We start from the raw sequence: 57,671 nt of genomic DNA, 5'->3' as shown, positions 1-57,671 counted from the left end.
ATGTATGTCGCGGCGGTTGAGTTCGGGGCCGATGTCGGCGGCCTGTTTTCCGCCGAATATGAAACGGCGTCCTGGAGCATCGCCAAGATGATGGACCTGATGGCCCATATCTGGCTGCCGGTGACGATCCTTGCCGTGTCTTCCACCGCCAGCCTCATCCGCGTCATGCGCGCCAACATGCTGGATGAATTGCCGAAACCCTATGTGACGACGGCGCGTGCCAAGGGCCTGTCGGAGTTCAAGCTGCTGACGAAATATCCCCTGAGGATTGCGCTTAACCCGTTCATTTCCACCATCGCATGGCTGTTGCCCAATCTCATTTCGGGCTCGGTGGTCGTTGCCATCGTGCTCAATCTGCCGACGGCCGCACCGCTGCTTTTGCAGTCGCTGATGGCGCAGGACATGTATCTCGCCGGCGCTTTCGTGCTGTTGATCTGCGCGCTGACGCTGATCGGATCGCTGATCAGCGACATCCTGCTTGCGCTGGTCGATCCGCGCATCCGGCTCGAATAGGAGGCCGCCATGAGCGATATCACTATGACCACCAATGCCCGGCAGGACCGCGCCGCCGTCGCCTCGCAATGGCAACTCATCTGGTGGGCGTTCAAGCGCCACAAGCTGGCCATGGCCGCCCTGTTCATCACCATCGCCATGTATATCGTCGCGCTGGTGCCGGGCTTCTTCGCCATCAACGATCCGGTGTTGCAGAATGCGCGGGCCACCTTCCACCCGCCGCAGCGCGTCCATTTTGTTGACACGACCGACGGTTTCTCGCTCGGGCTGCATTATTATCCGCTGAAGCTGACCCGCAATCCCGAAACGCTGGCGGCGGTGTTTGTCGAAGACACGGCGAAGAAAATCCCGGTCCAGCTTTTCGGTCGTGGCTACGAATATTCCGTGTTCGGCCTGTTCACCACGGATATCCATCTGCTGGCTTCCACCGACAAGACGCGTCCGCTCTTCCTGTTTGGCGCGGATCGCCTCGGCCGTGATGTCTTCAGCCGTGTGGTGCAGGGTGCGCAGGTCTCCCTGTCCATCGGTCTTGTCGGTGTGTTCTTCTCGCTGCTGCTTGGTGTCGTTCTCGGCGGCATCTCCGGTTATTATGGCGGCCGCATCGATTTCGTCATGCAGCGCGTGATCGATTTCGTGCTCTCGCTGCCCACCATTCCCATCTGGCTGGCGATGGCCGCCGCCCTGCCGCAGGGCTGGCCGGCAACGCTGCAATATATGATGATCACCATCATCCTGTCTTTGACCGGCTGGGCGCAGCTCGCCCGCGTCGTGCGCGGTCGGTTCCTGTCGCTCAGAACCGAGGAGTTTGTGGCGGCCGCCCGGCTGGATGGCGTGCCGGAAGGGCGCATCATCTTCCGTCATATGCTGCCGAGTTTCTCTAGCCACATCATCGCCTCGGTCACGCTTGCGGTTCCGGCGATGATCCTTGCGGAAACCTCGCTGTCCTTCCTTGGCCTCGGCCTTCAGCCGCCGACGATTTCCTGGGGCGTGCTGCTTCGGGAGGCGCAGAATATCCGTTCGATTGCAACCGCGCCCTGGCTGTTCCTGCCCGGTGTGGCTGTCGTCGTTGCCGTCATGGCGCTCAATCTGCTCGGCGACGGCCTGCGCGACGCAGCCGACCCCTATAACAAGTGAGGCCCCGGATGAGCGACATTCTCTCTATGAAGCCAGCCAAACCGCTGCTTGAAGTCCGCAATCTGGTCACCGAATTTCCGGTGAGGAACGGCGTTTTCCGGGCGGTCAACGATCTGTCCTTTTCCATCGATCCCGGCAAGACGCTCTGCGTCGTCGGCGAAAGCGGCTCGGGCAAATCCGTCACCGCCCGCTCGATCCTGCAGATCATCGACAGCCCCGGCCGCATCGCGTCCGGGTCGATCATCCTCAACCGCGCCGACGGCGTCTCCTTGGATCTGGCAAAGCTCGATCCGCGCAGCCGGGCCATTCGCTCGGTGCGCGGTGCCGATATCGCGATGATCTTTCAGGAGCCGATGTCGTCGCTTTCGCCCGTGCACACCGTTGGTGACCAGATCACCGAGGTCCTGCGCCTGCATCTGAAAATGAGCAAGGCACAGGCGCGGGCCGAGGCCATCGAATTGTTGCGGCAGGTGGAAATTCCCAATCCCGAAAAGGCGCTGGACCGCTACGCCTTCCAATATTCCGGCGGCATGCGCCAGCGGGCGATGATCGCCATGGCGCTCGCCTGTAAACCGCAGCTCCTGATCGCCGACGAACCGACGACGGCGCTCGATGTGACGACGCAGGCCGAAATTCTCGACCTGATATCGCGGCTGCAGAAGGCGCATGGCATGGCGGTGCTGTTCATCACCCATGACATGGGCGTGGTGGCGCAGATTGCCGATGACGTGCTGGTGATGCATCACGGCGTCGCCAAGGAATATGGCACGGTCGAGCAGATATTCCACAGCCCGCAGGACCCCTATACCCGCATGTTGATCGGCTCCGTCCTGAAACTGGAGCAGAAGGCGGAAATCCGCCTTGCGCGGCCGCCGCTCGATCTCGCGGCAGCACCCGTGCTCGAAGTGAACGATCTTTCCATGCATTTCGGCGAGATGAAGGCGCTGGATGGCGTGTCGATCAAGCTGCTGCCCGGCGAAACGCTCGGCATCGTCGGCGAAAGCGGTTCCGGCAAGACCACGATGGGCCGTTCCATCATGCGCCTTTACGATCCGACCGCCGGGGAAATGCTCTATCGCCGGGCCGATGGCACGGTGGTCGATCTGGCCAAAATCGAAGGCGCCGAGCTGAAAGCCGCACGGCGCGAATTGCGCATGGTGTTCCAGGACCCGTTCGGCTCGCTCAATCCGCGCATGACGGTGGCGCAGGTCATCGGCGAGCCTCTGCTGGTCAACGGCATTGCCAGGGGCAGGGAACTGGATGAACGCGTCTGCGCCCTGATGGAGCAGGTGGGGCTGGATCCGACCGGGCGTGAGCGTTACCCGCACGCCTTTTCCGGCGGCCAGCGCCAGCGCATCGGCATTGCCCGCGCCATCACGCTGAAGCCGCGCATCATCGTGGCGGACGAGGCGACTTCGGCGCTCGATGTCTCGGTGCGGTTCCAGGTGCTCGATCTCTTGATGCGGCTGCAGGACGAGCTTGGCCTCGCCTATATCTTCATCAGCCACGACATCGGCGTCATCCGTTATATGTGCGACCGTGTCGGGGTGATGTATCGCGGCAAGCTGGTGGAAGTGGGCGATGCCGAAAAGGTCTGCAATGCGCCGGATCATCCCTATACGCAGGCGCTTCTTTCCGCCATTCCGCGCCCGGACCCACGCGACCGGGACCGCACCCGCAGATTCCGCTACGTCGAACCAGCCGAAATCAAGAACGGGGCCGTTGCGCGCTAACGTCTGGCTTGTTGCACGCCGCAATTCATGAGGAAGACTAAAGCATGAAAATCGATCGCATGCGGGTATTTGTCACCCGCGACAAGGACCGTCCCCGTGTCATCGTCGCTCTCGATACCGATGACGGTTTGACCGGCTGGGGCGAATGTTACAATCACGGCCCCGATCTCGCGCTGCCGCCGGTCTTGGATTACCTCTACAGCTTCCTTGCCGGCCAGGACCCGACGCGGGTCGAATATCTCTACAATCTCCTGCTGCAGCAGAACCGCTTTCCGCCCGGCGCGCTCGGTCTGTCGGCGATTTCGGCACTGGACCATTGCCTGTGGGACCTTGCCGCAAAGGCAGCGGGTGTGCCGGTCTACAAGCTGCTGGGCGGCGAGGTGCGCGACCGCATCAAGGTCTATGCCGGGGTCTATACGGCCCCGGACGCACCGGCGGCAAAGGAAGAATTCGACCGTCTGAATGAGGACTGGGGCTTCACGGCCTTCAAGCTCAGCCCGTGGCGCCTCGATATCCACGCGCATCGCTGGGGTGAGGTGGTCCGCAGTTCGGCCGAATATTTCCGTTCGCTGCGCGAGACCGTGCGGCCCGACTACGATATCGCCTTCGACGCCCATGCCAAGATTTTCGAGCCGGCCGCCGCCCGCCAGCTTGGCAACGCGCTTGCCCCTTACGATCCGCTGTTCTTCGAAGAGCCTTTGCGTCCCGAAAACATCGAGATGTGGGGAGACCTGAAACAGGGGCTGAACTGCACGCTGGCAACGGGTGAAAGCCTCTATAATCGCAACGAGTTCCTGCGCCTTCTTCAAGTAAAGGGTGCGGATATCATCCAGCCCGACATCTGCGTCGTCGGCGGCATTTCTGAGATGCGCCGCATCGCCACGCTTGCGGAAGCCCACTTCGTCAGCGTCGCGCCGCATAATCCGATGGGGCCGCTCGCCACGGCCGTCAATGTGCATTTTTCCGCCGCCCAGCAGAATTTCCGCATTCTCGAATACCGGCTGCCGAAAGGGCAATGCTACGTCTATGGCGGCACCGATCTCGAAAAACGCGAGGATGAAACCCGTTATGTCGTCGATCCCTATCTGCCGAAGGACGGCTATCTGGAACTGAGGCCGGACCGCCCCGGCTGGGGTGTGGAGATGGATGAAAAAGCCATGCAGGAAGACGGCTACGTTCATTGGCAGAGGCGGGTGCCGAAACGGCCTGACGGCTCCTATGCCTTTGCCTGAAACGGTTGCGATAAGCTGCGGGCCGCTTTCTGCCCGCCTGCGCCCCGCATGGGGCGGCAGGATGACCCATCTGCACCATGCGGACCACGGCGATATTCTGGTGCCGGCAAACGGGGATGATTTCGAACCGTTCAACTGGCCAAGAGCAGGCGCATACCCGCTGTTTCCTTACCACAACCGGCTTTATGGCGGCTCCTTCGTTCATACCGGCATCCGCCATGACCTCCTGCCACATCCAGCTCGTGCCCCTGATGCCATGCATGGGCCTGCTCACCGGCGCGCATGGGAGATTTCGGATCTGGCTTCCGATCGGGTTGGGCTGGTACTCGACTATGAGGCTGATGGCGAATGGCCCTTTTCCTTCCGCGCGGAACAGTTTTTCCTACTTCACAACGCTGGCCTTACCGTCGACCTGTCGATCACCAATCTGGCGGATGCGCCTGCGCCGATGGCGCTTGGCTGGCACCCCTATCTGGCTGCCGGACTTGGCTGCGACGCGCGGACGGATGCAAGCCTGCAATATCCGCTCGACCCGCAGAACGTGCCGACCGGCCAGCCGGCAGTCCCTCGCCACAACGCCGCCGTTCCCGCAGCGACGGGTTACACATTGCATTTCACTGCCTGGTCAAATGCGCATGTCCAATGTGACAGGTTTTCACTGCTGATCGAGGCCGATCCCGTTTTCGGCCATCTGGCTGTGCATCGCATGGAACGCTATATCTGCCTCGAACCCGTTTCCATGGCCGCCGGAGCGCTCGGCTTGCCGGAGAGGCGGCGGGAAGCGCTGGGCGTCAGGATCGTCGCCCCCGGCGGGCATCTGTCAGGACGTATCGGGCTCTCCATCGACGCTTGAGGAGAGAGCCAGCAGTAACGCCATCCTCCAGCGCCAATCGTCACAGTCAAGAAACTGCCATATGCCCATATTTTGAGCGTCAGGAATTATCGCTCAAAAATGCGCTTGACGTCGGGGAAAATTTCTCACCAAATGAACCAATATAAGATTGGTTCAAACAAATGGTGCGGCGTGGCAGCAGGCCCTAACGACAATTCCAACTACGCCTTGGCGCGGTTGCGTGAGTATATTCAGACGAGTCATCTCACCAGGGATGGGCGCCTGCCGACGGAACGGGCCTTTGCGGAAAGTTTTAACGTCGGCCGCCGGTCGATCCGCCGTGCGCTGGAGGTTCTGGAGGCCGAAGGCCTGATCTGGCGGCGGCAGGGGGCCGGAACCTTTGTGGGTGAAAAACCGGACGATTGGTCCGCCCAGGTCACGGAACTGGTCGCCGGTACGGATTTCATGGAAATCATGGAGGTGCGCCTGCGCATCGAACCGCAGCTGGCGCAGCTTGCGGCCATGCGGGCGAAGCCGTCAGAGGTGGAGCGCATGCGTGCCCTTGTCGAAAAGACCGGCCAGAGCACGGATGCCGACGCCAAGGAATTGTGGGACGGGTCTCTCCATCGCCAGATCGCCCAGAGCGCCGGCAACAAGCTGTTCCTGTCGATCTTCGATGTCGTCAACCGTGTCCGCCAGGACGACGCCTGGCAATCGATCCGCGAGCTGGCCCGGCGCAGCGGCACGAATGGCAGGGCGTCGTTCGAGCAGCATATGGCCATTGTCGAAGCCATTGCCGACCGCGATCCGGCGCGCGCCGGCGAGGCCATGCGCCAGCATCTTCTCATGCATCAGGAAAGGCTGATCCGCGCTACCTCGCTCGGCTTTCTGGAAGAAGAAGCCGGGGAGGGCAATGCGGCAGAGGCTGATCATTCGCTGACCGCGGCCTCTTGAGGCCACGGACGAAAACTGCCGTCCCTGAAGGGGCGGCCAATGACAAAAAGTCAAAATAACCAGACCAGAGGAACGAACATGAAGAAAATCCAGACACTGACTGCGGCGCTCTTCGCCAGCGCATTACTCGCTGCGCCGGCGCTATCGTCGGAATTGCGCATCGGCCTTAACGACGATGCCGATGTGCTCGACCCGGCGCAATCGCGCACCTTTGTCGGCCGCATCGTCTACACCGCCATGTGCGACAAGCTGGTGGACATCTCGCAGGACATGAAGATCGTGCCCCAGCTTGCCACCGAATGGGCGTGGTCCGAAGGCGGCAAGGTGCTGACCATGAAAATCCGCGATGGCGTCAAGTTCCATGACGGCGAGCCGCTGGATGCGGCCGCTGTCGTCGCCACCATCGAGCGCAACATGACGCTGCCGGAATCGCGCCGCAAGAGCGAGCTGTCATCCGTCGAGAAGGTCGAGGCGACGGGACCGCTGGAGGTCAAGTTCACGCTGAAGACGCCTGATGTCACCCTGTTGGCGCAGCTGTCGGATCGCGCCGGCATGATCGTCGCGCCGAAAGCGGCCAGGGAACTCGGCGCCAATTTCGGCTCCAAGCCGGTCTGCGCCGGCCCGTTCAAGTTCGTCGAGCGCATCCAGCAGGACCGTATCGTGCTTGAGAAATTCGCCGACTATTGGGACAAGGACAAGATCCTCGTCGACAGGATCGTCTATCTGCCGATCCCCGATACCACGGTGAAGCTTGCGAACCTTCGCGCCGGCGACCTTGATATTGCCGAGCGCATTTCCGCGTCGGATGCGGAATCGGTCAAGAACGACCCCAAGCTGACCTATGCCGATGTCATCGGCCCGGGTTACATGGCGATGTATGTCAACATCAACAACGGCGCGCGTGCGGATAATCCGCTCGGCAAGGACAAGCGCCTGCGGCAGGCTTTCTCCTATGCGATCGACCGCGAGGCGATCGGCCAGATCGTTTTCGAAGGCACGTCCAAGGCCGGCAATCAGGCTTTCCCGCCGACGAGCCCATGGTTCAACCAGAACTTGACCGTGCCGCCGCGCGATATCGACAAGGCCAAGCAACTGATGAAGGAAGCGGGTTACGAGACGCTTGATATCGAGCTTCAGCACGCCAACAATACCACGCAGACGCAGATGATGCAGGTCATCCAGTCCATGGTGGCCGAGGCCGGCTTCAACGTTTCGCTGAAGGCAACCGAATTTGCCACGCTGCTGTCCGAGCAGACCGCCGGCAATTACCAGCTCAGCCGTTCCGACTGGTCGGGGCGCATCGATCCGGATGGCAACCTGCACCAGTTCGTCACCTGCAAGGGCGGCATCAATGATGTGAAATATTGCAATCCTGAAGTCGACAAGCTGCTGAACGAGGCCCGCGCCTCGACCGACGACACCGTCCGCAAGGAGAAATACGATGCCGCAAGCGTCATCCTCAACGACGACATGCCGATCATCTATCTCGGCCACCAGCCTTATGCCTATGCCATTTCCAACAAGGTCAAGGGCTGGGCGCCGTCGCCCGATGGCATGATCCGCCTTCTCGGCGTTTCCAAGGACTGATCGCTTCATATAGGCCGCACGGCTTGCCGTGCGGCCGCCAAGACCGGACCCAAACGGGGGCAATGCCATGCCTGTTTACATCGGCAAGCGACTGCTGGTCGCGATCCCGACGCTTCTGATCATTTCCATCTTCGTTTTCTCGCTGCAGAAACTCCTGCCGGGCGATCCGGTTCTTGCCATGGCGGGAGAGGAGCGCGATCCCGCGACGATCGAATTCCTGCGCGAGAAATATCGCCTCAACGACCCCGTGCCGCTGCAATATCTCAATTGGCTGGGCGGCGTGGTGACGGGCGATTTCGGCATTTCGCTACGCACCAACCAGCCGGTGCTGGAACTGATCGGCCAAAAGCTGCCGGTCACCATTCAGCTGGCTGTCATGGCGATGTTCTTTGCCATGGTCATCGGCATTCCCATCGGCATTCTGGCCGCCGTCAAGAAGAATACGTGGATTGATTATACGGCCAATATCGTTGCGCTTTCCGGCCTGTCGATCCCGAATTTCTGGCTCGGCATCATGCTGATCCTGCTGGTGTCGGTGAAGCTCGGCTGGCTACCGGCATCCGGTTATGAATCGATCTTCGTCGATCCTGTCCGTTCCATCGAAACCATGATCATGCCGGCCTTCGTGCTCGGCAATGCGCTTGCGGCGACGCTGATGCGGCATACACGTTCGGCGATGGTGGCGGTGCTCAGCTCCGACTATATCCGCACCGCCCGCGCCAAGGGGCTTTCGCCGCGTGAGATCATCCTGTCGCACAGTTTCCGCAACGCGCTGCTGCCGGTCATCACGCTGCTGGCGCTGCTGTTCGGGGAGCTGCTGGCCGGTGCGGTCCTGACGGAGCAGATCTTCACCATTCCCGGCTTCGGCAAGATGACGGTGGATGCGGTGTTCACGCGTGACTATGCCGTCGTGCAGGGCATCGTGCTTTGTACCGCCGTCGGTTTCATCCTCATGAACCTTCTGGCCGACATTGCCTATGTCCTGCTCAACCCCCGCCTCAGGGCGACGATCTGAGGCTGATATCATGACCGTTCTCGATCAAAACCTATCCGTACCGGCGACACGGCAGCAAAGCCGCGCCTGGAAAAAAATGAAGCGCAACAAGTCTGCGCTTGTCGGCATGGTCATCGTGCTGTTCTTCGCCGTGCTTGCCATCGCCGCGCCCATACTGCCGATTGCCGACCCGGTTGCGACCAGCTGGTCGGCCATCCGCAAGGCGCCATCGGCGGCCCACTGGCTCGGCACGGACGATCTCGGCCGCGATATTCTCTCGCGCATGATCTATGGCGCCCGCGCCTCGCTGATGGCAGGCGTCGTCTCCGTGATGATCGCGGTGGTGATCGGCGTGCCGTTCGGCCTGATCGCCGGTTATTTCGGCGGCTGGGTGGACATGGTCATCTCGCGTATCACCGAAGCGTTGCTGGCCATGCCCTTCCTGATCATGGCGATTGCGCTCGCCGCCTTCCTCGGCCCGAGCCTGACCAATGCGATGATCGCCATCGGCCTTTCCGCCATGCCTATCTTCGTGCGGTTGACGCGCGGGCAGGTGCTGGCGGTCAAGATGGAGGATTATGTCGAAGGCGCGAGGTCCATCGGCCTCAACCATATCGATATCATGACCCGTTACATCCTGCCGAATGTCTTTGCCCCGATCATCGTGCAGGCGACGCTGACGGTGGCGACCGCCATCATCGCGGAGGCGAGCCTTTCCTTCCTCGGGCTGGGCCAGCAGGCGCCGGCGCCCTCCTGGGGTTCGATGCTGAACACCGCGAAGAATTTCCTCAGCCAGGCGCCGTGGATGACGATGTGGCCCGGCATCGCCATCTTCCTCGTCGTCATCGGTTTCAATCTTCTGGGTGATGGCCTGCGTGACGCGCTCGATCCGCGCGAAGCATGATTTTTTACAAGGAATATCGCAATGACTGAATTCACCACACGCCCTGAAATCCTTGGCACCTTCGGCGTCGTCACCTCAACGCACTGGATCGCCTCGGCCGTCGGCATGGCCATTCTCGAAAAGGGCGGCAATGCTTTCGACGCCGCCGTCGCCACCGGTTTTGTCCTCCAGATCGTTGAGCCGCATCTCTGTGGCCCCGGCGGGGATATGCCGGCCGTGTTTTATTCGAAGCAGAAGGACAAGGTGGAGGTCATCTGCGCACAGGGGCCGGCCCCGAGCGGCGCCACGATCGAGCATTATACATCCGAAGGGCTGAAGCTGATCCCCGGCGACGGGCTGCTGGCCACCGTCATCCCCGGCGCCTTCGATGGCTGGATGTTGATGCTGCGCGATTATGGCACGATGAGCGTGCGCGAGGTGCTGGAACCCGCCATCTATTATGCCGAGCATGGGCATCCAACGCTGCCGCGCGTCTCCGCCACCATCAAGGGGCTGGCCGATTTCTTCGAGAAGGAATGGCCGACATCCCATGAGACATGGTTGCCGGGTGGCGCGGCTCCTGAGCCCCACGCCAATTTCAGAAACCCGGTTCTCGCCGCAACCTATCAGCGGATCGTCGCCGAAGCCGAAGCGCGTACCGGCCGCGAAAACCAGATCGAGGCGGCGCGTGATGCCTTCTACCGGGGTTTCGTTGCGGAAGCTATCGACAGTTACGTAAAGACGACGGAAGTCATGGATGCCAGCGGCGCGCGGCACAAGGGCGTGCTGACGGCGCAGGACATGGCCGGATGGAGCGCAACCGTCGAAGCGCCGCAGACGCTCGATTATCACGACTGGACGATTGCCAAGACGCCCGCCTGGGGACAGGGTCCGGTTCTCCTGCAATCGCTCGCACTTCTGAAGGGCTTCGACATAGCGGCCATGGACCCGTCCGGCCCCGATTTCATCCACACCATCGTTGAGGCCATGAAGCTCGCCTTTGCCGACCGTGAGGTCTATTACGGCGACCCGGAATTTGGTCAGATACCGACCGAATATCTGCTTTCCGAAGGCTATAATGCCGGACGGCGGGCGCTGATCGGCAACGAGGCCTCGCTGGAACTGCGCCCCGGCACCGTGCCGGGTTACGAAAAGCAGGTGGACGCCACCATGGCGATGCTGGCCGAGATGAGCGGCAAAGGTACCGTCTACGAGCCGACCATGTCGCACCTGACGGAAAAGCGCGGTGACACGGTGCATATCGACGTCATCGACCGCTTTGGCAATATGGTCTCCACCACACCGTCGGGTGGCTGGCTGCAATCGTCGCCGGTCGTGCCGGGCCTCGGTTTCGCGCTCAATTCCCGCGCCCAGATGTTCTGGCTGAAGGAAGGCCTGCCGACCTCGCTTGCGCCGGGCAAACGCCCGCGCACCACGCTGACGCCGTCGCTCGCCCTGCACCGAGGCCGCCCCGCCATGGTCTTCGGCACGCCCGGCGGCGACCAGCAGGACCAGTGGCAGCTGCCCTTCTTCCTGCGTTATGCCCACCATGGCAAGAACCTGCAGGCGGCCATAGACATGCCTTTGTTCCATACCTCGCATTTTCCGGGCTCGTTTTATCCGCGCACCAGTTCGCCCGGCGAAATCATGGTGGAGGGCGCGGTGGGTGAAGCGACGCTCGATGAGCTTCGCCGTCGCGGCCACCGGGTCACGGTTGCCGATGCCTGGTCGGTCGGGCGACTCACCGCCGCTCGCCGCGATGCGGACGGCCTGCTGCGCGCCGCCGCGACACCGCGGCTGATGCAGGCCTATGCGGTGGGGCGGTGAGACCATGGCGACAAAACCGGTCCTTTCCGTCCGTAACCTCACCACCTCCTTCCTTGTCGATGGTGTCTGGAAAAGCGTCGTGCGCGACGTTTCCTTCGATGTCGCGCCCGGTGAAACCGTCGCCATCGTCGGTGAGTCCGGTTCCGGCAAGTCGGTGACGTCGCTGTCTTTGATGCGCCTGCTTGCCCCGGCCTCCAGCCGGATAGAAGGCGAAGTCCTGCTCAACGGGCGCAATCTGCTCCAGCTTTCCGAAAAGGAGATGCGCGGTGTGCGCGGTAACGATGTCTCGATGATCTTTCAGGAGCCGATGACCTCGCTCAATCCGATCTTCACCATCGGCCGCCAGATTTCCGAAGTTCTCATTCGCCACAAGGGGCTTTCGAAGCAGGAGGCGCGGGAAGAGACGGTGCGGCTTCTGGAAAAGGTCCGTATTCCCAATGCGGCCGGTCGTTTCGACGAATATCCGCACCAGTTTTCCGGCGGCATGCGCCAGCGGGTGATGATCGCCATGGCGCTCGCCTCCAAACCGAAGTTGCTGATCGCCGATGAGCCGACGACGGCGCTTGACGTCACCATTCAGGGCCAGATCCTCGACCTGATCAAGCTGCTGCAGGAAGAAGAGGGCATGTCGGTGCTTTTCATCACCCACGACATGGGTGTGGTGGCCGAAATCGCCGACCGGACAATCGTGATGTATCGCGGTGACGAGGTCGAGACAGGGCCGACCGACGAGATATTCAGACGCGGCAATCATCCCTATACGCGGGCGCTGCTTTCGGCGGTGCCGAGGCTCGGTTCGATGCGCGACCGGCAATGGCCGACGCGGTTTCCGGTGCTCGACATGAAAACCGGCCTTTCAACCGAGCCCCAGGAGGTGGCCGAGACCGTGGCGAGCGGTCAGACGCCGGTTCTGTCGGTCAGGAATCTCGTCACGCGCTTCCCCATCCGCTCCGGCCTGCTGGCGCGGCAGACGGGTGCGGTTCACGCCGTGGAAAACGTCTCCTTCGATCTCTTCCAGGGCGAAACGCTGTCGCTCGTGGGCGAATCCGGCTGCGGAAAATCCACCACCGGCCGCTCCATCATGCGCCTCGTGGAACCGTCGTCCGGCGATGTGTCGCTCGACGGTTACGACGTGATGCGGCTCGATACGGTCGGTCTGCGCACCATGCGCAAATCCGTGCAGATGATCTTTCAGGACCCGTTCTCCTCGCTCAATCCGCGCATGACGGTGGGCACGGCGATTGCCGAACCCTTTATCAAGCACAGGCTGGGCAGCAGCAGGCAGGCGAGGGAAAAGACCGCCGATCTTCTCGAAAAGGTCGGCCTTTCCGCCGATATGGCCGGCCGTTATCCGCATGAATTTTCCGGCGGCCAGCGCCAGCGTATTGCGATTGCCCGCGCGCTTGCGCTCGATCCCAAGGTCATCGTTGCCGACGAGAGCGTTTCGGCGCTCGATGTGTCGATCAAGGCGCAGGTCTGCAACCTGCTGCTCGACCTGCAGCAGAGCCTCAATCTGGCCTTCCTGTTCATCAGCCATGACATGGCGGTGGTGGAGCGCGTCAGCCATCGTGTGGCGGTGATGTATCTCGGCGAGATCGTCGAGATCGGCCCGCGTGCGGCGGTTTTCGACAATCCGCAGCATCCCTATACCAAAAAGCTGATGGCCGCCGTGCCGGTGCCGGATCCGTCAAGGCGCGGGATAAGGCGCGGCATCTCCAATGACGAGCTGAAAAGCCCGATACGCGCAATGGGCTATGAAACGCCGAAACGAAACTACAGGACGGTGTCGCCCGGCCACCTCGTGCAGGTGGCCTGAAGCGACGGCTGTCGTATGGATGTGCCGAGGAAGCCTCGTTACGTCGGGTTTTTCGGCGGAACGTCGCGCAGGTGCTCCATGAGATAGGCATGGGTCGCGGCATTGGCGACGATCAGCGTACCGGTTTTTTCATAAAATTCCGGACCGCGGCCCCACCAGTCGGTCACCATGCCGCCGGCCTCCTGAACAAGGAGAATGCCGGCTGCCGTGTCGACAAAGCCGGTCTCCTCGTAATAACCAGTGAGACGACCGCAGGCGACATAAGCACAGGAATTGGCGGCGCTGCCGACGACACGGACCGCACCGATGGGCGCGCGGATGGCATCGAGGCGCTGATAGGCGCCGGGATGAAGCTGAAGGTTGGGCGTCGGCAGGCCGGTGCCGACGCACATCAGGGCGATATCGGTGCCGGCATTGACCCGCAGGCGCTCGCCGTTGAGATAGGCGCCGTCTCCCCTGATCGCGGTAAACATCTCGTCGGAAACGGGATTATAGACCAGCCCGCAGATGGTTTCGTTGCCGCGCCGCAGCGCGATGGTGATGGTGTAATGCTGGCCGAAGAGGAAATTGGTGGTGCCGTCGATGGGATCGACCAGCCAGCGATGATCCTGGTCCGCCCCTTCGACAGGTGCGAATTCCTCGCCGGTCAGCCCCCAGGGATATTGTCCGAGCAGGCGGTCGCGGATCAGCGTTTCGGATTGCCTGTCCGCATCGGAAACGAAATCCCCCGGTCCCTTGATGCCGATCTCGATGTCGCGGAAGCGCCTGAAATGGTCGAGCGTCAATGCGCCGGCCTCGCGGGCGGTGGTGATCATATGGTCGAGGATGGCGGTGTAATTTGCGGTCATTGGCTGAAAACCTCTGCGAGCCCTTCCGGGTCATCGGTGGTGATCTGGTCGACCTTCAGCTGCAAAAGGCGCGCCACCTGTTCGATGGAGTGCGGCGTGACGCTGTTGATCGTCCAGGCGTCGACACGGCGGCCGGCGGCATGGATGGGGGCGATGATGTCGACGCCGGCATCCGCGGCGGCAAGCACGATCTCGTAAGCGAGATAGATCATGCCCGCATCGGGCGCGGTGGCGAGAGCGTCTTCGATGAAGCCCAGATAGTTCAAGCTTGCCTGCAACTCGGCGAGCGCGCCGCGATGGCAGGGATCATATCCGGTGCGAAGGCCGGGGGCCGAGGCGGCCAGCGTGGCGATGGCGTCGAAGTCGCCGCCGGACAGGATGACCGAACCTGCGATCGGCAAAACGCTTGTTCCGAAACCGCTGACGATCTGCGGCGTAAGCGCCTGCCGGTCTTCCTTGAAATCGAGCTGCAGCAAGGCGTCGGGATGCACGGTCTGGCTGGCGAGAAGGGCGCAGAGGTCTTCGAGCAGCATGACCGTCGCCTCGATGGGCTTGCCCTGATTGTCGCGCAGGTGAAGCTGGCGCAGCGCGGCGGCGGATGTGTCGCGCACCCGGGCTGTGCCGGTGGTTTCCCGTTCCAGCGTCAGGTCGTGCAGCACGGCGCAGCCTTGATCGGCGTGAATGACGAGATCGACCTCGACGCTCGCGCCAAGCCGCATCGCCTCGATGATGCGTTCTCCGGTGAACACGGGATCGGCGGCGCGGCGGCGGCCGCGATGCCATTTGAGCCACGTCCTGTGGCCATCGCGTTCGATGAGGATCGGCAGGGTCATGTCAGCTCCGGTGGATTGGACGGTTGTCGCGATAGGCCGTGACGGCGCGGGGCGTTACTCCAACCCCCTGTCCGGTCTGGAACAGGTCGGGATGGGCGACCATGGCTTTGATCCGCATGCCGTCGGCAAGGTCGAGGTCGACAAGGCCGTGGGTGCCATAATCCGTCACCCGATGCACATGCGCTTGCGGGGTTGCGGATATCGCCAGATCGATGGCCTCCGGGCGAACCGCAAGGATGGCCGGCCCGTCGGCAACGGGAAGCGGCAGGTTGAAATCGGCGCGCATGAAGTTCCCCTCCGACACCGTGCCCTCTATCAGGTTCATGGTGCCGATGAAACCGGCGACGAAGGGCGTTTGCGGTTCGCGATAGATGACATTCGGCCGGTCGATCTGTTCGGTCTTGCCATTGGCCATCACCACGATGCGGTCGGCCATGGAAAGCGCCTCGTCCTGACCGTGGGTGACGAACAGCGTGGTGATGCCGAGACGTTGCTGGATATCGCGCACCTCTTCCCGCAGACGCTCGCGCAGATGCTGGTCGAGGCTGGCGAAGGGCTCGTCGAGCAGGAGGATTTTCGGTTCCAGTACCAGCGAGCGGGCCAGCGCCACACGTTGCTGCTGGCCGCCGGAAAGCTGGCTGGTGGCGCGCTCGCCATAACCGGAAAGCCCGACCAGTTCGAGCACGGCCTCCACTTTCTCCTTGATCAATGGAGCGGGAATGCGGCGCAGCTTGAGGCCGAAGGCGAGGTTCTTGAAGACGTTCATATGGCTCCACAGCGCATGGCTCTGGAACACCATGCCGGTCGGCCGTCGCTCCGGCGGCAGATGGGTGACATCTTCCCCATCGATGGTGATATGACCGCCGGTCGGCTGCTCAAACCCGCCGACCATGCGCAGCAGCGTCGATTTGCCCGAACCGGAAGGTCCGAGAAGGCAGACGAGTTCGCCATCGGCAACGTCGAGCGAGAAGCTGTCGACTGCCTTGGTGCCGCCGGAGAAGGTTTTCGAGACCTGGCGGATGTGAAGTACGGACATGCTGATTTCCTAACCGCCGAAACCGCGGGCGAATGCGCCGCCGCCGATGACGCGGCGGGCGAACATGAGGGCAATGAAGGAGGGCACCCAGAGCAGGACCGACAGAACCGCGCCATACTGGATGACCATCTGGTTGTTGATGTAGCTGATCATCAACACGGGCATCGTGCGGATGGCCGGCGCGCCGATGAGCCAGGCGCCTTCGGTTTCATAAAAGGTGCCGACGAAGCTCAAAAGCACGGCGGCGGCGATGGTCGGCCCCGCCTGCGGCAATGTCACCGACCAGAACACCCGCAGCGGACTGGCGCCGACATCTCGCGCCGCTTCTTCCATGCGCCGGTCCACGGCCTGAAACGCCGCCACGGGGATCCAGATCATGAACATCAGCGTGCCGACGAGCTGGATGAGAACGACGCCCCAGAAGGTGCCGATGAGGTCGAGCTGCAGGAAAATGGCGGCAATCGCCACCAGCAGCCCGAATTTCGGGAAGGCGTGGCCGGCGAGGAAGGAAAAGAACAGCAGGTTACGGCCGGGAAAGCGCATGCGCGCGAAGGCATAGGCGGCGGGAAGGCAGATCAGCGCCGAAAGCAGCGTGACCACCGTCGTCAGCCGGAGGCTCAGCATCAGGGCATTCCAGACATCGGCGCGCCCCAGCGTCTGCCCCCAGAAGCGGAAGCCGAATTGCTGCGGTATGACGTTGGGGTAACGCCAGACCTCGGTGAATGCCCAGGTGCCGACGACAAGCAGCGGCCCGACGATGACGATGGTGAGAAGGCTGGCGAAAGCGATGCCGGGCCAGTCGATGCGCGATCGCGCCGGTGCGAGGATGGTCATGTCACTTGCCCTGGTTGCGCGCGACCGAGCGCACGTAAAAGAGGCCGAAGGCGATGCAGAAGCCGAAAGCGATGACGGCCTGGGTCATGGCGCCGATGGGGTCCTGTACCTCGCGCAATGTACGCTGCATGAAGGGGCCGAGCATTTCCGGGGAGGCCGGCCCCAGCAGATAGGGCAGGGTGAAGGAGGAAAAAATGCCAAGCACCGAAAAGGAAAGCGCCACGAGGATGGAATTGGAAATGCGCGGCAGGATGATGTGCCAGAAGAGCTGAAGCGCATTGGCGCCCACATCCCGCGCCGCCTCGACGGACTGGTTGGCGACGCTGCCGAGCCCCGCCAGCAGGATCAGGACGGTCAGCGGGATATTGTCCCAGACAAGGCCGATGACCGGTCCCCAGGGTGTGAGATAGGGTGTGCGCATCTTCGGCAGATCGACCGCATTGAGCAATATGTCCACCATGCCGTTAGGCCCCAGGACGCGGATGAAGGCGAAGGCGAGGATGATGGAGGGCACGAACATCGGGAAGATGGCGAGCGCCTGCACATAGGCCGGCAGGCGACCCTGCGCGAAGCGAAGATAAAGGGCGATCGGCAGGCAGATCACCAGCAGCAGCGCCGCGCAAACCAGCGTTGTCCACAATGTCACGGCGAGATTGTCGAGGCTGTAGCGATCCGAAAAGAAGAAGGCGTAGCTCGAAAGATCGAACCGCGTTCCGCCATCCGCGCCGGTGCGCCAGACGGTGCGGCCGATCGCGCTGATGGCGGGCCAGATCACCAGCCAGATCATCAGGAAAACGGGAACGGCGACGAGCAGGAGGCCCACTGGCCTCCTGCCTGCCGTATTGTCGATGAGCGGGCGAACCGCTCCCTGCGCGGCCTCGGTCACGACTTGCGGTCGACGTTCGGGGCGACGTTGCGATACCAGCCATCATTGATGGCGGTTTCCCATTTGCCGGCCGGGAAGGTCGGAATGGTCTGCGGGATGATGTCGGCAAAGCGTGCCCGCAGCTCGGCCGGCACGTAGTCCCAGGAAACGCCGGGGAAACCGCCCAGTTCGGTGAGGATGGCGCCCTGGATTTCTTCGGACAGCACGAAATCGGCCAGTTTCAGGGCGGCATCGCGATTGGCGCCGTTGGCCAGCACGACAGCGCGCGAGAAATTGCCGCACAGCGCCAGGTCCTGAAGCTGGACGAGGCCGGTTTCCTTCGGCAGGACACCCTGGTCGATGGCCTGAAGCACCTGGTCAGACCAGACCGGGGTCATGGTGACGACGCCCTGGGAGAGAAGCTGCAGCGACTGCGTGTTGCCGGAGGAATAGGCGCCCTTGTCATAGAGCGACGGGGCGATGTCCTTGAGCAGATCCCACGCCTTGCCGAGAGCCTTGTCGCCCGCTTCCTGGGTATAGTTGTCGACCGTGAAGGCCTTGGGATCAAGACCGTTGGCCTGATGGATGGCGCGGCGGACGAAATTGCCGCCGGAGCCGCCCTTGTCGGGACGGTTATAGACGAACTGGCCGGGATTGGCCTTGATCCAGCTGACCAGCTGATCCCAGGTTTTCGGCGCATCCGCGGGCTTCAGCTTGCTGCTGTCATAGGCGAGCAGAACCTGGCTGCCGCGATAGGGCAGGCTGTATTCCCCCTGGAGGGCAAGCGGATTGACGCGTGAATAATTCGAAAGGCCGGCCTTCGCCATGTTGACATAGATGCCGGCATCGATGGCGCCGGCCGGCAGCAGCGGATCGGCGGTTTCGAAATAATCGGCCTGCGGATCGGTGCCCGTGCGCTTTGCGGCAACGGCGCGTTCGCCGATGGCGATGATGCCCGCACCATCGCCGGCATCGACGAGGTTGAGCTTCAGGCCGGGATTGGCCGCTTCGAAAGCGGGCTTGATCGTATTGGACCAGAAATCGAGGATATTGGTATCCGAACTCGTATACCAGTCGATCGTGCCCGGCGCGGCGAAGCTCATGCGGGGTGCAAGGGCGAGACCGGCGGCGGCGCCTGCGGCGGACATCATAAAGGTGCGGCGTTTCATCTATGTCTCCGATGTTTTCGGCGCGAATGGAACGTTCAAGCGCTGACCCTTGGGGGGAGGCGGGCGGGCGCTGGCCGGTCGTTGCACAGCCGTGCATTTTTCGAACCGGCCGGCGGCGTTTCTAATGGCTTTATATAACGCTTTCGTGACACCTGACGGATACGGGCCGGTCGCGGCAGCGCCGCCACCGGCACTGCTTGCCACGAAAACACCCAGATTCATTCAGCCGCAGTTCACCGGCAAGGGCGCTAAATCGCTTCATCCCACAAGGAGGGAGATAAGATGCGCAAGATGATTTTAACCGCCGGACTGATTTTCGGCGCTCTGTTCGGCACCGGCGCCAACGCCATGCCTGTTGGTCAACCGTCCGCTCCTGCGGCATCGCAGATCCAGAAAGTGGACTACGCCTGCGGACGCGGCTTTCATCTGACGCCGCGCGGCTATTGCCGTCCGAACGGACCGCCGCGTTACGAGCGTGGCTGGGACAGGCGCGACCGCTGGGAATCCCGCCGGGAATGGCGCGAACGCCAGGCCCGCAGAGAGTGGCGCGAACGCCGCGACTGGCGGGAACATCGTGAATGGCGCGACCGTCGCGATTATTATCGCTGGTAATCAGGCAAGGCCCTCTCTTGATCGGGAGGGCCTGTCCCGTCGGGCCGACGGCTTTTGACCATTGCGCCCGGTGCCCTCCCGGCGCCGGTTTCCCGGCGGCGTCGTCCGCGGCTTGCTCTCAAGGGCATTTGAGCTACTATGCCGGCATGGCGGGGAGGCCATGTTACAGGAGGGTTCATGAATTACCGGTCTTCGAAACGGCGCATGGTGTTGAAACTTGCCGCCACGGCGGTTTCTGTCTGCGTGCTGGGAATGACGGCGAGCGCCGAGGGTTTTCCCGATCGCACCATTACTCTGGTCGTTCCCTTCGCGGCGGGCGGCTCCACCGATGTGGTTGCGCGGGTCATCGCGCAGAAGATGGGCGATGAGCTCGGCCATCAGATCGTCGTTGAAAATGTCGCCGGCGCCGGCGGCAATCTCGGTGCCGACCGCGTCGCCCGGGCCGAGCCCGATGGCTACACGATCCTGATGGGCACGGTCGCCACCCATGCCCTCAACCCGCTCATTCTCAAGACAAAGCCCTATGATCCGGAAAAGGATTTCGCCCCGGTTTCCCTGCTGGTGGTGGTGCCGAATGTGCTGGTCGTCAATCCGAAACTGAACGTCAACAGCGTCGCGGAACTGATTGCGCTTCTGAAAGCCGAGCCGGACAAATATGCCTATGCCTCTTCCGGCAATGGCACCCCGCTGCATCTTTCCGGAGAGCTGTTCAAGACCATGGCGGGCGTCAGCATGCAGCACGTTCCCTACAAGGGGGCAGGTCCCGCGCTCAACGATCTTCTCGGCAACCAGATTTCGATCATGTTCGACAATCTGCCGTCGTCGTCCGGCCACATCAAGTCGGGCACGTTGCGCGCGCTTGGCGTTACGACCGCCGAGCGCGCTTCATCCTTCCCGGATCTGCCGACCATTGCCGAGACCGTGCCGGGTTATGAAACCTACACGTGGAACGCGCTCTTTGCGCCGGCAGGCACGCCGGACGAAGCGATCGACAGGCTGAATGCCGCCGCCAAGAAGGCGCTTGCCGATCCGGCTGTTGCTGCGCGCATGGCGGAATTCAGCGCCAAGGTCGTCGCCTCGTCACCCGAGGAGCTGAAAAGCCATGTCGCCGCCGAAATCGCCAAGTGGGAACCCGTGGTCAAGGCGGCGAATGTGCAGATGGACTGATCGGCGCAAATAGCCCGGTTTTCGATACCTCGCTGCATATCCCGCTTCGGGGCGGCGCATATGCTGACTGCAAAACCTGGCCGAAGCTCCAGCGGGGTTTCGGCCAAGGTTGCGTGTATCCGCACGGGCCAATGTGTCGTTTCCGCATCACTTGCCATCAGGTTGCAGAAACCCGCTTGGCAAGTTCGAATAGCTCAGCTACAAAAACCATCACCGCATCAGATCGAACAAAGGGAGGCGTTGCATGACACCATCATCCACCGAAATCCTCCCGCAGGGAATGACCCGCCACTAGGTCATATCCATTCGCGGCCCGCCCTGCGCGCGCCCGACAAGCGGTTTTATTGTCCCTCATAGCCCGATTGATCTGACGGGATGATTTCGTCTCCTGCCCGGGCTGTGCCATCCAACTTCGTTTTTTGAGGACCGGTTGCCGTTTTTGGCGCCGTGCTGGTTAAAATGACTCGCAAGAAGCTCGATTTCCGCGCCGATGCCTATCGTCATGTGCTCGGCTTTGTTTTTCACCACTGGCGCCACCGGCCGCGGCTGGTGGGTTTCATCATCGTGCTGGTCATTGCCAGCACGCTGGCCGAAGTCATGGTGCCGGTTTTCTCCGGCCAGATCGTTGATGCCATTGCCGGCGGCAACGGGGCGGATCAGGCGCTGCGCGCCTTCGTCATCGTGGTGGCGCTGGGTCTTGCCAGCGTCGTGCTGCGCTGGTTCATCTTCAACGGCATCATCAGGCTGACCCTGAAAACCATGGCGGATGTCACCAATAACGGTTTCCGCAAGGTGCAGCGTTTCTCCACGGACTGGCATGCCAACAGCTTTGCCGGCTCGACGGTGCGCAAGATCACGCGCGGCATGTGGGCGCTGGATTCGCTGAACGACCTGCTGCTTGTCGCCCTTTTGCCGTCGCTGGTAATGCTGGTCGGCGCCACCATCGTGCTCGGCAGCTACTGGCCGGTCATGGGCCTGATCGTCGGCCTGGGTTCGCTGATCTATGTCGGTGTCACCGTCGGTCTTTCCATGGGCTACGTGTCGCCGGCGGCACGGCTTGCCAATGCCTGGGACACCCGGCTTGGCGGCGCGCTGGCGGATGCCATCAGCTGCAACGCGGTCGTCAAGGCCTTCGGGGCGGAGACGCGTGAAGAGACGCGGCTGGGCCATGTGCTGGTGAAATGGGACAACCGCACGCGCAGAACCTGGTGGCGCGGCACGCTGAACGGCACCATTCAGAGCTTCATGATGGTGTCCATGCAGGCCGGCATTCTCGGCACCGGCCTCATCATGTGGCGGCAGGGGCTGGCGACGCCGGGCGATATCACCTTCGTGCTCGCCATGTTCTTCGTGCTGCAGGGTTACCTGCGCGACGTCGGGCAGCATATCCGCAACCTGCAACGCGCCGTCAACGACATGGAAGAGCTGGTGCTGCTGGACAAGATGCCGCTTGGCGTCGAGGACAGGCCGGATGCCGGGCGGATCGATATCGGCAAGGGCGAGATCGTCTTCGATCACGTCACTTTCCAATATGGCGCGCATCCCACCCCGCTTTATGACGACTTCTCGGTCACCATCAGGCCGGGTGAGCGTGTGGGGCTGGTCGGCCATTCCGGCTCGGGCAAGACGACCTTCGTCAAGCTCATCCAGCGCCTCTACGACATCAGGTCCGGGGCAATCCGCATCGACGGGCAGAATATCGCCGATGTCACGCAATCGAGCCTGCGCGGCCAGATCGCCATCGTGCAGCAGGAACCCATCCTGTTCCACCGCACGCTGGCGGAAAACATCGCCTATGGCCGGCCGGACGCCTCGAGACGGGAAATCGAGCGGGCGGCGAAACAGGCCAGCGCCCATGAGTTCATCATGTCCCTGCCCAAGGGGTATGAGACCATGGTGGGCGAACGCGGCGTCAAGCTCTCGGGCGGGGAGCGCCAGCGCGTCGCCATCGCCCGCGCCTTCCTGGCGGATGCGCCGGTGCTGATCCTGGATGAGGCCACATCGAGCCTCGACAGCGAAAGCGAAGTGCAGATCCAGCAGGCCATGGAACGGCTGATGGAGGGCCGCACCACGCTCGTCATCGCGCACCGGCTCTCCACCGTCAGGGCGCTGGACCGGCTGCTGGTGTTCGACAGGGGCAAGATCGTCGAAGAGGGAGACCATCAGGCGCTCATCCGCCTCAACGACGGCATCTATCGCCGGCTGTTCGAACGGCAGGCGCTGGAACTGACCAAGGGGCTGGTGGCCTGAAAAGACGATGCCGGAGCTGTGCTCCGGCATCGTCCATGCCTTGCCGGCCGGAGAACCGGGCTTCGGTTTGCCGGAAAATGTTCTAGCTGACGCCTTTGTGGCCGCGCGATCCTGCGCGTCGAAGCTGGACGTCCATCTGCCGTTTCGCCTGGATGTCGCCGCGTTTCAGGGCGACGGCGCTGCCTTCGGTCCACGCGGCGACGGCGCCTTCGTCGTCTCCCAGACGTTTCCGGCATTCACCCAGTGCCGCCCATGCCGCCGAATAATCCGGGTCCTGGCGAATGGCGTCGCGCAGGTGCTGCGCGGCTTCGTCGAATCGCCGCGCGGCGATCAGGGCCTTGGCGAGCGAAAAGCGCAGGAGCGGACTGTCCCTGCCGTCTTCCAGCATTTTAAGGAGCTTTTGAATCATCGTCTTTCCGTTGCAATGGTGAGGCAGCCTGCAAATCGCTACGGTATCAAGCGCGGTTGAGGTCAAGCGAGGATTGGCAGATTGCCGGATAAATCCCGGGCTGCTCACGGGGAATATACGGGCTACCGCGAGAAGGCGCTTCATCTCGATAGGCGGTTCGACGCAACCGGCTTCCATATGTCGTCAAGCGGCGCCTTGCGCTTTCGGGCGGCATGGATCGCAATTCGCGAGTTGAAGAAAACACCTCTTCTGCGCTAAAGCTCCGGGATATTCCGGGATCGGAAACGATCCGCCCAAGGCCATTGGTTCGCATGATCCCTGTCGCACTCCCGTCCGTCGAAGCGCTGCTTCTCGTCGCCCTCCTTCTTGGCACGACCCTGGTCTGGTCCATCTGGACCCTGGGACTGTTGTTTCGATATGCGCGCGGCCGCTGGCAGCGCCCGGCGATCCTGCCCTTTGGGCTGGTGACCGCCATCGCCGTTTTCACCCTGTGGCAGATCGCTGATTTTTGTCTTGAGATGCGGGCCTATGACAGGGAGAGGGCGGCGAGCTACCGGCCCGAATTGCTGGAGCCGACGCGGCTTGGACAGATCGATATGCCCAAGGGCACGAAACTCGAGCTGGCCGTTGCCGATACCAGGGATGCCTTCAGCCGAGCGGTGTTTCCGCATCCCGTGCGCGTTGCAGATATCGATGCCGTCGAGATCGCCCGCTATATCGCGATAAAAACCAACGATAACTACGAGACGGTTGGCTTCACTGCGGAAAACATGCGGATAACCGGCAATGGCGTAACCATGCAGAGCGGCTGGCGCTGCGACGCGACCCGGCCGGTGGAGTTCGATCTGCAAGCCGATGGCGGCATATCCGCCTTCAGCAGATGTGTTCTTGCCGATGGCAATGCCGTCGATGGCATCGCCTTGCCAGAAGGAACGGCGCTGCGCGCCTCCACCGGCAATGTCTCTATCGACGGCTTCGTCGATATAGACAGATGGGTTCTCGACACGCCGGAAGGGCGGACCGTTCACATCGACAGTTTTGATCTCTCCGATGCGACGCTTGCCCTTGATGGCGAACGGAAACTCCACGAGATCAAGGGCGCAGTCCTGTCAAGGGAGGCAACGCTCGGAACCCGCCGCCACGCGGCTGGAACCCATGTCCGTTATAATCCGCGGCACCTTCGGAAAGACTATCCGGCCGCATGGCTGCTTACCCCGCCTCAGCCCGACGCTGATCCCCGGCCGGTATCGTCCGGCAGCCTCGTGCAGAGCAGAGAGGGAAAGGTTCTCGCCACTTTGGCGGATTGAGCCCGCTCCAGCCGAAACACCGTGAGATAATCCGCGCCGGGACGGCCTCACCAACCGTAACTGAAGGTCACGCCGCTGCCGTTATCGCCATCCTGAATCACATTGGTCTGCGTGTTGCGCCCATACTGGAAAATACCATAGGCATTGTTGCTGCCATTCTGCTGCAAGGTTGCGGCGTGACCGTCGCCCCGCTGCCGGATGAAGCCGAGATTGCCGCCGCCATTCTGGGCAATGCCCGCCGCATTGCCTCGGCCGAGCTGCCGGATGTCGGCATCCTTCAGGCCGCGGTAGAGCGAATAGGCGCGCAGCCCGGTTGAAAGAAGGTCCCCGTCTCCCGCGTTGCCGGGCGCAAGGCTGAAGGAGATCCGTCCCCCGGCATTCGCGGGCGCTGCAAATCCAACGGGCGCAAGGGCGCCGACAAGCAGAGTGACGGTGAGAAGTTTCAATACGTTGCGGGTCATCCTGATCTCCATCTGTCAGCGCCTTGCCGATGATCCACTGTCGCATTCCGCAACTGAACCCGACCGGAATTGCCCATTCACATGTCGTTCAGTCGTTCCGGCACGATCAAGAAAAGGGCGCCCGAACCGGCGCCCTTTCTGATGGAAAAACCACGACATGCCGGGAGTTTAATCGCCGCCGACCTGCTTGGTGCAACTGAAAGTCCTGCCATCGATCACCAGATCCAGCACCGCCCTGTAGCGGGCTCCATTTGCATCCAGCGTCACCGAGCTTAGCAGTTGCGATCGTCCGGCAGCGACCTCGAAGTCGCCACCCTGATTGATGGCGGAGCGGCCGCCGTTTCCTGATTTTTCGACGTGAAAGGTGTAGGTGCCGCCGCCTTCGGCTTCACCCTTCGCAATGGCCTCCAGCCTCACCATGCCGGCCTGCGGTGTTGCCCTGATCTCGCAAAGCTTTGCATCGGTCGTATCTTTTACGGTCGACATGGCCGCAACGGCGCCGAAGGGAAGCAGCGCCAGGGCAAGGGTCGCCGCCAGGCGGCGCGGATGTCTGATGTTATCGGGCATGGCAAGTCTCCCTGATGATCTGATCTCAACACCGTTTCACATCATCGCGCGTGGCTGCTTAATTAAGGGCAGGCCTGCACGAAGGCTGCAACATTGTCGTTGCCGCCCTGGCTGACATTGGCGCTGCAGCCCCGGCCCACCTGAACACCGGCGGCGATGTTGCCATTGCCGTCCTGGGTAAGGATTGTGGTGTGGTTGGAACCGAACTGCCCGATACCCGCCACGTTGCGGCTGCCGTTCTGATAGGAGGATCCGTAATTGTCATGCCCCTCCTGACCGACTGCCGAAAGGTTGTGGCGACCATATTGGTGGCCGACAATCCGGTTGTAACCGCCGTTCTGATAGGTGCGGATGCGGTTGCCATATCCTTCCTGCGCGCCACCGGCAGAGTTGGACCAGCCATATTGTTCGATGCGCACATCATTGGCCATGGCGGGTGCCGTGGCGGCGATGCCAACGAGAGCGACGAGTGCACTTGCAATGAAAGACTTCCGGATCATGACTGTGTCTCCTCAGGCGGATAAGACCGCGGTTGAACGTCTTTGTTCTAGACGGTCCCGCTGGAACGGAAGCTGAAGAGATTATTCAGTCGGGGTTCATTGGCGGGGAGCGTGCCCGCGTCGTGGTTTTCAAGGAGCCAGTTTGAGGGTGACGCTCTGCCGATTGTTTTCGGCCGCGCTCGATCGGCGATCGAGAACAGCCCGCTTGCCATGCCGGATCCCGTGGCCGCAGCCAACCTGTCATGGTGATCACAGCAAGAACCGGGAAATTCTTCAGGCTTGCTGCGGTGTTAGTGATCGACGATGATATGGCTGCGGACTTAGATCGCTTTTGACGGGACCGTGAGGCTTATTGACTAAGGTATTTATCGGTCTAGCTACTTTGGTTGCTGGAATTGCGGCCTTGAGCCCAATCGGCCATGCGGGCGAACAGCAGCTATCGACCCGTTTGCGTATCGCTGTCGACGAGCCGATGCTTACAAAGGGTGGTGCAGTTATCGTTGCCGCCCGGCCGATTTCCAGCCGCGACTGGCGCTTGCTGGAGACCGAAGGCAGAGCGAATGCTTACGAAAAAGAATTCCGGGTTAAAGTTTCTTCACCGGCGTCGATCGTAGAACTCGTCTATCCCGAGGGCGGCGCCTATAGTTTCCGGCTGGAACCCGTTTCAGGCCATGCGTCTGGGATGTTTGTCACACGGGAGATTCGTGTCGGCAGTGCCATGGTCATTGACCCGGAGACCCGACAACAGGTCGACTGGCCATCGATGAGCATAATCCACGTCGGTGGTGCCCTGTATGATGAGGGATGGGCACGGATATTTTCTTCTACTTTTGATCTGGCTTTCGAAAACCGTGACAAAAGCGCCGTTTCCGTGCGGCGATTTGCTGCCGGCCGCATTATCGGGTTGTCGGAAGCTGCAATTGAAGCCTTTATTCAGGACAGCAAATGAGGTCGGTGACATTATTCCTCTTCGTTACCACGGTTGTTGCCTTATGAGTTGCGGGTTCAGTCGAGGCATCCGTGGTCGACGGCGGTGTCGAGGCAGTTATAATGGCGGAAATTTTGTCGGAAGGGTGTAGCTCCATTGACCGTCGAGACAGGTAATCCCGCTCCGGAGAAAGCCGGCGTGCCCGCTGCGCCGAGACTATATGCGATCCTGGCGCGGTCGGCGAGAACAGGTGTCATATTTCGCCGTGGGCCAAGCCGTCAGGTGCAGCTCATTCGTTGGGACCTGCGCAACGATACGTTTGAACATGGGCAATGGTTGAAAGGGCGGATTTACGAAAGACGTTGCGATCTTTCTCCATCCGGTGAGCTGCTGGTCTATTTCGCTGCCACCAACCGCGCGCCATACGGAAGCTGGACGGCCATATCGAAGCCTCCATTCTTTACGGCCCTGGCGCTGTGGCCGAAGGGGGACGCCTGGGGCGGCGGCGGTATTTTCGAAAGCGAGAAAACGCTGCTTCTCAATCATTCAATCGGCGATGATGTCAGCTTCCAGCTGGCCAAAGGATTCAGGCTGAAGCGGGGGATGCACGTCAAACCGTGCGGAGAATGGTCGGGCCGGGGAGAGGACGAGCCCGTCAATAGCTATATGCGTGAGCGCGAGGGCTGGCGGGTGGCTGAACATGGCGAGGGTCAGACCAATGGTTTGAATGCCTCGGCCCTTTACAGCTTCAGCAAATCACGTGTTCTCGAAAAGCTGGGCGCGAATGGCCGGCGGCTTCAGATGATTCTCCACTCGATCGGTCGCAGCCAGAAGGCGTGGTACGGGCTGGATTACCGTGTGCTTGATCGGGACGGAATGCTGCTCCTTGACCTGCCGGAAACGGATTGGGCCGAGTGGGACGGTGGTGATCTGGTATTTGCGCGAGGTGGATGTCTCTACCGGCTTGCAAAGAGCGATTTTCGACTTCGCGCCGACAAGTTGCAAGACGCGCTCCGGTGCCTTCATGATTTCAGCGCCGCACGCTTTACAGCTATAGCTCCTACACGCGCTGCCCTCCATTATTGATGGGGCTGCCGTTGAATATCGGTCGACAGGGTGGCGACCATTTATCCGCTCATTTCCTCAAATGAGGACTGCCGCATGGTGCCGCCGGAAATATGGAACTTCGTGTTGCCGACCCGGATAGCGTAAAGGCCGGCAGCCTGGACTTCGCTAGGATTGATATCCGGCATCAGCAGCAGTCCGGTATCGGTCATTGCGTAAACATGCCGGGCGTCCACTGCGAATACGCGGTTGAGGAAGTGCAGGGTGATGGGATCAATTCCCGGAATCTTTTTGCGATAGCTCCCGCCGAACAGCATCTCGCCATTTGCATCGATCAGAAGCTGGTCATGGACACCGCGCGCCGTGGCAGGGTCGACCTTGCCGGGTCTGGTGACGGGCTTGCCGCGATAAAGCAGAACGTCGCCCATTCGGGCGAATGAGCGGCCGAGCGCTTCCACTTTTGCGGGATTGTCGATGCCGCGCTTGCGCACGCCTTCAACGATCAACCCTTTCGCATCGCGGGCATAGGCGCCGCCCAATACTTCGAAGCTCGCCATATCGGCCTTTACGACGGCAAGCTCCGGCATCGGGGCCTCGCTATCAATGTAATAGGCCTGCCGCTTGTCCTTGAACCAGGAGCCGTCGAGTTTTTCGAAGCTTGCCGCATCGGCTCCCTTCACAGGCTCATGCCCATAGCGCTCAAGGCCGGGTGAGAAATAGCGAAGACCATGTCGATCCCGTCCAAATACATCGATAATGTGTCGAAAACTGTCGTGGTCGAAATGATCGAGCGATACCCATTCGCTGTCCCGCGGGCGTTGTGGCCTCACCAGTACCCTGCTTCCGTCGCTATAATAGGGGCCGCCGACCGGAACCGGCTCATCCACGATGGCCGGGCTTGCTGCCCTCCGCGCCTTTTCCCGATGCCACCAGCTGTCGGTGATCTCCGGATGCGCGTCGAAATAGTCGCTCCAGGGCTCGAATTCAGCCGAAACGGATTGAGGTTGCCCGGCATAATAGGGTCTCTCTTTGTCGTAAGCGCGATATTGGCCCGCTTCCGACGCGCAGACAAAGCTCTCGCGGTCCGCATTGGGAACGGGGCTCTTCTGCCAATAGATATGCTTGCTGTCGGCGAAATATCTGCCTTCGTCGCCGATGGAATGGAAACTGGCTGCATCCGCGCCTTCTATCGCGACGCCGTAGGCATAGACCTTGCGGCTGTCTTTTGCGTAGTGGCTCTCTTCGATATGGATACCCGGTTTCTGGCCCCTGCCGTAATAATAACCGACGATCCCGAATGTACCCGGCTCCTCGGTGGGAAGGCGCAGGTTGGTAATGTAATAACCGGCGGCCCTGTCGGCGCCATAACGTTGGTTCAGTACGGTGAAGCTGTCCGGATCGGCGCCACGGGCTATGAACCAGAAAAGCTTCGTTGGCGTCTCCCCCTGGCCGTAGACATGTCCGTCGTCGCAAAACCAGCGGTCACCGAGCTGTCGAAAGGTGAAGGGGTCGATCCCGGCCAGCGGGACGCCCTTGCGGTTGCGGATCGGTGCGCCGTCGACATGGACCTGATGGCCATTGTGGACATAGCGGATGGTCGGGAAGCGTCTTTCTCCGATATAATGCGCGATCCAGTCGACATTTGCGAAGGGACCGATACGGGGATTGGCTTCGACTGCGCGCCGCAAAACCGCAAGCTCACTGCGCATGCTGAACGGTTCTGTTACGGGCTGGCCGACACCGTCATTCGCTGTCAGATGCTGGAAAAGCGCCCGATCCTGTTCGGGCTCGGGAAGCCCGTGCCGCCCGAACGCAGCCGCGACCCAACTTGTATTGGCGTAATGGAGCTGGCCATAGCGCTCCCTGGACTGTCGCCAGCGCGCGGGGTCGATGCTGAGACGATCGAATATCTGCGACGCAGCATATCCAGCTTCGGCAAAAAGAGTGGCCGCATACCAATGGGCATAGGGCAGGGGAAAAAGTTCAGTCAGCTTCATTCCGCTCAAGTCCGCTCCGATCTACGCTGTCAATGCCGGCCGTGGTTCCCAGCCTGTCCGCCTGTCTATCTTGCCTTATTTTTCGTCTCTGTCGGTAATGGTTACATGGTTGCGTATGAACACTCTCCCACCAACGAAAATAGCGAAAATACCTACAAACCAGGAGAAGCTGTAGACGCCAGCCAGCCAGGAAACGGCCGTGGTCGCCAGCGCTGACAAGGGCAAAAACAGGAACATCGCTTCCCTCTTGGTCATATTGATTTTCATTGATGCACTCCTGCGTTCTTCTGGTCGAATCCGAGGGCCACCCTGAGATGCTGATTGTCCCCCCATTGCGGAAGGTTCCTGCTGATCCGCCGAACTCATCTTGAAGCTGCAAAGGCCTTCTCGATCTTGTGCCACCACCAGTCCCTGATATCCGGTCTCTCCTCGAAGAACGGTCGCCAGGCCTCGAACCACTCGATCGGGTCACACGCTTCACCGCGAACATACGGACGATGGCGGTCGGAGACGACATGGCCGCTTGTGAGGCCCTTCACATCAGGTTCTCCAGGGCCGGGCACTGTGAAGGTCGCCGCGTCTGCGCCTTGGATGAGTTTCTTTTCGTCGAGATACCAGACCTTTTCATTGTTCTTCGCGTAGCCATGCCCCAGGTGTCGAAACCCTTCGGGCTTTGCGCCCCTTAGGCGGGCACCGTAGAAATAGACAGCCTCGCGGTCCCGTGCGGTGTGGCTGTCATTGTGAAGGAGGTCGCAGCTGTTGTCACGATAGTTCAGCCTGACATCGGCTATGATCTCGAAAGCCCCGGGACTTTTGGTTCGGAGTATCTTGCCGGTAATGTAATAGGCCTGATTTTTATCGCGGGCATAACGCAGGTTCATCGCTTCGAAGGTCGCGGCATCCGCCCCGTCGACCGCAAACCAGTAGGCCCTGTGATATACGCCATACCTGCCTTGGCCATACACATGGTCCTTGTCGTGTAACCAGCGCCCTCCGACCGCCTTGAAGCTGGCAACATCCACTCCGAACTGGTTGCCGTTACGGTCAGCCAGCGGCTCGCCGTTGAAATATACGGTGCGACCATCGTGGGTATAAGAGCACAGCGTCGCCTCGGGGTGCGATGCGATCCATGTCATGGGCCAGCCGCAATCGATAAACGGTCCGATATACGGATTGTGGCGCACGGTGTCGCGAACAAAGGCTGTCGAGCGCAGATCAGGCTTGTCCCCGTCTTCCATCTGCCATCGCGGCGGCAGGACAAGCCGGCAGATCGCGCCATCGTCAAGCCCGCCGAAATAATGTCGTCTGGAATCAGCCCCCAATGAATGGGGAAACCACTTGTAGGCGTCATGCAGCCTATCCCATTCCGTGCCTGTCAGGCCGAGTTTCGGCAGCACCTCTTCCGGCGAGCGCCCCGTTGCAAGGAACAGAGCGGCGGCTTCGAATGTGTCATAGGGAATGACGGGTACGGAAGTGGACCCAACCTGATGATCAAATCGCTCAGTCAATGCGTCTGCACTCCTCATATCGACATTGTCCGAGCGCTGCAGGTGGCCTGCCCGCACCGGGTCGCAGGATCTTACTGCTGCGTCGTTACTATGGCCTGCCGCACGATATCGTAGACAGTAAGACCCGGCAGACGAGAGAAGAACGTGTTTTTATCGGCAACGGATGACCACGCTGACCAGAGCGTGAGGACGTGCAGGCGACCATTCCGCCATATGACGGTGGCCTCGATATCGCCGCTGTCCTGAGCATTTTTGTTTTCTACTGAAAACCGGAAGATGCGCGCGGGGATTCCCTGTTCCGCCAATATGGCGTCCTCCTCGCTCGATACCAGCACCGGAGGATGTGTGTCGGGTGTCTGCCTGACAAAATAATCCTTCACGATTGTGGCTCCCGCCATTTCGAGGTCGGGTTTCTTCTCCATCTCCTGAACGAAGAGCCACACCAGGCCGACATCCTTTCCACCCTTGCGCCGGATCATGTGCAGCTCGGCCGGCAGCGGGCCGTGAAAATCGTTGATCGATATCTCCCATTGGTTCGGGATGAGGAGTGTGACTTGCCGGTTGCCTATCCGCACAGGAACCGATTGCAGCTCCTGTCCAAAGCTTGATTCCTCTCCATTTTCCCATGAAAGGCTGCCAATGAACGCCGCAGCGTATTTGTCCGCTCGAACGACCAGATCATAAGCAGCGTCGGCATCCGCGGCGTTGCTGACATCTACAATGAAATTGATACCCAGCACCTGCTTTCCACGTGAGAAGCAATAGCTGATAAGCGCGCTATTTGGTTTTCCGTTTTCATCCCTGGTGCCCAGAAGCATGGCTTCTGTCAGGTCCGATGCGACCTTTGAGACGCGTGTTGTGTATCCGGCCGTGTCTGCCTGGTAAGTGCAAATCCGGAACGCTGCCGAGGGTGCCTGCAGATCGTAGCCGACAAAGGTCGTTTCAATTTTCGGATCGGACGAACCTGACGTGATTTTTCCAATCACCTTCAAATTCCCTATTGTGCCGGGCTCCGTCGGGCTCATTGGCACGGTTTCGACCGTAGCATCCTGGGGAACTGTGCCTTCAAGATTGAGGGCGGGCGCTGAGAAATCGAATGTTCTCGTCGCCGGGACGGCATTTTGAACGCCACCATTGTTATCCTGGGCAAAACCGGTTCCGGCGAACATCGTAACAACGACCGAAGCGGCGACAATCACACAGGCAAAAGAACGGCATATCTCGTCGCGTACCATCTGCTCCCCGGTTGAAAATCGGCAATATGATAATTCTGCCCCACCGTGCAATAAATGCTGAAACGATACAACTTTCGATTTTAGTCCACGAAAGTTTATTGTTGCGGTGCGAGCACTGGAAAAGGAACTGCAACTCATCGAGGTCCAGCGGAATTTTTCGCAACGATGAAAATGAGTACAAAACAGATGATCGCAGTTGGCCAGAAGTCGGTCGTCCCGTCCCACGACCAGCGCCAGAAATAATATCCCTCCAGATGGGGCGGTTTCATATGGACCGACACTTCGTAGTCTCTTTTTTCGCGGCCATGAAAATGACCTGCAGCGAAGGCGAGGCCAACGATCCAGGATAAACGCCATGAAAGAAAAATCCGGACCAGCATGGCGACAATTGCCGCCATAAACAGGGCTTCGATGATGTGGCCTGCCCAATCCCAGTGTTGTTGCAGATAGTTCCAGTTCATTCTTTCCCCGCCCACTAGAGTTAAAAGTGTGAAGTCGGCGTACTTTACAGCTTATGGTCAATAGCGGTGTCGCGTCGCTTCCCGAGCAGGCAAACCGATTTTCAGATGAGTTTCGGGAGGCCTGCCCTGGGCAATATGGGGTGTCCTCGCCGACATATACATTGGATACCTTATAATCAGTGAATTTACGGATATTGGGTTGATCAACGGGGAGCTTTGTTGCATTCAAGCTATCTAGGATTGTGAGTAAGGCATGTCAGTTGAGATTATTGGACGATCCGTCCGCACCCCGTCAGCTCGGAACGTAGACGAGTTATTCCAATTGTTGAAGGATGAGCGTTGCGTTGTAACCAGCGTTCCCGAAGACAGGTGGAGTCATGCCCGTTTCTGGCATCCAGTCGCCGGCACGCCGGGAAAGGCCTATACGTTCGCTGCCGGTGTGATCGAGGATGTCTATGATTTCGATCCCGCAGTTTTTAATCTGACTGCCCGTGAAGCCACGTATATGGATCCGCAGCAGCGGGTGATTTTGCAACTCGCGTGGCGCGCCCTGGAAGATGCTTCCCTCACCATTCCCATGCTGCAGAAGGAGCGCGTGGGGGTCTATATCGGCGCGTCGAGTCTTGATTCCGGCAATACGTTTGTCGAGGACCCCGCGTCCGGCAGTCCGTATTTTATGACCGGCAATACCCTGTCGATTATTGCCAATCGCATCTCGCATGTGTTTGGATTGAACGGGCCTAGTCTGACGATCGATACGGCATGCTCATCCTCCCTTGTTGCGCTGGATCAGGCCGTCCGTGCGCTCGCGAGCGGCGAGATAGACACCGCGATTGTCGGCGGCGTGAACGTTCTTGCTCACCCTTTTTCCTTTGTTGGCTTTTCGCAAGCGCGCATGCTGTCTCCCGAGGGGCTGTGTCGGGCGTATGGTGAGGGTGGTCAGGGTTATGTCCGATCCGAGGGCGGAGGGGTTGTCGTTCTGCGAACAACGGAAAGAACGAGAGCCAACCGAGACCGCAGCTATGCGACTATCCTTGCGACGGGATTGAACTCTGCGGGAAGAACCAACGGCATTTCATTGCCGTCGCGTGAAATGCAGGCATCGCTACTGCGTGACGTCTATCAGCGCCATGGCCTCGATCCAAATGACCTTGCTTTTATCGAAGGTCACGGCACAGGGACGAAAGTCGGAGATCCCGCGGAACTGTGGGCGATCGGAACAGAGCTGGGGCAAAAACGAAATCGGAAGCTGCTGGTGGGGTCGGTAAAATCGAATGTTGGTCATTCGGAGCCCGCTTCTGGAATGTTCGGTCTGATAAAGGCTATTCTCGCGCTTCAACATGATTTTCTTCCCGCCTCGCTTCACGCATCCGAGTTGAATTCCGAAATCGATTTCCAAGGATTAAACGTCGAGATCAATCGGTCCGGTTACGCCTTGCCGCGGGGACAAAAACCGCGCCTTGCCGGTGTGAATTCCTTCGGTTTCGGTGGGACCAACGCGCATATCGTGCTTGCTGATCCCGAAAAAACAGCGGCTGTCGATGAAGGTGCGTTGCCCTCCGGGCCATTTATGGTGAGCGCACAAACGCGGTCAGCCCTTGAGGGCCTGCTTGGAAATTATGTTCAAGAGTTGAAGGGCGACCGACCGGATCGCCGCGAACTTGTCGCCGTATCGGCTCTGAACAGAACGCGCCATAAACATCGTTTCGCAGTCGATAGTGAAGACCCCGATGTCGTTCGGAAAGGTGCCCAAGAGTTTCTGGCGGGATCTTCGACCGGCTTGGGTCGCGTTGGGGAAGCGCCTGCCGGAGAAACCCGGATTGCCTTCGCCTTTTCCGGAAACGGCTCACAATGGATCGGCATGGCGCAGGACGCCTACCGATATGACCGGGATTTCTTCGATCGCTTCAATGAGATTTGCGCGGCCTTCAAACCCTGGCTTGACGTCGATCTGGTGTCCCTGTTCGTGTCGCAGGATCTCGCCGCCTTGCTGCCGGACACCAGGATTGCCCAGGCCCTCCTGTTTGCCATCCAGGCCACTCTGTCAGATCGTTTGATCAGCCGAAACATCAAGCCCTTTATGGTGTTCGGACATTCGGTCGGTGAAATTGCCGCCGCCTATTGTGCCGGGGCGCTTTCTCTTGAGCATGCAGTTGCGGTTGTTGCCGTTCGATCGCGTCATCAGCATGCGCTTGCCGGCGAGGGGAAAATGGCTGCCGTCGCTCTGTCCGCAGAACGGGCGCAGGACCTCGCACGCAGGAATGGTCTGTCGGGCATTGAGATCGGCGCGATCAACACGCTTTCATCGGTCACGATTTCCGGTCCTGTCGGTGAAATAAAGGCATTCAAGGATATTGGTCGCAAGGAACATATTCCCGTCCACATCCTGGATATCGATTATCCATTTCATCATCCGATCATTGATCGGGAGCGGGATGCCTTCTTGGCCGAACTTCCGGCTTACCAGCCCCGGTCCGGCGACATAAAATTCATCTCCAGCGTTACCGGGATCATCGAAAGCGGTGATAAGCTGGATGCTGTTTACTGGTGGAGAAATGTCCGGGATGCCGTTCGTTTTGCGGACGCAACGGCAGAGGCACTCAAGCAGGGATGCAATCTCTTCGTGGAGATCGGTCCTCGCCCGATCCTTTCTTCGTATCTGGCGGAGAATACCCGTCAAGCAGGCGTTTCGGTTTCGATTTTGCCGACGCTCACTCGACCGGCCCTGAGCAACAATCCCCTGCCTCACATCGTGGCGCAGGCCGTATCCTGCGGGGCTTCGGTATGGAAGGATGATATCTGTCATCGTCGTGCCGATATCGCACTGCCGCCGCTGCCGTTTGAGCCGCAGTGCCTGCAGGTACAGCCGACGTCGGATAACCTGAACCTGTTCGGTCGCGGCAATGCCGAAGCGGATTACACGTTGCTGGGGTGGCGCACAGACCCCAATGCCGCATCCTGGAAGAACCACATCGATGCGAACCTGTTTCCCGATCTCGCGCAGCATGTCGTCGACGGAAAGTCCATTCTGCCCGGCAGCGCCTTCATAGAAATCGCCGTGCAGGCGGCGCGTCAATTCTTCGCGACGTCGGATGTGGAATTAAGAAATCTGGAAATTATTCGGCCGCTGGAACTGCACGAGAACAGATTGGCCGAACTTTCCACCGTGATTTCGCCCGAAACAGGTCAGATGGAAATTCGGTCCCGCGAATATCTGAGCGAAGATGATTGGAGCGTTCACGCCGTAGGCCGGATTCGCAGGCCGGTCGCGGAATTTGCGCGTCAAATCGCTCAACCGGGCGTCAACCTATCGAAGGTCCGAACGATCGACGGCGGAGCCGCCTATCGAACTGCACGACAGTTCGGGCTGGATTACGGGGTTGATTTCAGGCTTCTGGAGCATGTCGGCGTCTTGCCTGATCGCAAGCTTCATGTGCAATTGTTAGAAGCGGGCAAACCTGCCCATCCCCATTTGTCCTACCACCTCAACCCGATTTCCATTGACGCGGCGTTTCATGGTCTCGTCGCCCTGTTCGCCGATCTGACGGGTGACCTGGCGGGTGCGCCTTATATTCCGGTAAGATTTGGCGCAATCCGATCACGAACGGATATGGCCGACATACGCTCGGCGCAGATCGAGATATTGCGGGCCTCGCCGTTTTCGTTGAAAATTCGCGTGGAACTCATGGACGGAAACGGTGAGCTGGTTGCAAGTCTGGATGACTGCCGGTTCAGACGCACATTCCTCAAAGTCCATCATACCCTTGAAACCGTTTCTTTCCATTATGAGCGGATAATCGGCTCGCGCAATTCGGCTCAGGATGCGCTTTTGCCCGGCCTCGTTCCCCAGTACGAAGCGGACGAGACTGCTGTTTCGCTCCTCGTGCTGGATGCCGCTGTCTATCGCGCGTCGTATGACATAGCGCAAAAGGTCCAGAAGGCTTTCGGCAGTGTTGATGCATCCGTTCTGGATGAGCATCGGTCATTCAGGTCTTATCTCGCCAACTGCTTCTTCATTCTCGAGGACTGCGGCCTGGCGACATTTGAAGACGGATGCTGGGTGCTTGCTTCCGATCCGGATTTGCCGGCTTTTACCGACATCGTTCGCGAATTGATCGCGGAGTCTCCCGAGATCAGTCCGGCGGCCATCCTGGTGAACGACGCCTATCATTTTGCCATGAGCAGCCTGGATTTGCCGCTGGCGGATGGGGATCGTGCAAAATTGGCGGGCTATGACGTTCCGGAGGCGACTGTCGATCATTTCCGGAACGGAACGACGATTGCGCGCAGACGCATCGATGAAGCGTGCCATCTGGTCGAAGCCTTCTTGGAGAAGGCTGCTCCGGATCGCCAGGGGCTGGTGATTGCCGAAATAGGTGCGACTTCGGTCGCTGTCAGCACACGGCTGGCCAGCCTTGCCGAACGTTATGACGCCAAGCTCGTGATCATTGAAGACGATGAAAATCTCAAGAGCAATCTGGCGACAGGTTTTGCCAAAAATCCGCGTGTCGACGTCGTGGATTGTGATGCCGACGGCTTGAGCCGATGCGTCGATCTCGTCGTCAGCGCCAACGGGTTTCTCCTCGGACGCCTGCAAGACAGCGAGGCGTTGAGTTCGGCATTGACTTCAATCGCGAAATCCGGCGCCGAGCTTTGTTTCGTCGAGCATCAATACGCTTCGCTTGCTGATTTCGTCTTCGGGCTGAAGGGAGGGTGGTTCAGGCAGAGCGTTCTTTCGGAATTGCCGGTTGGAAAAATGCTCTCCAATGAGGAGATGCTGGGCCGGATCGGCGAACTTGGTTTTGCCAGAGGCGCCGTTGTTCGGGCGGATTTCGAGGACGGGTCGCTGGCGATCCTGACCGCGCGCGGTGACGTCGGCATGGATGAACCGCGGCTGCTGCAGACGCGCGAGAACCTTTTGACGATCAAGCCGAAAGACATGGCGTTTCCGGATCTGCGGGCGGACAGGCACGTCGAACTGCAGTGCGGCCCGGATTTGACCGCTGCGATTTTGCGGGACGCCTTGGCCGAGCTGGGCGCCGGTGAACTCGACATCATACTGGTCTTGCCCGATCATTCTGCGACCGCAAGCCATTCGTCGAGCCTTCAGGACTATATCTGTCTTCTGGGCGAGATGGCCGAAACCCTGCGGCATTGCTCCACGGGGGCCTGGAAATATCCGCCGCGGCTGATTATCGTCGCTCCGGGCGGTGCGCCAACCAATGGAACCTGCGTCGATCCGGTTGCCCACGCGGTCTGGGCTTTCGCACGCGTGCTCCAGAACGAATATGACGAGATCGATGTCGTCACGATCGATGTTGCCGGAAGCGTGCTGACCGAAAAGCTCTGGCACGAATTCCTGACATTGCAGGCGCAGGGTGAAAACGAACTGCTCCATGATGCCGCCGATGGAACATGCCGGGCGCTCAGGGTTGTTTCCGGTCCGTTTCAGCGGTCAAAGCAGCGCACAGAGACGTTTCAGTCTGCTTCGATCGTACAGCGCGCGGTTGGCCGCATCGAGACCATCGAGTGGCAGGAAAACAGCCTGCCGGTCGCAGGTGCCGGTGATGTCGTTGTGGAAGTTTCGGCAACGGGCCTGAACTTCCGTGATGTCATGTGGGCCATGGGGATGCTGCCGGAAGAGGCGCTCGAGGACGGCTTTGCCGGCGCCACGATCGGTATGGAGTTTTCCGGTACGGTTCTGTTGGTTGGCAGCGATGTGCACCACGTCAGCCCGGGCGACAGGGTGATGGGCATCGGCCCGAATGCGTTTTCGACCCATGTCGTCGTCCCGGAAAAGGGGGTGACGCGCATTCCCGACACCATCGGCCTTATCGAGGCGGCGACGCTGCCGGTGACATTCCTGACGGCCTATTACGCGCTTGTGCAGCTTGCGGGTTTGCGGGCCGGCGAGACGGTTCTCATCCATGGCGCCGCAGGCGGTGTCGGGCTTGCCGCCTTGCAGATCGCAAAACTCAAGGGCGCGACGGTTATTGCCACGGCCGGCACCGTGGAGAAGCGGAATTTGCTGGCGAGCCTCGGCGTCGACTTCGTTTTCGATTCCCGTTCGCTCGAGTTTTTCAACGATGTCCTGCGCGTGACGAACGGTCTCGGCGTGGATGTCGTCATCAACTCTCTCTTCCAGGAGGCCATGGAACGCAGTCTGGAACTGGTGAAGCCGTTCGGGCGCTTCCTGGAACTCGGAAAACGCGACTATTATGCCGATCGCAAGATCGGCTTGCGACCGTTTCGCAAGAATATCTCCTATTTCGGTATCGACGCGGATCAGCTGCTGGTGGAGGCGCCGCATATTACCGCCAAGATATTCGAGGAAATTTCGGCGCTTTTTGCTGAAAACGCGCTGAAGCCGCTGCCCTATCGCGCCTTTTCCCATGATGAGATTGCCACGGCTTTCAGGCTGATGCAAAGCGCCGGTCATATCGGCAAGATCCTCGTGACGCCGCCTGCACGCGGAAGGCAAACCGTGTTGCAAAGACGTCGGCCCGATTTCCGTGTCTCGCCGGGTATCTATCTTGTCGTCGGCGGTATTGGCGGCTTTGGACTTGAAGCGGCCAATTGGCTGGCGGAGAAAGGCGCGTCGCATCTGGCTCTCGCAACGCGCAGCGGTACGCTGGATGGCGACACGCGCGATGCCATTGCACGCTGGCACGAGATGGGCATCGAGGCGTCGGTGCATGCTTGCGATGTCACCGATGAGGCGCAACTGCGCGGCTTGCTGGCGGATCTGCGCAAAGCGGCTCCCCTCAAGGGCGTCGTACACGCCGCCATGGTGCTGGACGACGCGTTGATTTCAAATCTCAGCCGTGACCGTAACAGGCCCGTCGTGCACACCAAGGTAGAAGGCGCCGTGCTGCTGGATAGATTGACTGACGGAGACGATCTTGATCTCTTCCTGCTGTTCTCGTCCGCAACCACGATGGTCGGAAACCCGGGTCAATCCAACTATGTCGCCGCAAATGGGTATCTGGAAGGTCTTGCAAGGGGCCGTCGTCTGCGGGGCAAACCTGCCCTGGCCGTCGGTTTCGGGGCGATCGCAGATACGGGGTTCCTGGCCCGTAACACGCAGGTGAACGACCTGTTGTCGAAGCGGATCGGCAAGACGGCGCTCAAGGCACGCGACGCCCTGCGTTTTGTCGAGGAATATCTCATTGCCATGCCTGGGGATGTCGACAGCGCCACCGTGATGATCGCCGATATCGACTGGGCTGCGGCTGGAACCTTGAAGACCGTGAAACAGCCCTTGTTTTCGGCAATTTCAAACGGTCAAATTCACGAGCAGGTTGCCGTCGGCGAGCAGATAGATCTGCATTCGATGGTGGCTGATAAATCCCCCGAGGATGCGGCTGCAATCTTGCACTCGCTGATTGCGGCGGAACTGGCCTCGATCTTGAAGATGGCCGAAAACAACATCACGCCGGACAAGGTGCTCAGGGATATTGGTCTGGACAGTTTGATGGCCATGGAGCTCGGAACGAGTTTTCAGCAGAAAACCGGGGTCGATCTGCCGTTGAGCAGCATTTCCGACAACACGACGGTTGGCGCGATTGTGGGAAAGCTTCGCGAAAAACTGTCGAGTCGTCAGCCCCAGGACGCGAACGAAGAGGCTGTTGATGACTTGCTGGAAGGGCTGGCGAACAGACATGGCGTCCAGAAAATTGCGGAGGCCGTTTAATGAGCGGGCAAAACGGTTCTGGTAAGGGCGGAGCCAAACCGGCGCTCTCGGCAGGGATGCTGGAGAAGCTGCGGCAACAGCGTGGCCAGGTCGAGAAAAAACGTGATCTACGGTCCGCCGAGAAGCTGGCGCCGCCCCGAAAAAAGGCGCGTGGAGGTTTTGAGGATCATCCGGCCTATAAGTCCCTTCAGATACAGAAGGCCGCCGCGAAATTTGCCGGTGTAGAAAACCCCTTTCACCGGTCGCATGATATCGCTGCCGGGGCCGAGACCATGATAGATGGTCGAAAGCTGATCAATTTCGCATCCTATGATTATCTCGGGACAAACACCCATCCGGACGTTCATGACGCGGTCAGAAGCGCCATTCAGCATTATGGAATTTCGTCTTCGGCCAGCAGATTGGTCGCCGGAGAGAGGCCGTTGCATGTCGAGCTGGAAAAATCCATTGCAGAAAATTACGGCGTTGAGGCGGCCGTTTGTTTCGTAAGCGGGTATCTCACAAATCTTTCAGCCATAAGCTGCCTTATGACACCGCAGGACCTCATCATCCATGATGAGTTTATTCATAACAGTGCGCTTACAGGCGCGCAGTTGTCCGGCGCGAAGCGGTTGGTTTTCAAGCACAATGACATGGCCGATCTGGAGCGAATCCTCTCTGGCGCCGCCCAGGACTATCGACATGTCCTCGTGATCGTCGAAGGGGTTTACTCCATGGACGGTGACATTGCCGATTTGCCGACCATATTGCGCCTTCGCGACGAATATCCTTTCTGGCTGATGGTCGATGAGGCGCATGCGCTCGGCGTGCTGGGCGCACGGGGGCGGGGAACGTTTGAACATTTTGGCATCGACCCGACCGAAATCGACATCTGGATGGGGACGCTGTCGAAAACATCTTCGAGCTGCGGTGGTTATATTGCCGGAAACGGGGCTCTGGTGGAAATTCTCAAAGGGAACGCGGGCGGTTTCGTTTATAGCGTCGGTCTGGCCCCTCCTTTGGCGGCGGCGGCGATTGCTAGCCTGGCTGTCTTGCGGCGGGAACCTCAGCGCGTCCGTCAGATTTACCGGAACGGCCAGCTGTTTCTCGAGGCAGCGAAAAACAGGGGATTGGATACGGGTACGACTGCCGGCTTTTCAGTCGTTCCGGTTATCGTCGGTGACTCTCTACGGGCTGTGGAACTGAGCAATCGCCTTTTTGAAGCGGGGATCAATGCTCTGCCCATCATTCATCCCGCCGTGCCTGAACGCCTGGCCAGAATCCGGTTCTTTTTGACGGCTGAACACACGCAAGACCAGATATCTCATGCCGTTGAAACGACTGCGCAGCTTCTGGAGGAGCTTGCCGAACAAAATATCTCAGCCACATCCTTGAACCTGGATGAGCTGCAGCGCATCGTCGCAAATCCTTGAGGCGGGGCGGAATATGCACGCAATCATAACGGGTGGTTCGAGCGGCATCGGATTGGAACTCGCCCGACTGTGCGTCTTGAATGGTTATGACGTTTCGCTGGTCGCCAGAGATGAAAGTGCGCTGCGGGTTGCCTGTGAAAAATTGCAGCAGCTCGGGCCGGGCAGGGTGAATGCGGTTTCAGCCGATGTCAGGCGAATGGATGCGCTCCGCGAGGCCTTCGAGCAATGCGAGCGCGCGTTCGACGTTTGCGATCTACTGATTACGTCGGCTGGCATTGTTGAGCCTGCTTTTTTTGAAGAACTGGTTCCCTTGCATTTTGAAATGCAGATGGACGTCAATTTTTCAGGCACGGTGAATGCCGTAAGAGCGATCTATGCCGGCATGAAAAGTCGTGGCAGCGGGAGTATCATGATGATTTCCTCCGCCGCCGCTTTTATCGGAATTCCGGGCTATTCCGCCTATTGTGCTTCCAAGGCTGCTCTCGCCGCATTCGCTGAGAGCCTCCGCAGCGAAGTCGGTGCCGGCATCCATGTCGGCATAAGTTTTCCGCCTGATACCTGCACGCCGCAGCTTCTGAATGAGCTGCCGAAGAGGCCGCCGCTTGCCAAGGTATTGATGGGAGACACAAGCCCCTGGTCTGTAGAGACCGTTGCCCGGCAGATTTTCGACGGCATCTCCCGCCGCAGGCGTGAAGTCCATTTTGGTTTAAAGTTGAAGGTTCTGGCTATGCTGGGCGGCTTCATCAAGCCCGTCCTGTACTGGCAGTTGAAGCGATCTGTCTTACTTCAAGCAAGGAAGTGTTGACCGGAAAACCAGTGATGAATTTCGCAATCAAGGACACCGATATCACCGAACGACATCTCTCATGGGAATTTCATTGACGCCTCAAGATCATCCATTTCTGCTGACATCGCTGTGTTTTGTTGCCGCTGCTGTGGTGATATATTTTACAGACCGTTTTGCATTGCCTGCAGAAGCGCGCAGAAAATATTCTCCGGTCCGCAGTCGCGTTCGGTTTCTTGTCGAGAGCTGTGCCCGCTTACCCGTCATCGCCCTGGTATTTGCGTTCTTTTTTGTGATTTCCTGGCGTCCGATTTACGCGGCGCATGCGGTTGCCAGCTACTTCGTTATCTTTACCGCAATTTCCCGCGTCAAATTTGCTTTTATTCGCGAGCCACTGCTGTTTTCCGACATAGCGCTGGTTCTCGATGTCTTTAAATACAAGACGATTTTCTACGCGACAAAATTCAACATCATTTTCTGGATCCTGGCGGTCCTGTATGTTTTCGGCGTCTCGGCGCTATACATGATCTTTGAGCCGACCGTGCTTCCTTCAAGGCACAAGCTATTCTGGATCGTATTCGGGTGTATCGGTTATCTTGGCCTGATAAGTCTTCTGTTGGTCAGGCGGGTGAACCGTGTTGCTGCAAGCCTGTCGGAAGCCCTGCTCGTAACTCTTAAAGTGAGACCGAACACGGTCAGGTTTGGAACCTTTGCGTCAGTCGTTTTCCACTTTCTCGTCTGGCTTGGAAAAAACCGTGACACGCTGATCAAAGAGATTTCTGATGGTCTGCATCGTGCGATCCACGATTTGATTGATGGCGAGCATCACGACGCTCCCCTCGTTGTCGTTTGGCAGTCGGAATCCTTCTATGACCTGCGCCATCTCGGCGACAACCAATTGGAATTGCCAACCATCGACAGGTTGAAAAAGCGGGCAGTGCAATCGGGCAGGCTCACCAATGTGTTTGAAGGCGGTTATACGCTGCGAACGGAATTCGCTGTTCTGAGCGGGTTGAAACCTGAAGAGGTTCATGTCGACGCCTCTTATCCGTATTTGCGTGCCGGACATTACGCCGACTTGGCCTGGCCGAATAAATTATTGCGGAACGGTTGGCACACGCAGTTCATCCATCCGTATGACCGCACGTTCTTCATGCGTCACAAAGCGTTGCCGCTTCTGGGTTTCGAACATCTGACGATGCTGGACGAGTTCGATCATCAGCCGACGATTGCAGACCCTTACGTCTCGGATCTTGATCTTACGCATAAGGTGTTGAAAACGATCGATAATATAGATGATGACAAGTCGACGTTTGTTTTCGTTGCATCGATGGCGAACCATGGGCCATGGGAGGCCGGTCGATGTGAAGGGTTGACCGAGCCCGTTGAAATCTATCGTGAGCTTCTGCAGCGTGCCGACGATGCGCTTGGAACTCTGGTCGAGGCACTCGACGCCTCCGAACGGCCAGTCTGGCTCGCTTTTTACGGGGATCATGCGCCGCTGCTCAAAAGCTACGCTGACCCGTTCCCGGATCCCCGTACAGATTACTTCGTCGTTCCATTGGGAGCGGTGGCTCTCAATGCCGGTGCGAAAGTGCAGGTCAGGGAGGAGGCGCCCTGGAATTTGATCGAGACGATCCTGCTGCATGCGAAGTTGTATAAAGAGCGATTTGCATGAACGACCACCCTCCAAAAGCGAAGGAGAGGGTATTCCTGTTCTTGCAGGGACCGTCTTCTTCGTTGTTTTACAGGTTGGCGGACTGTCTGGAACATGCCGGCCACCGCTGTTTGCGCATCAATCTCAATGCAGGTGACTGGCTGTTCTGGAGACGGTCGGGGGCTGTCAACTATCGCGGAACCTGGCCGGCTTGGTTGGATTACATTCATGCCTTTCTCCGTGACTTTGGCGTCACCGATCTGATCCTCTTGGGTGAGGAGCGTCCCTATCATCGAGTGGCAATCGATGCTGCGAAAACGCTGCATATTGCCGTGACCGTTATCGAGATGGGGTATTTGCGGCCGGATTGGGTTACCGTTGAAAAAGACGGCATGTCGTCGAACTCCCGGTTTCCTAATGATCCCGCCGAGATCAGGCGTGCGGCGCAAGGGCTTGCTGTGCCGGATTTCGCCCGCAAGTTCAGTCAGAGTTTCTTGACGGAGGCTCTGCTCGACCTTTCCTATAATCTTCCAAATGTGTTTCTCTCCCCCCTGTATCCAGGTTATCGCCGCCACGGCCTTTTTCATCCCGTCGCCGAATATGCGGGTTGGGTTGGACGGATTTTGACGTCATCAGGAGCGCGCCGTAGAGCTGACAAGCTCGTGGAAACGGTTGTTCGGTCTGGACGCCATGTCTTTATTTACCCGCTTCAGCTCGAGACGGATTATCAATTGAGGTCACATTCGCCGTATTCGACGCAGAGCGAAGCGATCGAGGAGATCATCGGGTCCTTCTCGCGACGAGCGCCGGTGGATGCTGACCTGATCGTCAAGCTTCATCCGCTCGATAACGGCCTGATGAAGTGGCGGCACGTGGTTGGTCAAGCGGCGAGAATGAACGGCGTTGAAGGCAGGGTTCATTACGTGGATGGTGGTGATCTTCTCAGATTGACCGAGGCTAGCCGTGGCCTGGTGACGGTGAATTCAACGGCGGTATTGCATGGCCTGCGGCAGGGAATTCCAGTCAAGGTGCTCGGCTGCGCGGTATATGATGTTCCGGGTGCCACCTATCAGGGGACACTGGATGATTTCTGGCGGACTGCTGAAAAGCCGGACGCGGCGTTGGTCGAGGATTTTTTTAAACTTCTGGCTGCCGCTATTCACGTCCGGGGAAACTTCTACTCAAAAAAGGGGGCTGTTGCGGCGGCGGAGGCAATCGCCGAAAGGTTGCTGAGGAATGAGATCAACGTTCCGGGCGGGGATTGTGGGTCCGTGCCACGCCGTCGCCCGAAAAAGCGTCGTGAAGCCAGAGAGTTGGCAGCGTTGTAACAATGGCACATGCGGCAACAAAGAATGGGTGTTGAATTGCCGTGCCATATTTTGTGGTCTTCATTAATCTCGTGTTGAGGTTAAAACGTCATGGGTTTATGCAACCGTGTCGAGTGCCGGACAGGGCGGCGTTCGCAATGGAATACGAGCATTTCTGGGGATATTTGGTTTGCGTTTTCTGGGGAATTCGAAACTTTTTCGCAACTGCTTTATCGTCGTTTCGACAATCGGTATTGGCGGATGTGACACGCTGCCAAGCGCCGGCCCTACTGCTGACGAGATTAAATCGCAGGCCGGCAAGCCGGCGATGGTAAAGGGCGATTCCGTTTCCACGGTCTTTGATGTCGTCGATGTCAGTCACCGTTCCGCGCAGATGGTCGCGAATTTCTCCACGACAACGCTTCACCGGCGTTTCGGTATTGGCGGGGCAGCCAAGCGCGTCGTGATCGGTGTCGGTGACCAGCTCAAGATTTCCATTTTCGAAGCCGGCGCGAACGGGTTGTTTTCAAGTTCCGAGAACAAGCAGACGGTTCTGGATGTGGTTGTGCAGCCAGACGGGACTGCAGCAATTCCCTATGTCGGCACCGTCAGGTTCGCAGGTGCGACCCTTGAGGAGGCGCGTCAGAAGATCCTGTCGGGCCTGACCAACAAGGCGATCGAGCCGGATGTTCTTGTTACGAGTGTTGGCACGAGTTCCAGAAATGTTACCGTCTCCGGGGCGGTAGGGCGTCCTTCCATGGTGCCGATGAGCCTCACGGGTGAGACTATTACCGAAGTGATCGCAAAGGCCGGCGGTCCGAGCGCTCAGCCTTATGAATCCTACGTTACCCTGGTTCGCGGCCGCGCGACCGGCAGCGCGCTTCTCAAAACGGTTATCGAAAACCCGTCTGAAAACATCTACGTCCAGCCTGGCGACCAGATATTCGTCACCAAGGATCCGCGAACCTTTACCGTCCTTGGAGAGGTCAGCAAGAACAGCCGCATCGAGTTCGGCGCCAACGACCTGAATATACTTGAGGCCGTGGCCATGGCGGGGGGTGGAACCTCTGATCGTTCCAATGCCGCCGGCTATTTTGTGTTTCGTTATGAAGAACCCGAAATCGTCGCGGACCTGCTCGGTGCGGAACGTTTCCGCCAGCTGCGCGACAAGGGCATGAACCCGAACAATGACGGGCGTTACCCGCTGGTCTATCGCCTGGACATGACGCGCGCCGACAGTCTCATCGTCGGCCAGACATTCCCGATCAAGAGCCGCGACGTTATCTATGTTTCCCGTCACCCCGTGGTTGATCTGGATCGTTTCCTGCAGCTCGTCGGCCGGCCGGTGGGGACGGCATACCAGGTCAGAAATCTGGTTGATTAAGCTTTCTTCCGTTGCCGTGGAGTGTCATAAATACCGCAGATTGTGCAGAAAATCCGAAAGACGCGTGGCTCTTGACCATCGCGGACACTTTTTCTGCGGTTTGAGTGAGATACGGAGGTGCCGGGAGTGTATTATCTGAAGGCCCATATCCGTGTGGTTGGTGCGCTCCTGATCCGCGAGATGTCGACGCGATTTGGCAGCAAGCCCGGCGGTTATGTCTGGGCCATCATTGACCCGGCCGGCCATATCGCATTCATGTCGCTGATTTTCATGGCGATAACGCATACGCCCGCTCTCGGGAAAAGTTTTGCGCTCTTTTTCGCGACGGGTTATCTCGCCTTTCAGTTCTACGCGGCGATGGCGGGTTTCCTGAACGGGGCGATCAAGGCCAACCGGACATTGCTCAGCTATCCCAACGTCGCGCCGATCGACACGATCGTCGCCCGTTATATCCTGCAGGCGGGAACGACCTCCGTCGTCTCCTTCTGCGTCCTCGGCCTGATCCTGTTGACGGTCGATCAACCGGTATATCTGAATTGGCCCGCGATTATCGAGGCGGCTTTCGCCGCGACCGTGCTCGGCCTGGGGATCGGCATATTCAACAATGTCGCGACGCTGCGGTTTCCGCTTTACGAGCAGGTCTTCAACATCATCAACCGGCCGATGTTCCTGATTTCCGGCGTCTTTTTCCTGCCTGACGCGCTTCCCGCCCCGATCCGCGATATTGTTTTGCTCAATCCGCTGGTTCATGTCGTCATGTTGTTCCGCAAAGGGTTTTATCCGGAATACCGGGCGGACATGATGAATATGACCTATCTCTATTCCTTCGCTCTGACGATCCTGTTCATGGGTCTTCTTCTGTTCACCCGTTCCGCGTCCGTGTTGAGGAGCCGATGATCAGACTGGAACAGGCAACAAAATATGCGCGTGTGAAAGGTTTCAAGAAACCGATCATCGAGAACGCGTCGCTTGTGATAAATCGTGGCCGCAGCATCGGCCTGCTTGGCCGCAACGGCGCCGGCAAGTCGACTTTGCTGCAGCTGATTGCCGGCTCCCTGCAGCTGGACCGGGGGCGGATTGTCCGCAGCGGCCGAATTTCCTGGCCGCTCGGTTTCCAGGGCAGTTTCCAGCCGAGCATGTCGGGTGAACAGAATGTCCGGTTCGTGGCGCGTATCTATGGGGTCGATACCGAAGAACTGGTCGCATATGTCGAAGAATTCGCCGAATTGGGAGCCTTTTACAAAGCACCGGTCGGCACCTACTCGTCGGGAATGAAGGCCAGGCTTGCTTTTGGCGTCAGCATGGGCGTCAAGTTCGATTATTATCTGGTCGATGAAATAACGGCGGTTGGTGATGCCAACTTCAAGCAGAAGTGTCACGAGGTTTTCCAGCATCGCTTGCAGGACTCCGATGTGATAATGGTGTCTCACAGCACGGGAACGATCCGCGATTATTGCCAGAGCGGCGTCGTTCTCGAAAATGGAAAGCTGACATATTTCGATGATGTCGAGGATGCGATCCGCGTTCATGACCGCAATATGAAAGGAAGTGGAAAATGAGCGACGATCAACAGCGTTCCGGCAACAAGGTGGAGAACGCTCAGCTTCCGGCAAAACGCACCAATACCACGGTAATCGATAATCTGCTGAAGGTTGATCTGAAGGCCGAGCGTGACAATACATCACGCCAGACGAAAGCGTCGCCGAACAAGCGAAAGAAGCTGACAGGCCTCAAGCTCCGCCATGCGGTGATTGGCGCCGGTTTCCTGCTCGCTGTTGCGCTTCCCACCACGGTCGCCGGATTATACATGGCATTCGTCGCGGCGGATCAATATCACAGTTCCGCGGCCTTCGCCGTGCGCAGCATCGATGGCAAGGCGAGCAGCGATATTCTTGGCATGTTCACGCAAAGCGCGGGCGGCAGCACCACCGGTGCGGATTCATATATGCTGCTCGATTACATCCGCAGCGAGCGCATGATCGAGGCCGTTTCGCGGACGATCGATCTGGAGAAGGCTTTTGCCCGTCGCGGCATGGATTTCTTTTATGCGCTCGAGCCCAATCTGCCCATCGAAGAAAAGCTTGTTTATTGGAAGGATATAGTGAAGGTCGATTATGACCACACCTCATCGATCCTCAATGTCACCGTCAAGGCATTTGATCCCGAGACCGCGAAAACCATAGCTGCAGCCGTGATTATGGAGAGCGAGAGACTGATCAACGATCTGTCGCTCAATGCACGAAACGGCGTTCTGAAGGCGTCGCAGGATGAGGTTGCGCTTGCGGAAGGTCGTCTTTCCGCGGCCCGCGTGGCATTGCGCAATTTCCGGGATGTGTCGCAGGAGGCGGACCCCGTCGAAGCCGCAAAGCTTGCCGCACAGCTCGTCGGCTCCCTAGAGCAGCAATTGACGCAACTGAAAGCCGAACTGACGGCCGCGTTGACGCGAATGGCGCCGAACTCGCCGCGCATCCGTGTCATCACCACGCAGATCGAAAGTCTGGAAAAGCAGCTGGAGCAGGAAAAACAACGTTTCGGCGGCGGTAGTACCGGGAACAATCAGTCCGGCGATGTCGCTACCCGGATTCTGCAATACGAATCTCTGGAAACCGAACGGGAATTTGCGGAAAAGGCTTACACGGCAGCACTTGGCGGGCTGGAAAAAGCCCGGATGGATGCCAACAACCAGCAGCGATATCTCGCGACCTTCATTGAGCCGACGTTGTCGCAATTGGCGCAATATCCCTCACGCCTCATGAATGTGGCACTGGTGTTCCTAGGTGGCCTGTTCCTGTGGGGCGTCATCACCATGGCCTATTATAATATTCGCGATCGCAACTGACCGATGGATGCTTCCCTCAATAATTGGCATAATCCGCTTGCGGTGCGCGCGGAGGCGCTCACCCGGCCAGGTCCGGTCATCGCCTTTCACATGAAGGCGTGGAAACATCCCTTCCTGCAACAGTTTTTCCCGCACAAGCAGTTTCATTTCGTACCGTTCCGGATCACGGAACGCGATTTTCACCGCAGGATATTGCCGCTTATGGTGGCGGCGCAGAAGCCGGTGATCCTTGTGTGGAGCAATAACCTTCCTCCTTTCGCGCTGCATGAGGTCGAGCGCCTCGGCCTCCAGGTCTATTTCATGGAGGATGGCTTCATCCGCTCGCTGGAAGCGCATGCGGGCTATTCGGTACCATTCTCTCTGTCACTGGATAGCCGCCGGCCGTATTTCGACAGCCGTGGCCCCAGTGATCTGGAGCAGCTTCTTCTCCATCACGACTTTGATGGCGACCCGGCGCTGATCCAGCGTGCACGGGAGGGCATCCGGCGCATATTGCAGCAGAGGCTGACAAAGTATAACGGCCGTCTGGCGCCATCCGCCGCTCAACAGACTAGCGGTCAGAGCCATCGCCCCCAGGTCTTGGTTGTCGGTCAGGTGGAGGAGGATGCCTCCATTCTTTATGGATGCGATCGTCCGTTTACGAATAATGACCTCGTGCGTCTGGCCGCGCAGGAAAACCCGCACGCGGATATCGTTTACAAGCCACACCCGGACGTCTTGAGCCGAATGCGCCGGGAGGTTTCCAACCCGGATGAGGTGGAACACCTATGCACCATCATGAAGGGGCAGGTTTCTTTACCGGATGCGCTGGAGCACGCGGACCACATCTATACCATCACGTCTCTTGCGGGTTTTGAGGCTCTGATGCGGGGAAAGAAAGTCACGACTGTCGGCGCGCCTTTTTATGCTGGCTGGGGTTTGACGGATGACAGGCAACCTCTGACCCGCCGTGGCAGAAAGCTCTCTGTGGAGGCGCTGTTTGCCGCAGCCTATATCTTGTACCCCATGTATTTTGATCCCGGCACCGGGCACACCTCCACATTTGAGGAAACGATAGATAGCCTCGCAGATCCGCTGGTGAAGCCTCGCGTATCATTGGCCGGAAGGGTCAAGTGGCAGCCTTACGGCACCTATGGGCTGCTCGGCTGGCGTCATTTGTTGACCCCTATTGTCGCCCGCGTGGTGGCAAGGGTGGGAAATGAACGGGACGTTGCGCAATATCGGAGTAATCCTGCGGGATTTTTCAGAGAGGTACCAAAACGATATCGTTGGATAGGAAGAGTCTTATATCCTTGGTGTTCTGACTGATATGGCACTCCCTTGTCTTCATGGAAACGCGATCAGCGTTATGCGATCTATCGGTTGTTTCAGATAAAGATCGTTCTCCTCCGAGCGTCTACGTCTTCATTTGGGAGCCGTAAGTTTACCGAGAAAAGGCAAAAAATCTTATGAGCGCTGTATGTTGGGGTATGGCAGTACCTTCAGTCTAAGAATTTCTATGCAATTCAGAGTTATTGCATATAGGCAGAAACACGCTATTTGATAGCATGTTGATCGGTTTAGTTAGGAACGAAATCTTGAGTAAAGCCAATAAGTTCACTGCAATCTTCATTTCTTCGGATTTGCTGTCCACCAGTCGAAAGGAACAGGACAGCAATTTGAAGTGGCTTGTCGACCTTTTTCGTCGTCCACTCTCTAATGGTTCAGATTTACCTATTACAATCGCATCCAAGCGATGGCATGACGATTTTAAATTCGACCGAAAGAGGTTTTTCGATCTTTCCAATTTGGCCGTAGACATTGAGGACACACAAATATTCTTCGAAGCTACCGATATAAAAGACGCGTCTATAGAGTATTTCAGTCAACACTTCCCATCAGGTAGCCTTATCTTTGGCTACGAGCTCAGCAGTGCGACTCGTGAAATTATCGCTCGTGCCGGGTGCACATACATTGATATGTGGTTGCATCCCATAAGGTTCTTAGATGATCTTTTATTTGCTTTTGACTCAAATGATGTTGAAATAAAAGAAAGATTGTCCTCTTTTGAGCTGCCGGAAGAGTTGAGTTATGTCTACGCAGATAGGCTCCGAGTGCAAATGTATCGGGGTAAGCCTCGCTTAAATAATGATCTGAAGCCCCATAGCGCGCTTTATATAGGCCAGACTTTGAAAGATAAGGCTATTGCTTCCAGTAAAGGTATGCTCAATCTTTTGGATTATCGGTCCGCTTTCGACGAAGTGGCTCGGTCAAAACACCACATTTATTATTCCAGACATCCGTTTGTTAAAAATGGAGATGAAAAGACTTTGTCTTTTATTCGCGGCTTTCGGAATGTCTCCATGACCGAGCATCCGACATATATGATGTTGGCGACAGATGAGGTGGAATTTGTTTTTACTATATCTTCATCAGTCGTCACGGAAGCTAAGTATTTTGGAAAGAATACTATGTATTTGTTCAGGCCGCCTGTACGTATTTACTCGAAAGATAGCTATGCAAGCATTTTGCATAATTTTCTATTTTCCGATTTTTGGAGATATGTACTTAAGTCGGGAGATTTTCCAGATACGAGGAATATAAACTTTATAGATGGGCGAAACAAAATGCGTGATATGCTGTCTTGGTATTGGGGTTTCAGGCAAATTGATCGACTGGAAAACCTACATAATAATGTTTCAACTCTCCTCACACGGAGGGCATAAGTTAGATGTTGGATATTGCTGAGGCGAAGAGATTAATTGATTCGGCGGAAATTGTTTCTTTCGACGTCTTCGACACTCTAATTCGGCGGAAAGTAGATTCTCCTCTCGCCATATTTCACCTTATGAAGGCAGAGGTTCATGACTTAACTGAGGGGGCTATATCGGACTTCAGGTCGATTCGTGTTCAATCCGAGAAAAATGCATTAGAGAAAGCACGGCAAAATGGTGTCGAGGAGGTTACTTTCGATGATATCTACCGTGCAATCCAAGAGCTTACTGGAATTGATGATTCTATAATTTCTAAGCTGCAAGAACTCGAAATAGAGACTGAGTTGAAATGCGTAGATATTCGTTTTGTTGGATATGATTTATTTCAATATGCGAAAATGCTCAAAAAAAAGATTGTTCTTGCGTCAGATATGTACCTACCGCGAAATGCTATTCTTAGTTTGCTTGAGCGTGCGGGCGTTGGCGGATTCTCAGTTTTTTATCTTTCAAATGAATTGATGAAGACGAAACGCGAGGGAGACCTCTTTGTTCACATTTTGATGGATTTACAAATCGAACCATCTCAAATTGTACATATCGGTGACAACCCGAAGGGAGATATAGCGTCACCTAGAGCGCTTTCCATCGCGGCTTTTCATTTGCCACGTTCTATGGTGAGTTTCCGGCAATCATCGGAATTTGCGAAAACACTTGATTTGGCTGGGCGTAAGTCTTGGTCTCTCACTAAGAGTGTCATTGACGCTATGATTGCGGACCGCTTTTTTGATGATTGCGGCAAATCTGATATGGATTCTTTTTTTGCCTCTGATCCGTTCCAATTTGGATATACTGCCCTTGGGCCAATGATGCTTGGCTTCAGTTTTTGGCTCTACCGCGAGGCAAAAGCGGATGGCGTATCGAGACTTTATTTCCTGTCCCGAGACGGGGAAATTATGAAGCGCGTTTTCGATGAACTCTTTCCGTTTGAAGATTTTGGTATCGAAACTGATTACCTCTATTGCTCTCGTAGAATGACTCGAGTGCCAATGATGAAAAATCGCTTCGATTTGCTCCAACCGATTGCCAAAGCGATACATGCACGTACGCTTGGGAATTGGCTCGAGTCTAACTATGGTATTGAAGCCGATAAAATTGATAAAGAATTATTTGAACGACATGGCTTTGTTGGTGCTGACGAAAGCATAAATAATAAGGTTGATCGTGAAGCGCTAACGGCTTTAGTTTTAGAGATTGAAAATATTCTTTTGGATATAGCCTCCGATGAACGGGGGTCACTACTGCGGTACCTTTCTCAGAAAGGGCTTGGTACTGGGAAGCATGCTGTTGTGGATATCGGTTATGCTGGAACTATGCAGGATTCTCTTTCTAGCTTGCTTGGCCAGAAACTGAAGGGTTACTATCTAGCTGTTTTTGGTACTGCAGCTGGCGTTAAGGATCAGCTGGATTTGAAAGGATTTGTATCTCAATACGGCGCTGACGATAATCCATCTCTTGGCATTTGCACGCATAGATTTGTTTACGAAAGTCTTATTTGCAATAGCGAGGATACGGTTTTGCGAGTAGCTGTGCATGGTGATGGTTTCGTTCCAGTAGGAAAATCTCACGGTGTTGACGAGCAACGAAAGTATTTTGTCGACTACGCTCATTCTGGTGCTGTTGCTCTAGCGAAGGAGTATAAGAATAGTTCGCCGATCAGACCGGAGGTTTCAATCTTGTCTTCGGAGGTGAGCACTCTGACGTTTGATACATATCTCCGATACCCGATGGCAAAGGATGTTGAGCTGCTCTATGGAATAGCCTTCGAAGATTTATATGGAGTTGTGAAAGAACGATATTTGGCAGCTGAGCCGGGAATCAGGAAACATCTTGAGCCTAGCCAGATCATATGGAAAGAAAGTCTCAAGGTTAAGCAACCCGTGAGTAAGCCTACTGCTAAAGGGGCGGAAAGCACGGCAAAGTCGGCGCTAGCTAAGAAGAATTTTAGCGGAGCGGCAGAAAGTTTTTTACAGGCCTTTGAATTGTTGCCAAGTCGTCCGAACTATTTGCGCGCTGCAGCGGAAGCTTATTTTGCGGCGGGAAATAGAAAGATGGCATTGGAAAAACTCAGTGAGTATCAGAGATTGAATCCTAAGAATACTCGGGTAAAAGCTCGGAAGTGGGTTATGAGATTTCCGGTTTTGGCAAAGATAATTGGCGGCCAGGAATTTTCACTTCAATAACGAATAATTCGGATATATCATCGCTCGGTGATAGGTTGATCCGTTTTATTGTTTTGAATAACGTTTTCGATGTCGGAGTTTCTGATTAATTCGGGAACTCCATTAGCTAGATAGTTCCCGATGATATTGTTGTTGCGCGCGAAATCCAGTGAACTGAGGCTACTTCCGAATGGATGCAAGGGGTCCGTAAAGCAGAACTTTTGCTTTCCCTGGCGTGATCCTAACCAAATCGCGGGCTTTGCGAGTTGTGCGTCGTCGGTGTAGATGAATGTGTTGTGTGATATTGTATTAAATTCGGGTGTCTGGTGGCGTATTACGCCACCTTCTCCGCAGTTGCGGTAAAGGAAAATACCGCCATTTATTGGGTCGTTGAACGTATTATCTACTATACGATTATGAGCAGACCCATCGATTGCGATTAATTCTCTGCTCTTTGTTTTAAATGTAAAACTGTTTCCGATTACTGAATTATATGCCGATTCCGCGTCCAGATAGATAGCTGTACCGTTGCTGTATCCAGTTAAATTTGAGGATTGGAGCGTTGTCCAAGTTACGCCAGGGCCTATGTAGAGTGCGGATCCTCCAGTCGCGTTAATAGTAAGATTGAGGAAGGTGACGTGTTGCGGCGCAGAGGCTTGAGCGAAGTCTGTGTGAGTGGGCCTTAGTGATGAAGTCCGCATATTAGGGCCATTAGCATTTTTATCTAGGCCGTAAACTCTTATAAGGCCTTTTATATTGCAGTTTTTAACAGTTATATGTTTGGGAACGTCCCATTGGCCTGGAAGTTTTTCTTTGGATCGTATCACGATTGCTATTTTTTCACTAGGCTTGCTCACAGCAGATACGTCTAAGGTGCTCCCGTTACAATCCAACACAACATTTGATGCTGACGAACTTTCCAATATAATAGGCCGTTTTATCGTGACCCCCTTTTGCAAAGTCATACTACAATTCAAATAGATTGGCTCGCTCGAGATGTTGTCTGTGATCGGCTGTTCTGTTGAAGGGGTACAGGATGCTGCTGGCTGCAAATCCTGGGCAAGGATTGTTGATGTGGCTGGAAGTGATAATGCCAATGCGGCGACTGAGATTTTCTTGCTGAAAGCGACGAATGGAATTTTAGAATGCTTACTGCTCATTGATTTCGTCACACTTAGTGGTTAGCACCGCTGGTATTAGAAAATATTTTTAGTTGATCGCAGTCAAGCCTTGGGGGATTTTATTTCCCCGTTCATCCCCACCCTGCGTCCCTGAGCTATACTACGCCTGTTCCGTGATGAACCGGGAGATATTCTGGTTTGACGCTGAATCGGCACCGGTGTGAGGTGAAGCGGTCACTCTCACATTCGTGGTCTGATGTTGAATGTCCTCTGGCGATAGACAGAGGAGAGATGGAATGGGTTTGTGGTGGACCTTTCTATTTCTCCGAAGGTCGTTGGCTAAAGGACTGGCGTGGCAGGCATAAACGCGTATGCGGGGCACTGATAAGTGTCTTTGTTTCCCTAGGTGGCAGTTTTCAGTGCCCCGTTGCAATTGCCCATCGAGCAGAAAGGCTGGTGGGAAAAGAGATGAAGCTCATGACACGGTCGCAACTGCGTCGCGTGATAGGAAAGGTGTGTTCAAATGGGTCTTTATGAGATGTACGTCCTTGCAGCTCGTGCAGATACAGCCCTGATGAGGCGAAGGGTGGCGAAAATTAGGAATCGTCGGCGCAAGAGGCAATATTTACACAACCAGAAGAAGAATTTGAATTTGGAAACCGAGATGAAGAGGGGAACACCCCTTCGACCTGGGAGGATTCCATAAACATATATTTATATAGATGCACACGCATAAACATATAAAATATATGTTGCGTTGAATTATATATGAACATTTGTGGTGGATGAAAATCTGCGGGCAGAATCTTGCTTTTACGGCCTGCAATTTGCGGATTGCGGGACGATGACGCGTAAATATATGATTTTTATGTTGAAATTGTCGATATGGTTGGAGAATGATTATGCGTGGAAACTATATGAGTGAGGCGGAGTTGATTAGAGTGGAGATCAGATTTGAGTGGCGATCGATCATAATAACAATATCATGATATTGTTATTATGATC

The 57,671-nt window shown here is 57.7% G+C and carries 45 protein-coding genes (1 of these 45 running past the window's edge); 29 read left to right on the top strand and 16 right to left on the bottom strand.

Annotated features, from left to right (window positions below; genetic code table 11):
* The 11 genes from ACI2KA_RS16375 to ACI2KA_RS16325 form a co-directional block, all read left to right on the top strand.
* Nucleotides 1-513 carry the 3' portion of an ABC transporter permease gene (locus tag ACI2KA_RS16375; RefSeq protein WP_404503529.1) on the top strand. Its footprint begins 474 nt before the window's first position, so 513 of the gene's 987 nt are visible here — the last part of the coding sequence; its start codon lies beyond the left edge, outside the window; its stop codon occupies nt 511-513.
* Nucleotides 514-522: 9 nt separating this feature from the next.
* Nucleotides 523-1,647, top strand: coding sequence for an ABC transporter permease (locus tag ACI2KA_RS16370; RefSeq protein WP_404503528.1), 1,125 nt, complete (start codon nt 523-525; stop codon nt 1,645-1,647).
* Between the two features lie 8 nt (nt 1,648-1,655).
* Nucleotides 1,656-3,380: an ABC transporter ATP-binding protein gene (locus ACI2KA_RS16365; RefSeq protein WP_404503527.1), complete on the top strand. Its 1,725-nt coding sequence runs from the start codon at nt 1,656-1,658 to the stop codon at nt 3,378-3,380.
* A gap of 44 nt (nt 3,381-3,424) precedes the next feature.
* Entirely contained in the window at nt 3,425-4,612 is a 1,188-nt protein-coding gene (locus ACI2KA_RS16360; RefSeq protein WP_404503526.1) for a galactarate dehydratase, read from the top strand.
* The gene (locus ACI2KA_RS16355) at nt 4,599-5,465 is read left to right on the top strand and encodes an aldose 1-epimerase (RefSeq protein WP_404503525.1); all 867 of its coding nucleotides are present in this window, start codon (nt 4,599-4,601) and stop codon (nt 5,463-5,465) included. The genes ACI2KA_RS16360 and ACI2KA_RS16355 overlap by 14 nt, the downstream gene beginning before the upstream one ends.
* 132 nt (nt 5,466-5,597) lie before the next feature.
* Nucleotides 5,598-6,398: a FadR/GntR family transcriptional regulator gene (locus tag ACI2KA_RS16350; protein ID WP_404503524.1), complete on the top strand. Its 801-nt coding sequence runs from the start codon at nt 5,598-5,600 to the stop codon at nt 6,396-6,398.
* Between the two features lie 78 nt (nt 6,399-6,476).
* Complete coding sequence (locus tag ACI2KA_RS16345) at nt 6,477-7,985, top strand: ABC transporter substrate-binding protein (protein ID WP_404503523.1); 1,509 nt, start codon at nt 6,477-6,479, stop codon at nt 7,983-7,985.
* A 67-nt stretch (nt 7,986-8,052) separates the two neighbouring features.
* On the top strand, nt 8,053-9,000 hold the full coding sequence (locus ACI2KA_RS16340) for an ABC transporter permease (RefSeq protein ID WP_006311351.1): 948 nt from the start codon (nt 8,053-8,055) through the stop codon (nt 8,998-9,000).
* A gap of 10 nt (nt 9,001-9,010) precedes the next feature.
* The gene (locus tag ACI2KA_RS16335) at nt 9,011-9,883 is read left to right on the top strand and encodes an ABC transporter permease (RefSeq protein ID WP_404503522.1); all 873 of its coding nucleotides are present in this window, start codon (nt 9,011-9,013) and stop codon (nt 9,881-9,883) included.
* A 21-nt stretch (nt 9,884-9,904) separates the two neighbouring features.
* Nucleotides 9,905-11,689 (top strand): gamma-glutamyltransferase family protein, encoded by a 1,785-nt coding sequence (locus ACI2KA_RS16330; RefSeq protein ID WP_404503521.1) that lies wholly within the window; start codon nt 9,905-9,907, stop codon nt 11,687-11,689.
* Nucleotides 11,690-11,693: 4 nt separating this feature from the next.
* The gene (locus ACI2KA_RS16325) at nt 11,694-13,505 is read left to right on the top strand and encodes an ABC transporter ATP-binding protein (RefSeq protein ID WP_404503520.1); all 1,812 of its coding nucleotides are present in this window, start codon (nt 11,694-11,696) and stop codon (nt 13,503-13,505) included.
* A gap of 38 nt (nt 13,506-13,543) precedes the next feature.
* Here the strand turns inward: ACI2KA_RS16325 and ACI2KA_RS16320 are convergent, their stop codons facing one another.
* The 6 genes from ACI2KA_RS16320 to ACI2KA_RS16295 are packed head-to-tail and all read right to left on the bottom strand — an operon-like array spanning nt 13,544 to nt 19,090.
* A complete protein-coding gene (locus tag ACI2KA_RS16320) occupies nt 13,544-14,353 on the bottom strand; it encodes an inositol monophosphatase family protein (RefSeq protein ID WP_404503519.1) in 810 nt (269 codons plus the stop codon).
* Nucleotides 14,350-15,186 (bottom strand): glycerophosphodiester phosphodiesterase, encoded by an 837-nt coding sequence (locus tag ACI2KA_RS16315; protein ID WP_404503518.1) that lies wholly within the window; start codon nt 15,184-15,186, stop codon nt 14,350-14,352. Before ACI2KA_RS16315 ends, ACI2KA_RS16320 begins: the two co-directional genes overlap by 4 nt.
* A gap of 1 nt (nt 15,187) precedes the next feature.
* The gene (locus tag ACI2KA_RS16310) at nt 15,188-16,222 is read right to left on the bottom strand and encodes an ABC transporter ATP-binding protein (RefSeq protein ID WP_404503517.1); all 1,035 of its coding nucleotides are present in this window, start codon (nt 16,220-16,222) and stop codon (nt 15,188-15,190) included.
* Nucleotides 16,223-16,231: 9 nt separating this feature from the next.
* Nucleotides 16,232-17,056: an ABC transporter permease gene (locus ACI2KA_RS16305; RefSeq protein WP_404503516.1), complete on the bottom strand. Its 825-nt coding sequence runs from the start codon at nt 17,054-17,056 to the stop codon at nt 16,232-16,234.
* 1 nt (nt 17,057) lies between these two features.
* Nucleotides 17,058-17,942, bottom strand: coding sequence for an ABC transporter permease (locus tag ACI2KA_RS16300; protein ID WP_404503515.1), 885 nt, complete (start codon nt 17,940-17,942; stop codon nt 17,058-17,060).
* Nucleotides 17,939-19,090, bottom strand: a complete 1,152-nt coding sequence (locus ACI2KA_RS16295; RefSeq protein WP_404503514.1) for an extracellular solute-binding protein — start codon at nt 19,088-19,090, stop codon at nt 17,939-17,941. Before ACI2KA_RS16295 ends, ACI2KA_RS16300 begins: the two co-directional genes overlap by 4 nt.
* Before the next feature lie 282 nt (nt 19,091-19,372).
* Here ACI2KA_RS16295 and ACI2KA_RS16290 point away from each other — a divergent pair, with 282 nt between their 5' ends.
* The 3 genes from ACI2KA_RS16290 to ACI2KA_RS16280 all read left to right on the top strand — a co-directional run bounded on the left by ACI2KA_RS16290 (nt 19,373) and on the right by ACI2KA_RS16280 (nt 23,119).
* Nucleotides 19,373-19,702, top strand: a complete 330-nt coding sequence (locus ACI2KA_RS16290) for a GCG_CRPN prefix-to-repeats domain-containing protein (RefSeq protein ID WP_404503513.1) — start codon at nt 19,373-19,375, stop codon at nt 19,700-19,702.
* 177 nt (nt 19,703-19,879) lie between these two features.
* Nucleotides 19,880-20,869, top strand: coding sequence for a Bug family tripartite tricarboxylate transporter substrate binding protein (locus ACI2KA_RS16285; protein ID WP_404503512.1), 990 nt, complete (start codon nt 19,880-19,882; stop codon nt 20,867-20,869).
* A gap of 459 nt (nt 20,870-21,328) precedes the next feature.
* Entirely contained in the window at nt 21,329-23,119 is a 1,791-nt protein-coding gene (locus ACI2KA_RS16280; RefSeq protein WP_404503511.1) for an ABC transporter ATP-binding protein, read from the top strand.
* 82 nt (nt 23,120-23,201) lie between these two features.
* Here the strand turns inward: ACI2KA_RS16280 and ACI2KA_RS16275 are convergent, their stop codons facing one another.
* Nucleotides 23,202-23,528: a tetratricopeptide repeat protein gene (locus tag ACI2KA_RS16275; protein WP_404503510.1), complete on the bottom strand. Its 327-nt coding sequence runs from the start codon at nt 23,526-23,528 to the stop codon at nt 23,202-23,204.
* Nucleotides 23,529-23,839: 311 nt separating this feature from the next.
* Between ACI2KA_RS16275 and ACI2KA_RS16270 the strand changes: the two genes are divergently transcribed.
* Nucleotides 23,840-24,835, top strand: a complete 996-nt coding sequence (locus ACI2KA_RS16270) for a hypothetical protein (RefSeq protein WP_404503509.1) — start codon at nt 23,840-23,842, stop codon at nt 24,833-24,835.
* Nucleotides 24,836-24,882: 47 nt separating this feature from the next.
* Here the strand turns inward: ACI2KA_RS16270 and ACI2KA_RS16265 are convergent, their stop codons facing one another.
* From ACI2KA_RS16265 to ACI2KA_RS16255, 3 genes are all read right to left on the bottom strand, one after another.
* On the bottom strand, nt 24,883-25,296 hold the full coding sequence (locus ACI2KA_RS16265; RefSeq protein ID WP_404503508.1) for a curlin: 414 nt from the start codon (nt 25,294-25,296) through the stop codon (nt 24,883-24,885).
* Between the two features lie 168 nt (nt 25,297-25,464).
* Entirely contained in the window at nt 25,465-25,863 is a 399-nt protein-coding gene (gene csgH / locus ACI2KA_RS16260; RefSeq protein WP_404503507.1) for a curli-like amyloid fiber formation chaperone CsgH, read from the bottom strand.
* Between the two features lie 62 nt (nt 25,864-25,925).
* Nucleotides 25,926-26,363, bottom strand: coding sequence for a curlin (locus ACI2KA_RS16255; RefSeq protein ID WP_404503506.1), 438 nt, complete (start codon nt 26,361-26,363; stop codon nt 25,926-25,928).
* A 403-nt stretch (nt 26,364-26,766) separates the two neighbouring features.
* On the opposite strand from ACI2KA_RS16255, the gene ACI2KA_RS16250 reads away from it, so the two are divergent.
* Nucleotides 26,767-27,312, top strand: coding sequence for a hypothetical protein (locus tag ACI2KA_RS16250; RefSeq protein WP_404503505.1), 546 nt, complete (start codon nt 26,767-26,769; stop codon nt 27,310-27,312).
* 135 nt (nt 27,313-27,447) lie between these two features.
* Nucleotides 27,448-28,377: a hypothetical protein gene (locus ACI2KA_RS16245; protein WP_404503504.1), complete on the top strand. Its 930-nt coding sequence runs from the start codon at nt 27,448-27,450 to the stop codon at nt 28,375-28,377.
* Between the two features lie 41 nt (nt 28,378-28,418).
* On the opposite strand, the gene ACI2KA_RS16240 is transcribed toward ACI2KA_RS16245, so the two are convergent.
* The 5 genes from ACI2KA_RS16240 to ACI2KA_RS16220 all read right to left on the bottom strand — a co-directional run bounded on the left by ACI2KA_RS16240 (nt 28,419) and on the right by ACI2KA_RS16220 (nt 33,557).
* Entirely contained in the window at nt 28,419-30,353 is a 1,935-nt protein-coding gene (locus tag ACI2KA_RS16240; protein WP_404503503.1) for a DKNYY domain-containing protein, read from the bottom strand.
* 75 nt (nt 30,354-30,428) lie between these two features.
* The gene (locus ACI2KA_RS16235) at nt 30,429-30,620 is read right to left on the bottom strand and encodes a hypothetical protein (RefSeq protein WP_142857998.1); all 192 of its coding nucleotides are present in this window, start codon (nt 30,618-30,620) and stop codon (nt 30,429-30,431) included.
* 95 nt (nt 30,621-30,715) lie between these two features.
* Nucleotides 30,716-31,879: a DKNYY domain-containing protein gene (locus ACI2KA_RS16230; protein ID WP_404503502.1), complete on the bottom strand. Its 1,164-nt coding sequence runs from the start codon at nt 31,877-31,879 to the stop codon at nt 30,716-30,718.
* Between the two features lie 53 nt (nt 31,880-31,932).
* Nucleotides 31,933-33,096: a hypothetical protein gene (locus tag ACI2KA_RS16225; RefSeq protein WP_404503501.1), complete on the bottom strand. Its 1,164-nt coding sequence runs from the start codon at nt 33,094-33,096 to the stop codon at nt 31,933-31,935.
* Nucleotides 33,097-33,230: 134 nt separating this feature from the next.
* Nucleotides 33,231-33,557: a hypothetical protein gene (locus ACI2KA_RS16220; protein WP_404503500.1), complete on the bottom strand. Its 327-nt coding sequence runs from the start codon at nt 33,555-33,557 to the stop codon at nt 33,231-33,233.
* Between the two features lie 253 nt (nt 33,558-33,810).
* Between ACI2KA_RS16220 and ACI2KA_RS16215 the strand changes: the two genes are divergently transcribed.
* The 12 genes from ACI2KA_RS16215 (at nt 33,811) to ACI2KA_RS16160 (ending at nt 55,566) form a co-directional block, all read left to right on the top strand.
* Nucleotides 33,811-41,250, top strand: a complete 7,440-nt coding sequence (locus ACI2KA_RS16215; protein WP_404503499.1) for a type I polyketide synthase — start codon at nt 33,811-33,813, stop codon at nt 41,248-41,250.
* On the top strand, nt 41,250-42,662 hold the full coding sequence (locus tag ACI2KA_RS16210; RefSeq protein ID WP_404503498.1) for an aminotransferase class I/II-fold pyridoxal phosphate-dependent enzyme: 1,413 nt from the start codon (nt 41,250-41,252) through the stop codon (nt 42,660-42,662). Before ACI2KA_RS16215 ends, ACI2KA_RS16210 begins: the two co-directional genes overlap by 1 nt.
* Nucleotides 42,663-42,675: 13 nt before the next feature.
* On the top strand, nt 42,676-43,467 hold the full coding sequence (locus tag ACI2KA_RS16205; protein WP_404503497.1) for an SDR family NAD(P)-dependent oxidoreductase: 792 nt from the start codon (nt 42,676-42,678) through the stop codon (nt 43,465-43,467).
* A 61-nt stretch (nt 43,468-43,528) separates the two neighbouring features.
* Nucleotides 43,529-45,124, top strand: a complete 1,596-nt coding sequence (locus ACI2KA_RS16200; protein ID WP_404503496.1) for an LTA synthase family protein — start codon at nt 43,529-43,531, stop codon at nt 45,122-45,124.
* Nucleotides 45,121-46,431 carry a capsule biosynthesis protein gene (locus ACI2KA_RS16195; RefSeq protein ID WP_404503495.1) on the top strand — a complete coding sequence of 437 codons (1,311 nt, stop codon included), beginning with the start codon at nt 45,121-45,123 and terminating at the stop codon, nt 46,429-46,431. The genes ACI2KA_RS16200 and ACI2KA_RS16195 overlap by 4 nt, the downstream gene beginning before the upstream one ends.
* Before the next feature lie 178 nt (nt 46,432-46,609).
* Nucleotides 46,610-47,794 (top strand): polysaccharide biosynthesis/export family protein, encoded by a 1,185-nt coding sequence (locus ACI2KA_RS16190; RefSeq protein ID WP_404503637.1) that lies wholly within the window; start codon nt 46,610-46,612, stop codon nt 47,792-47,794.
* A gap of 126 nt (nt 47,795-47,920) precedes the next feature.
* Nucleotides 47,921-48,691, top strand: a complete 771-nt coding sequence (locus ACI2KA_RS16185) for an ABC transporter permease (protein WP_404503494.1) — start codon at nt 47,921-47,923, stop codon at nt 48,689-48,691.
* Entirely contained in the window at nt 48,688-49,353 is a 666-nt protein-coding gene (locus tag ACI2KA_RS16180) for an ABC transporter ATP-binding protein (protein WP_065116773.1), read from the top strand. Before ACI2KA_RS16185 ends, ACI2KA_RS16180 begins: the two co-directional genes overlap by 4 nt.
* Nucleotides 49,350-50,633, top strand: coding sequence for an RkpR, polysaccharide export protein (locus tag ACI2KA_RS16175; protein WP_404503493.1), 1,284 nt, complete (start codon nt 49,350-49,352; stop codon nt 50,631-50,633). Before ACI2KA_RS16180 ends, ACI2KA_RS16175 begins: the two co-directional genes overlap by 4 nt.
* A gap of 3 nt (nt 50,634-50,636) precedes the next feature.
* Complete coding sequence (locus ACI2KA_RS16170; RefSeq protein ID WP_404503492.1) at nt 50,637-51,941, top strand: capsular polysaccharide biosynthesis protein; 1,305 nt, start codon at nt 50,637-50,639, stop codon at nt 51,939-51,941.
* A gap of 269 nt (nt 51,942-52,210) precedes the next feature.
* Entirely contained in the window at nt 52,211-53,338 is a 1,128-nt protein-coding gene (locus tag ACI2KA_RS16165) for a hypothetical protein (RefSeq protein WP_404503491.1), read from the top strand.
* A 5-nt stretch (nt 53,339-53,343) separates the two neighbouring features.
* Complete coding sequence (locus tag ACI2KA_RS16160) at nt 53,344-55,566, top strand: HAD family hydrolase (RefSeq protein WP_404503490.1); 2,223 nt, start codon at nt 53,344-53,346, stop codon at nt 55,564-55,566.
* A gap of 17 nt (nt 55,567-55,583) precedes the next feature.
* On the opposite strand, the gene ACI2KA_RS16155 is transcribed toward ACI2KA_RS16160, so the two are convergent.
* Complete coding sequence (locus ACI2KA_RS16155) at nt 55,584-56,705, bottom strand: right-handed parallel beta-helix repeat-containing protein (protein WP_404503489.1); 1,122 nt, start codon at nt 56,703-56,705, stop codon at nt 55,584-55,586.
* Between the last annotated feature and the right edge of the window lie 966 nt (nt 56,706-57,671).

Origin of the sequence: Agrobacterium sp. NPDC089420 (assembly GCF_044900305.1) — a bacterium.
Taxonomy (GTDB): Bacteria; Pseudomonadota; Alphaproteobacteria; order Rhizobiales; family Rhizobiaceae; genus Agrobacterium.
The sequence above is the reverse complement of the archived record's forward strand: the minus strand, read 5'-3'. Positions and strand labels throughout refer to the sequence as shown.

Bases quoted from the DNA above. Each gene is read 5' to 3' on its own strand.
- ACI2KA_RS16310 (WP_404503517.1), bottom strand. From the start codon at position 16,222: ATGTCCGTACTTCACATCCGCCAGGTCTCGAAAACCTTCTCCGGCGGC.
- ACI2KA_RS16220 (WP_404503500.1), bottom strand. From the start codon at position 33,557: ATGAACTGGAACTATCTGCAACAACACTGGGATTGGGCAGGCCACATC.
- ACI2KA_RS16240 (WP_404503503.1), bottom strand. From the start codon at position 30,353: ATGAAGCTGACTGAACTTTTTCCCCTGCCCTATGCCCATTGGTATGCG.
- ACI2KA_RS16325 (WP_404503520.1), top strand. From the start codon at position 11,694: ATGGCGACAAAACCGGTCCTTTCCGTCCGTAACCTCACCACCTCCTTC.
- ACI2KA_RS16365 (WP_404503527.1), top strand. From the start codon at position 1,656: ATGAGCGACATTCTCTCTATGAAGCCAGCCAAACCGCTGCTTGAAGTC.
- ACI2KA_RS16330 (WP_404503521.1), top strand. From the start codon at position 9,905: ATGACTGAATTCACCACACGCCCTGAAATCCTTGGCACCTTCGGCGTC.
- ACI2KA_RS16230 (WP_404503502.1), bottom strand. From the start codon at position 31,879: ATGAGGAGTGCAGACGCATTGACTGAGCGATTTGATCATCAGGTTGGG.
- ACI2KA_RS16320 (WP_404503519.1), bottom strand. From the start codon at position 14,353: ATGACCGCAAATTACACCGCCATCCTCGACCATATGATCACCACCGCC.
- ACI2KA_RS16235 (WP_142857998.1), bottom strand. From the start codon at position 30,620: ATGAAAATCAATATGACCAAGAGGGAAGCGATGTTCCTGTTTTTGCCC.
- ACI2KA_RS16355 (WP_404503525.1), top strand. From the start codon at position 4,599: ATGCCTTTGCCTGAAACGGTTGCGATAAGCTGCGGGCCGCTTTCTGCC.
- ACI2KA_RS16205 (WP_404503497.1), top strand. From the start codon at position 42,676: ATGCACGCAATCATAACGGGTGGTTCGAGCGGCATCGGATTGGAACTC.
- ACI2KA_RS16270 (WP_404503509.1), top strand. From the start codon at position 23,840: ATGATCCCTGTCGCACTCCCGTCCGTCGAAGCGCTGCTTCTCGTCGCC.
- ACI2KA_RS16275 (WP_404503510.1), bottom strand. From the start codon at position 23,528: ATGATTCAAAAGCTCCTTAAAATGCTGGAAGACGGCAGGGACAGTCCG.
- ACI2KA_RS16370 (WP_404503528.1), top strand. From the start codon at position 523: ATGAGCGATATCACTATGACCACCAATGCCCGGCAGGACCGCGCCGCC.
- ACI2KA_RS16225 (WP_404503501.1), bottom strand. From the start codon at position 33,096: ATGGTACGCGACGAGATATGCCGTTCTTTTGCCTGTGTGATTGTCGCC.
- ACI2KA_RS16305 (WP_404503516.1), bottom strand. From the start codon at position 17,056: ATGACCATCCTCGCACCGGCGCGATCGCGCATCGACTGGCCCGGCATC.
- ACI2KA_RS16170 (WP_404503492.1), top strand. From the start codon at position 50,637: ATGGATGCTTCCCTCAATAATTGGCATAATCCGCTTGCGGTGCGCGCG.
- ACI2KA_RS16210 (WP_404503498.1), top strand. From the start codon at position 41,250: ATGAGCGGGCAAAACGGTTCTGGTAAGGGCGGAGCCAAACCGGCGCTC.
- ACI2KA_RS16195 (WP_404503495.1), top strand. From the start codon at position 45,121: ATGAACGACCACCCTCCAAAAGCGAAGGAGAGGGTATTCCTGTTCTTG.
- ACI2KA_RS16180 (WP_065116773.1), top strand. From the start codon at position 48,688: ATGATCAGACTGGAACAGGCAACAAAATATGCGCGTGTGAAAGGTTTC.
- ACI2KA_RS16215 (WP_404503499.1), top strand. From the start codon at position 33,811: ATGTCAGTTGAGATTATTGGACGATCCGTCCGCACCCCGTCAGCTCGG.
- ACI2KA_RS16295 (WP_404503514.1), bottom strand. From the start codon at position 19,090: ATGAAACGCCGCACCTTTATGATGTCCGCCGCAGGCGCCGCCGCCGGT.
- ACI2KA_RS16285 (WP_404503512.1), top strand. From the start codon at position 19,880: ATGAATTACCGGTCTTCGAAACGGCGCATGGTGTTGAAACTTGCCGCC.
- ACI2KA_RS16255 (WP_404503506.1), bottom strand. From the start codon at position 26,363: ATGATCCGGAAGTCTTTCATTGCAAGTGCACTCGTCGCTCTCGTTGGC.
- ACI2KA_RS16265 (WP_404503508.1), bottom strand. From the start codon at position 25,296: ATGACCCGCAACGTATTGAAACTTCTCACCGTCACTCTGCTTGTCGGC.
- ACI2KA_RS16335 (WP_404503522.1), top strand. From the start codon at position 9,011: ATGACCGTTCTCGATCAAAACCTATCCGTACCGGCGACACGGCAGCAA.
- ACI2KA_RS16360 (WP_404503526.1), top strand. From the start codon at position 3,425: ATGAAAATCGATCGCATGCGGGTATTTGTCACCCGCGACAAGGACCGT.
- ACI2KA_RS16315 (WP_404503518.1), bottom strand. From the start codon at position 15,186: ATGACCCTGCCGATCCTCATCGAACGCGATGGCCACAGGACGTGGCTC.
- ACI2KA_RS16345 (WP_404503523.1), top strand. From the start codon at position 6,477: ATGAAGAAAATCCAGACACTGACTGCGGCGCTCTTCGCCAGCGCATTA.
- ACI2KA_RS16155 (WP_404503489.1), bottom strand. From the start codon at position 56,705: ATGAGCAGTAAGCATTCTAAAATTCCATTCGTCGCTTTCAGCAAGAAA.
- ACI2KA_RS16160 (WP_404503490.1), top strand. From the start codon at position 53,344: ATGTTGGATATTGCTGAGGCGAAGAGATTAATTGATTCGGCGGAAATT.
- ACI2KA_RS16290 (WP_404503513.1), top strand. From the start codon at position 19,373: ATGCGCAAGATGATTTTAACCGCCGGACTGATTTTCGGCGCTCTGTTC.
- ACI2KA_RS16280 (WP_404503511.1), top strand. From the start codon at position 21,329: ATGACTCGCAAGAAGCTCGATTTCCGCGCCGATGCCTATCGTCATGTG.
- ACI2KA_RS16200 (WP_404503496.1), top strand. From the start codon at position 43,529: ATGGGAATTTCATTGACGCCTCAAGATCATCCATTTCTGCTGACATCG.
- ACI2KA_RS16340 (WP_006311351.1), top strand. From the start codon at position 8,053: ATGCCTGTTTACATCGGCAAGCGACTGCTGGTCGCGATCCCGACGCTT.
- csgH (WP_404503507.1), bottom strand. From the start codon at position 25,863: ATGCCCGATAACATCAGACATCCGCGCCGCCTGGCGGCGACCCTTGCC.
- ACI2KA_RS16175 (WP_404503493.1), top strand. From the start codon at position 49,350: ATGAGCGACGATCAACAGCGTTCCGGCAACAAGGTGGAGAACGCTCAG.
- ACI2KA_RS16350 (WP_404503524.1), top strand. From the start codon at position 5,598: ATGAACCAATATAAGATTGGTTCAAACAAATGGTGCGGCGTGGCAGCA.